This window comes from Rhizobium sp. BT-226 (assembly GCF_025847085.2).
Classification (GTDB): domain Bacteria; phylum Pseudomonadota; class Alphaproteobacteria; order Rhizobiales; family Rhizobiaceae; genus Rhizobium; species Rhizobium sophorae.
The window spans coordinates 1,791,759-1,846,110 of record NZ_JAOYTI010000001.1 but is presented as its reverse complement, the minus strand read 5'-3'; the positions used below and the strand labels follow the sequence as shown (position 1 = coordinate 1,846,110).

The window sequence follows — 54,352 nt, the reverse complement described above, 5'->3', positions numbered from 1 at the left end:
GTGAAGAGCGGGTCGCCGTTGCCGGCGGCGATGGCGCCGACCTTGGCGTTCTTGGCCGAGACCGTGCCGGCGACCGGCGTCTTCACAGCGGTGCGCGCCAGTTTCAGATCGGCATCGGCGATCTGGCTGTCGAAGACCTTGAGATCGGCTTCGGAAACTTCGATCGCCTGCTCGGCGGAAGATACGCGGGCATTGGCGGCGGCGGCCGTCGCGTCGGCCTGCTCGACCTGGGCGGTGGAAACCGTGCCCTTCTTGACCATTTCCTGGGCGCGGGCCTGCTGCTGCCTTGCCTGTTCGGCATTAGCCTGGGCCTCGACGAGCTGGGCGCGCAACTGGGCGAGGCTTGCCTCGCCCTTGGCTTTCGTCGCCAGCATCTGGCTCTTTTCCAGGATCAGCGCGTCATCGTTCAGCGTGGCAAGCGTGCTTTCCGCCTGCACTTTGTCGCCGACATCGGCTTTCAGCGTGCGGATGGAGAGGCCTTCGACCTGCGGTTGGATATAGACTTCTTCGACGGGTTTGACCGTACCCGTGCCGATAACGCGGTCGACGAGGGTTCGGTTCGTCGCCTGGGTGACGACGATCGCCGGCAGGTTCTGCTGCGGTTTTGCAACCGGCGTCTCCTGCGAAAATGCGGCGGATGCGGCGAGAGCCGCCGCAAAAAGGGTGGAGGCGCCTAGAATTCCAATCGGCTTACGTGCCATGCGTCTTCGTCCAATCTTATGATAAGGTTGGCCGAACTCGAGCGTCTGCCACTCAGCGCGCGATCAGGCCACTGCCCTTCCTGCATTCTCAGAGGTATCCGCCGATCCTTTGCCGTCTTCATCCCTCGCCGGCAAATTCGGCTTGTAGGTGGTATCGATTTGCTCGATCTACAAGTACGGCAGAAAACAATTCCCCATTAGGCGATAATAATTAGCATTCCGACGTCAATCAATCACCGCAAGGTTATGTCAACATTACGAAGATTGATCACGCTTCAAAGTGTATGACGTTTGACGCCTGATAAATGCGACAGTTGCAAGGCGTTTTTTTGCGTTTAGGCGGAAAAAACAAAACGCGCGGGAAAACCCCGCGCGTTTCGCTTTCAGAATGTCTCCGGCGCCTACTTCGAAGCGGCGTCGGTGATGTCGTGCGTCCAGGCGCCCGAGGGCTCCTTGCTGATGATCTTCTGGTCGAGCAGCGCCTTTGCCGTGCGAGCATAAAGCGCCTCGTCCAGCTTGCCGGAGCTGTCGCCGACCAGCTTGGCGACTTCGCCCATCATGCGCTTCTGATGGTTCTCGTCCTGGCCGCCATTGTCCAGGACGATCTCGGCGGCTTCGTCGGGGTTTTCGGTCGCATATTTCCAGCCCTTCATCGAGGCGCGGACGAACTTGACCATTTTTTCCTTGAAGGCCGGGTCCTTCAGCTTGTCCTCCATCGCATAGAGGCCGTCTTCGAGAAGGTCGTTGCCCATCTCGGTGTAGTTGAAGACCGTCAGTTCTTCCGGCTTGAAGCCGGCATCGATCGCCTGCCAGTATTCGTTATAGGTCATGACGGAGATGCAGTCGGCCTGCTTCTGGACGAGCGGCTGCACGTCGAAGCTCTGCTTCAGCACTGTGACGCCGTTCGGGCCGCCTTCGGTCGACAGGCCGAGCTTGTTCATCCAGGCGAAGAAGGGATACTCATTGCCGAAGAACCAGACGCCGAGCGTGTGGCCCTTGAAGTCGGCTTCGGTCTTGACCGGGCCGTCCTTGCGGCAGATCATTTCCAGGCCGGACTTCTGGTAGGGCTGGGCGATGTTGACGAGCGGAACGCCCTTTTCGCGGGCAACCAGGGCGCCGCCCATCCAGTCGACGATGACATCGGCGCCGCCGCCGGCGATCACCTGCTCGGGGGCAATATCGGGGCCGCCCGGCTTGATCTCGACGTCGAGGCCTTCTTCCTTGTAAAAACCCTTGTCCTTGGCGACGTAATAGCCGCCGAACTGGCTCTGCGTGACCCATTTCAGCTGCAGCACCACCTTGTCGGCGGCCATCGCATGGGCCGCTGCAAGCGACATCGCGCTCGCCATCATTGCAACCATCAACTTTCTCATTTTCTTATCCTTACCCTCTGAAGTTATGCCCGGACCCGTTTCAGGAGCCCGCGCGCGCCTAGCCACCACGGATAGACGGATGCCAGAACGTCACCGCCCGTTCGGTCAGGGCGATGATGCCATAGAAGATCGAGCCGGCCAGCGCCGCGACGGCGATTTCCGCCCAGACCATGTCGACATTCATGCGGCCGATCTCGGTGGAGATACGGAAGCCCATGCCGACGATCGGCGTCCCGAAGAATTCCGCAACGATGGCACCAATCAGCGCCAGCGTCGAGTTGATCTTCAGTGCATTGAAAATGAAGGGCATTGCCGCCGGAAGCCTGAGTTTCAGCAGCGTCTGCCAATAGCCGGAGGCATAGGTGCGCATCAGGTCGCGCTCCATGCTGCCGGAGGCGGCAAGGCCGGCGACGGTATTCACCAGCATCGGAAAGAAGGTCATGATGATAACGACGGCGGCCTTCGACGGCCAGTCGAAACCGAACCACATGACCATGACAGGGGCGACGCCGATGATCGGCAGGGCCGAGACCATGTTGCCGATCGGCAGAAGGCCGCGGCGCAGGAAGGCGATGCGGTCGGCGAGCACCGCGACGACGAAGCCACTGAGGCAGCCGACGATATAGCCGATCAGCACCGCCTTGAAGATCGTCTGCCTGACGTCCGCGCCGAGGATCGGCAGCGACGCCATGAACCGCGCGCCGATGGCGCTCGGCGGCGGCAGCAGGATGAAGGGAACGCCGGCGCCACGCGTCACCGCTTCCCAGAGAATGAGGATCCAGGCGCCGAAGATCGCCGGGATCAGGAGCTGGAGCGCCGACTTGCCGAAAGTGGTGACGGGCTGCAGTTTCGACAGTTCGGTGACGCATCGCCAGGCAAGCAGCCAGCAGGCGAAGAGCAGCAGGAAGAAAGCCCGCGTCGCCGTGCCCTCGTTGCCGGAAAGAGCCGAAAGCAGCATCCAGCCGGCGCCATGCGCGCCGATAAACAGCACGGTGGCCCGATAGGCCGGCGGCTGCGGTGCGAATGACAGCAGGGCAGCCGCGATGACGATGGTGAAAATGAGGCTTGCCGTGCCGTCGGTGAGGGCGCGCGCCGCGCCCTCGGCCAGGAGCGGCAGGGCCGTCAGAGCCCCGACGCAGAGGAGGAGGGCGACCACGCCTTGCCAGGAGAAGGTCAGATGTCTCATGCCGGCCTCCCGCCCATGGCGCGGTCGACGATCTTCGCCGCAACGCCGACAACCGCAACCAGGATGCCCGCCACCAGCGATCCGGCGACGAGGGCGGCCCAGATATCGATGGTCTGGCTGTAATAGGAGCCGGCGAGCAGCTTCGAACCGATGCCGGCGACGGCACCCGTCGGCAGCTCGCCGACGATGGCGCCGACCAGGCTGGCGGCGATCGCCACCTTCATCGACGTGAAGAGGAAGGGGATCGAGGCTGGAACGCGCAGCTTCCAGAACGTCTGCATCGGGCTGGCATAATAGGTGCGCATCAGATCGAGATGCATGATTTCAGGCGAACGCAGCCCCTTCACCATGCCGACGGCGACCGGAAAGAAGGAGAGGTAGGTGGAGATCAGCGCCTTGGAAACGAGGCGGGAAGCGTCGGAATCGAGGTTCAGCAGATGCGCAATTGCATTGTCGCCGGTCAGTACATTGTAGGAGATGATGACGATCATCGGCGCAATCGCAAGGATCGGTATGGTCTGGCTCGCCACCAGCCAGGGCATCAGCGAGCGATCCATGGCGCGGTTATGGACGATCAGCACGGCAAGAAGGATGCCGAGCAGCATGCCGAAGCCGAAGCCGAGCAGGGTGGAGGAGAGGGTTACCCAGCTGTGATAAACGAGGCTGCGGTTACTCGAAAGGCTGCGCAGAAAAGTGTTTTCGTAGACGTTCTGCGCCACCTGATGCGGCGCCGGCAGGATCGGCTTCGGCTGGGCGAGCGTCTTGCCGATGAATTCGAGGGTCGTAGGGGTGGCGCCGGCGCGGCCGTCCATGTCGCGCTGGAACGGCGCGTTCATCAGGGTGGCGGCGACATACCAGATGACGACGAGGGCAAGCAGGATTGTGGTGACGGGGACGATCTTGTCCCTGAAGGTGTCGGGTTTCACAGCGACCGCCCCCAGATATTGGCGTTGAGCGTGCCGCTACGGGTAACCCTAGAACTCAACCGCCTAAACCTCATGGCTATGCCCCGTCCTCAGCCCTTCGCGGACGCGATGGGCGATTGCCAGGAACTCGGGGGTTTCACGAATGTCGAGCGGGCGTTCGGCCGGCAGGGTCGAGTCGATCACATCGGTTACGCGGCCCGGGCGCGGAGACATCACCACGATCTTGGTCGAGAGGTAGACCGCCTCGGGGATGGAATGGGTGACGAAGCAGATCGTCTTGTTGGTGCGGGTCCAGAGTTTCAGCAGCTCTTCGTTCAGATGGTCGCGGACGATCTCGTCCAAGGCGCCGAAGGGCTCGTCCATCAGCAGCAGGTCGGCGTCGAAGGCGAGAGCGCGGGCGATCGAGGCGCGCTGCTGCATGCCACCGGAAAGCTGCCAGGGGAATTTCTTCTCGAAGCCCGAAAGACTGACGAGATCGAGTGCTTCGGCGATGCGGCGCGTCCGGTCGGCGCCGGAATAGCCCATGATCTCCAGCGGCAGGGCGATATTGTTTTCGATGGTGCGCCAGGGATAGAGCGCCGGCGCCTGGAAGACATAGCCGTAGGCGCGGGCCTTGCGAGCCTCTTCCGGTGTCATGCCGTTGATCGAGATCTCGCCCGAGGTGCTCTTTTCGAGATCGGCGATGACACGCAGGAAAGTGGTCTTGCCGCAGCCCGACGGGCCGATGAAAGAGACGAAATCGCCCTTGCGGACATCGAGATTGACATTGCTCAGTGCACGCACCGGGCCGTCATTGGCCTGGTAGGTGAGACAGAGATCCTTGGCGGATACGACGGAGGGTGTTTGCATCAATGCGACCAGTCTTGTTTTCGCCGCGGGAACGCGGTTTGCGTGCTATCATTACCGCCGGTTTTATCGACGACACACTCCATGGAGGATGAGGATGGACGTGACATCAAAGCCCACCTGCCACATCGTTCGCCCCAATCATGCCTATGACGGCAAGCAGGGGCTCAGCTATTTCCAAGGGGTCGCGGCCGAGACGGTCGGCGCCAAGGGCATCTGCATGCACCTCCTGACGATCCCGCCGGGCGTACGCGCCAAGGCGCATCTGCACGAGGCGCACGAGACGGCGATCTACATGCTCTCCGGCGAGGCCCACACATGGTACGGAGATCGGCTCGAGCATCACGTCATCGTCCATGCCGGCGAACTTTTCTATATCCCGGCCGGTGTGCCGCACTTGCCGGCAAACCTCAGCAGCACGCCGTGCACGGCGATCATCGCCCGCACCGATCCGAACGAGCAGGAAAGCGTCGTGCTTCTGCCGGAGTTGGACGCTTTGGTACCGGCGTGAGGTCATTGGCATAGAGGCAGCGGTCCCCGGTTGATGGTCGTATCGTCACGCGCCATCGTCATACGCCGCTTGCCGGAATGCCGCTACGCGTCACCTTGCGCGGCGCGGTGATCTCCTTCCACTGGGAAAGCGCCTTGCTGACAGCCGTGACCGGCTCGCGCCTGACGAATTCGCCGTGGCCCTCTCGGGTCTTGATCGCGCCTTCCTCGATCGCCACGACGCCGCGTGTCAGCGTGTAGCGCGGCAGGCCGGTGACTTCCTTGCCTTCGAAGACGTTGTAGTCGATCGCCGACTGCTGGGCTTTGGACGAAATGGTCTTGGAACGTTGCGGGTCCCAGACGACGATGTCGGCATCGGCGCCGACAAGGATCGCGCCCTTCTTCGGATAGATGTTGAGGATCTTGGCGATGTTGGTCGAGGTGACGGCGACGAATTCGTTCATCGTCAGCCGCCCGGTGTTGACGCCATGGGTCCAGAGCATCGGCATGCGGTCTTCGAGGCCGCCGGTGCCGTTCGGGATCTTGGTGAAATCACCGACGCCGAAACGCTTCTGCGCCGTGGTGAAGGCGCAATGGTCGGTGGCGACCACCTGCAGCGAGCCGGAGGCAAGCCCCGCCCAGAGTGAATCCTGATGCTGCTTGTTGCGGAAGGGCGGCGACATCACCCGGCGGGCCGCGTGATCCCAGTCGGAGTTGGAATATTCGCTCTCGTCGAGCGTCAGGTGCTGGATCAGCGGTTCGCCATAGACGCGCATGCCCTTGGCACGGGCGCGGCGGATCGCCTCGTGCGCCTGTTCGCAGGAGGTGTGGACGATATAAACAGGACAGCCGGCCATGTCGGCGATCATGATGGCGCGGTTGGTGGCCTCACCCTCGACTTCCGCCGGGCGGGAGTAGGCATGCGCCTCTGGGCCGTTGTTGCCGTCGGCGAGCAGCTTTGCCGACATCGAGGCGACGACGTCGCCGTTTTCGGCGTGCACCAGCGGAAGGGCGCCGAGTTCGGCGCAGCGCTGGAAGGAGGCGAACATCTCGTCATCGTCGACCATCAGCGCGCCCTTATAGGCCATGAAGTGCTTGAAGGTGTTGATGCCCTTGTCGCGGACGATGGTTTCCATCTCCTTGAAGACCTGCTCGCTCCACCAGGTGACCGCCATGTGGAAGGAATAATCGCAATTGGCGCGGGTCGATTTGTTGTCCCACATGGTCAGCGCTTCGAGCAGCGACTGGCCGGGGGCGGGCAGGGCGAAATCGACCACCATGGTCGTGCCGCCGGAAAGGGCGGCGCGGGTGCCGCTCTCGAAATCGTCGGAAGAATAGGTGCCCATGAAGGGCATTTCGAGATGGGTGTGGGGATCGATGCCGCCGGGCATAATATAACAGCCGGAGGCGTCGAGTGTTTCGTCGCCCGAGAGGTTCGGACCAATCTCGACGATCTTGCCGCCGTCGATTTTCACGTCAGCCTTATAGGTCAGGTCGGCGGTGACGATGGTGCCGTTCTTGATGACTGTGGTCATGATCATTCCCCGTTTTTGTCTGCAGATTGGGCCGGCGAATAGAAGCCGAGCGGTTCTGGGCTGATCTCGATCCGGCCCTGCAAGGCGGCTAGAATCGTTTCGAGTACTGAGCGACGTTCGCGCGAGATTTCCCTGTTCCAGAAGCGCAGGACGGAATAGCCATTCACATTGAGCCATTCAGTTCGGCGCTGATCGGACGCGCTATCGGCATGCTGGAAGCCGTCGACTTCGACGATCAATCGTTGTTCACGACAGAGGAAATCGACAATGAACGGACCGAGGGGAACCTGCCGTGCGAATTTGTAGCCGTTCAGGCGGCGGGCGCGCAGGTCGCTCCAGAGGTGGTACTCCTCTTCGGTTTCGTTGCGGCGAAGAGCCCTGGCTTGGCCCGTCTTGTTGGTACGATGTTTCCGGATATCCTGTTTGATAATTTTCGTCGCACCCGCAGCCCCCTCATCCGCCCGTCGGGCACCTTCTCCCCGAGGGGAGAAGGGGGAAGCCGCAACGTCCACCGTTCCCTTCTCCCCAGCGGGGAGAAGGTGGCCCGAAGGGTCGGATGAGGGGGCTACAGACGCGACGCTAGCCATCACACCGCAATCTCCGCCGTCTCGACCACCGCATGGAACAGCACATCGGCTCCCGCCATCGCCCATTCCTTGGAGATCTCTTCCGCCTCATTGTGCGAGAGGCCGCCGACGCAGGGGCACATGACCATCGTTGCCGGTGCGACCTTGGCGGCCCAGCAGGCGTCGTGGCCGGCGCCGGAGATGATGTTCATGTGGCTGTAGCCGAGCCGCTCGGCAGCGTCGCGCACCGACGTGACCAGTTTCGGATCGAAGGTGATCGGCTCGAAGTGGCCGATCGCCTCGATGGAACAGCCGACGCCGAGTGCATCGGTGATCTCAGGCGCTTTCGCCTCGATCTTTGCCCGCATGCGGTCGAGCTTCTCTTTGTCGGGCGAGCGGATGTCGACGGTGAAGACGACCTTGCCCGGCAGGACGTTGCGCGAATTCGGCGAGAAGAAGACCTGGCCGACACCGCCGACGGCGCCTGGCTGCTCACCCATCGCCACGTCCTGGACCATTTCCAGGATGCGGGCCATGGCGAGGCCGGCATTGACGCGCAGGTTCATCGGCGTCGATCCGGTATGGGCTTCCTTGCCGGTCAACGTGAATTCCAGCCACCACAGGCCCTGGCAATGGGTGACGACGCCGATCTGCTTCTCCTCGGCTTCGAGAATCGGCCCCTGCTCGATGTGATATTCGAAATAGGCGTGCATCTTGCGGGCGCCGACCTCTTCGTCGCCGACCCAGCCGATGCGTTTCAGTTCGTCGCCGAACAGATTGCCCTCAGGGTCCCTGCGATTATAGGCGAAGTCCAGGCTGTGTACGCCGGCGAAGACGCCTGACGCCAGCATGGCGGGGGCAAAACGCGCGCCTTCCTCGTTGGTCCAGTTGGTCACGACGATCGGATGTTTGGTCTTGATGCCGAGATCGTTCATGGTGCGCACGACTTCGAGAGCCGCAAGCACGCCGAGCACACCGTCATATTTGCCGCCGGTCGGCTGAGTGTCGAGATGCGAGCCGACATAGATGGGCAGAGCATCGGGATCGGTGCCGGGGCGGGTGGCGAACATCGTGCCCATGCGGTCGACGCCCATGGTCAAACCGGCATCGTCACACCATTTTTTGAAAACGCTGCGGCCCTGCGCATCGGCGTCCGTCAGCGTTTGGCGGTTGTTGCCGCCTGCTATGCCGGGGCCGATTTTCGCCATCTCCATGAGACTGTCCCAGAGACGGTCGCCATTGACGCGCATGTTCTCGCCTGGTGCTGCCACCATTTTGTATGCCCTCACCTGTTTGCGGCGGTCATGCAAAGGGCATGCCCGCCTGTTCCCGTGGTCCTTCCTGCGCCCCTTATTGATTTTGTCGAGCGCCGGAAAATCGCCAGTTGCCTTTGTTTTGCATCTGGCGGATAATTTGACCGATTGGTAAACATTACAACTTCCACCGCCGGGCTCAAGACGAAAATCACGAAAATTGCCGATAAAAATACGGGCAGTTGCTTAAGAAAGCGGCGGGGTCGTTTCCAACAAAACTTGAGCGAACAAGTTGAATTTCAAGGGGAAATAACAACCCGTGACCATACCGAGAGCAGCGAAAACCCTGAGGCGGACGCGAATCCAGGAGGAGAAGGAAGAGCAGATCCTGGAAGCGGCCCTCGACGTGTTTTCGGCAAGCGGTTTCCGCGGCTCGACCATCGACCAGATCGCCGAAGTGGCCGGCATGTCGAAACCCAACCTGCTCTATTATTTCCGCACCAAGGAAGCCATGCACCGGGCGCTGATCGACCGGGTGCTCTACACTTGGCTGGAGCCGCTGCGGGCCTTCGACGCCGAAGGTAACCCGGAGGCGGAAATCCGCAGCTACATTCGCCGCAAGCTGGAGATGGCCCGCGATTTTCCGCGCGAGAGCCGGCTTTTCGCCAACGAGGTGCTGCAGGGCGCGCCGCATATCGAGGACGAGCTGAAGGGGCCGCTGAAGGAGCTGGTCGACGAGAAGGCGGAGGTCATCCGCGCCTGGGCGAAATCAGGCAAGATCGTCAAATGCGACCCCTATCACCTGATCTTCTCCATCTGGTCGACGACGCAGCATTACGCGGATTTCGACGTCCAGGTGCGTGCCGTGCTGGGACAGGAACATTCGGGCGAAGGGCGCTTCGAGGATGCGGCGCGGTTTCTCGAACAGCTCTTCATCGGCGGCCTGCGACCACCGGATCCCCTTGGGGGGTGAGGGTTTTACCCTCTCCTCGGGAGCGGCACCCGGGCAAGAATATCCGTCACGCCTTCCATCGTATAAGGCTTCTGCAGCACGGGCGCGTCCGAGTGGCTGTTCGCCTGGGCAATGCCCTCCCCATAGCCCGTGGCGAAAACGAAGGGCACGCCATCAGCTGCCAGCCGGTCGGCAATCCCGAAACTCGTCTCATCGCCAAGATTGACATCGAGAAGCGCCAGATCGAAGGACTGGCCTGCCAGAATTTCCATCGTCTCCGTGACACTTGGCGCCGTAGCCACCTCGGCGCCAAGCCGGCGCAGGATGTCCTCCCCATCCATGGCGATGATCAGGTTGTTTTCAACCAGCAGCACGTTCAGGCCGGAGAGTGGCTGATCGTCGGCAATCGTCTTGCGACCGGCCGCTCCGACCGGAGCCAGATTTGACGGTTCGCTCGTCGGGCTGACGACATGTCGCGCCGGAATGCAGAAATCGGCCTCGAGCCCCTCCTTGACGTAGCGGACCTCGGCCTTGCCGCCGAGGTCATAGGGGATCGAGCGGCGGATGATCGTCGAACCGAAGCCATGGCGTTTGGGTTCGACGACGGGCGGACCATCCTTTTCGCGCCAGCCGATGCGCAGATTGCCCTCGTCGTCGCGGTGCCAGCCGAGTTGGACGATGCCGCTGCCGGTGCCGGAAAGGCTGCCATATTTGGCGCTGTTGGTCATCAGCTCATGGAAAACAAGGGCGGCGGTGGAAAAAGCCTGCGGTTCCAGCAGCACGTCCTCGCCGCTCATTTGAATGCGTTGCGCATTTTTCCCGAGATAGGCGGCGGTCTCTGCCAGCAGCAATTGCCGGAGCGAAGCGGGCGCCCAGTGATCGCGGGTGATCTGGTCATGGGCGCGGGCGAGCGACTGGATGCGGCCCTCGAGCTGGCGGATGTAGTCGCCAAGGCCGACCGACGTTGCCTGTGACTGCCGGATAATGCCGGTGATGAGGCTCAATATGTTGCGGACGCGGTGGTTCAGCTCGGCAATCAGCAGTTCCTGGCGCTCGTTTGCCACCTGGCGCGCCATGCTGACCTCGTCGGTGAGGCGCAACACCACCTCGATCAATGTGACGCGGATGGTTTCGGCGACACGGCGCTCGGCCTCCGTGAAAGGAAGGGAGCGGCCGCGCACCAGTTCCGACCAGGCTTCGAAACTCTTGCGCGGCGTCAGCCTCGGGCCGTTCGGCCCGTATTCCACCGGCTTGTGCGGGTCGCCGCCCCAGCGGACGGTGCGCACCAATTCCTGACGGAAAAGCACGACGTAATCGCGCGGCGAACGCGAGATCGGGATGGCGAGCATGCCTGCCACAGCATCGTCGACCTCAAGATCCGGATAGGCTTCCGCGAGCCTGTCCACGGCATAGATGCGGCCGGCGGCGTTGCGGTTGAGGTGGCGGACGAGGGCTGCGAAGCCTCTCTCATTCGGCCCGATGCCGGCAAGGGCCAGCCGGCCGTTGATCCAGACGCCGATCCCGTCGGCAGGAATGGCGTCGGCGAGCGCCTCGATCAGCCAGGCCGGATCGTCGAGCAGGCTCGCATTGTCTGCGACGGAGGTGAGAAGCCGGTCGGCAATGCGGCGCGCCTTGGTCTCGTAGTCGAGAGCCAGTCGCCGTTCGCGGCTTTCAAGGCGCGACGCAAACATCTGGCCGAAGAGTTCGGCAGTGGAGCGGCGTTGGGCCGAAGGCAGACGCGGGCCGTAGTGATGGCAGGCAAACAGACCCCAGAGCCTACCGTCCACAACGATCGATATGGAGAGCGAAGCGCCAACGCCCATGTTTTTCAAATATTCGATGTGGATCGGCGAAACCGAACGCAATACCGACATGGAGAGATCGAGCGGCCGGCCGTGCTCATCGAGCTGCGGCAGGATCGGGACCGTGACGGCGCCGACATCGGCAATGATGCGGAACAGGTTACGCAGATAAAGCGCGCGCGCCTGTACCGGAATGTCGGAAGCCGGATAGTGCAGCCCGAGAAACGAGCCGATGCCGGCCCGGGCAGCTTCCGCCACCACTTCGCCGGAACCGCCTTCATCGAAACGATAGACCATGACCCGATCGAAACCGGTAAGCGCCCGCGCCTGTCTTGCACCTTCACGGAAGAAAGCTTCCAGTGTTTCCGTGTGGTCGAGGCGCGACATCATGCTGCGCATGGAGAGCGACGCGGCGTCGTGCTTGTCTTCCTGGCAGCGCTCGCCTTCGATGATGACCTCACCTTCGTTCAGGTGCACGGCAATGTCGAACCTGTTTTGATCGGGCATCAGGGCAATGCCGAAAATGCGCTCGACGACGTCGGAACCACGCAGCGTGGTAAGCTTGTTGCGGATTGCGTGGAGTGCTTCGGGTGTGATCACAGAGATAACGGAACGGCCGAGCGCGTCGGCCTGTGTCACTCCGAGAAACTCCGCCAGATTTGCGGAGGCGCGCATGACGATCCAGTCTGAGGATACCGCCATGAGAAAGCCGAAGGGCTGGACCGAGCCGAGCTGGTGAATCGGCTCACGGTCGCAGTTGGTGAGATCGACGGGTTCGTGCGTGCCGCTCATGGGACGGCTTCCAGTTCGACTTGCCCCGCTTTGAGGAAGAGCTCGAAGACATCGCGGGCTGCGGCGGCGGCAGCACCGGGATCGTCCACCTTGCTCGCGTCAAGACGATCCATGAAAAGCCGCATGGCGCCCTTCGGGCCTTGCGGGCTCAGATAGCTGCTGGGCAAGTGGTCGGGCACGGCCTTGGCGAGCAGCACGCCGCCGAGCTTGGAGCCCTCAAGGACGTAGGCGGCACCCCAGACCGCTGCGTCGCAGCGCAATACCGGTTGTGGAAGCAGTACGGGCAATCGATCATCGAGTTCCCGTATGTCGGCAGCCAACAAATGCGCGCGCCGTCGTTCCGGCCAGTCCGGCAGCAGACGGCCGATTCCTCCATTCTCAAGCGCATGTTCGACTGATGGTACGACGCGGGCATGCGCGCGCAAGAAAGCCTTATAATCCTGGGTGCGTGAGAGGTTGAAACTGCCGAAGATGGTGTCCACCGCGGCGTGGCAATCTGCAGTTTGTGCGCGGAGGGCGTTGCGAAGTGACATGCTGACCGTGTTCCGAGTGATATGGCGGCCGTCCACAACGGACGGTGAATGAGCGGATATACTGCGGCAACGAGTGATTTCCAGGGAAACGTCTAGGAAAAACATGGGTTTCTCGTCGCTCACAGACGCGGCGAGCGCTTCAGCCCATCATTGCCGGCAGTCCTGCGGCAAGCGTATCGATCGCGAGCCGCACCTTCGGCAGCATGACCGGAGAGCGCAGCCAAACGGCATGGGCATCGAAGACATTGGCCGGTTCGTGCTTCAACACCTGAATGAGCCGGCCTGCCAGCACCTCCTCGCGGACCAGCCAGCAGGGCAGCCAGGCAAGACCGCGCCCGGCGACGGCCGCATCGGAAATCGAAGCGAGGTCGTCGAGCCGCAGCCGTGCCTTTGGCGGCATCCGCCGCCCGGGATCGGTTGCAGTGGGAAAGATCCAGCCCCTATCGTCATCGCCCCGCCTGTAGACGATGCCTTCATGCTGCGGAATATCGAAGACCGTCTGCGGCGCGCCATGTTTTTCCAGATAGGCGGGCGATGCGCAGACGGTCATGCGCTGGCGGGCGATCGCCCGCGCCATCAGATCCGGATTGTCCTTCAGCGGTCCGTTGCGGACGACAAGATCGAAGCCGTCTTCGAGCAGGTCGACGATACGGTCGTTGAAAGAAAGGTCGAGTTCGAGATTCGGATGCTCATCGAGCAGGCGTCCCAGGACCGGCGCGATGCAGTGGCGGCCGAAGAGCACTGGCATCGAGATGCGCAGCCGGCCGCGGACATCACGCCGGCCGGATTCCAGCATGGCTTCCCCGAGGCGGATTTCCTCGACCGCCCGCAGGCAGCGCTCGTAGAAGAAGCGGCCTTCCTCGGTAAGGCTCTGCATGCGTGTCGTACGGTTGAAGAGGCGCACGCCGAGACGCTGTTCCAGCCGTGCGATCGTCTTGCCGACCGCCGAACGTGTGAGATGGAGCCGCTCGGCGGCAGCCGAAAAGCCACCGGCCTCGACGGCTTCGACAAAGATCGAGATACCCTTGAGCTGTTCCACTTGTTTCCTCTTTGGAACCATTCTGGAGAATTAATATCGCAACTGGTGCGAAATATTCAACGATATGTTTGCGCTCCCGGCAATGGACAAGGAGCAAGACAATGCAGACAACACGGCAATGGCAGATCGACGCGGTTGGGCCGGAACGCCAGCTGACGGTCGGCGAGCGGAGGCTCGAACCGGTTTCGGGAAACAGGGTCCTGGTCCGGACGGAAGCCGTCTCGCTCAATTTCCGCGACCGGCTGGTGATGGAAAGCGGCATGGGGTTGCCGCTGCAATTTCCCTTCGTGCCGGCTTCCGATATGGCGGGGGTCGTCGAGGCAGTCGGACCCGAGGTCAGCCGGTTCAAGCCGGGCGATCGGGTCATCTCGACCTTTTCGCCCGACTGGATCGACGGACGTGGGTTGGGCGATGCGCGCACGCCACCCTACAAGACGCGTGGTGGCTTTTATCCTGGCGTCCTCTCCCAATACACTGTGCTCTCCGAGGAGTGGTATTCACGCGCGCCTGATACGCTCGATGCGGCGCACGCGAGCACCTTGCCCTGCGCCGGGCTGACCGCCTGGTTCGCACTGATCGAGCGCGGTGGTCTGAAAGCCGGCGACAAGGTGCTGGTGCAAGGCACCGGCGGTGTGGCGCTCTTCGGTCTGCAGATCGCCAAGGCGCATGGCGCGGAGGTCTTCATCACATCGGGCAGCGCCGAGAAGCTCGAACGCGCCGTCGCTCTCGGCGCCGATCATGCGATTAACCGCCATGAGGGCGACTGGGTTGAGCAACTTTATCAGTTGACCGGCGGCTATGGCGCCGATCACGTACTTGAGATCGTCGGCGGCCCGCATCTCGGCCAGGCGCTGAAGGCGGTGGCGATCAATGGCCGCATTTCCGTCATAGGCGTGTTCGAGGGGTTCGAGGTTTCCGGCCCGGCCGGCCCGCTGCTGCTCAAGGCGCCGGTTGTGCAGGGCATTTCCGTCGGCCACCGCCGTGCGCTTGAAGATCTGGTGCGGGCAATCGACCAGACCAGGCTGAAGCCTGTGATCGACAAGCGTTATGCTTTCGACGAGTTTCCTGAGGCGCTCGATCATCTCTATCGCGGGCCTTTCGGCAAGGTGGTCGTCGAGTTCTGACGGCAGCAAGTTTCCTTCTCCCGCTGCATTATTGGGGGAGACGGGAGACTGATCACGCGGCAGCGGGGACGCCCTGTTCGAAGGCGAAGCCTTCATCGGCCCAGCCGGTCATCCCGCCGATCATGAGCTTCACCTGGAGGCCGAGATTGGCGAGGCGGAAGGCTGCCTTGTCGGCGCCGTTGCAGTGCGGGCCGGCGCAATAGACGACGAACAGTGTATCGCTTGCCCATGCCGACATTCGGTGCGCCGTCATCTTGCCGTGCGGCAGGTTGATGGCTCCGGGAACATGGGCCGCTGCGAAGAGCTGCGGCGAGCGTACGTCGAGGAGAACGAAATCGACTTTCCCGGCCGCAAAGGCGGCATGCACGTCCGAGCAATCGGTTTCGAAAGCAAGCCTGGCGGCAAAGTGAGCGACAGCGGCATCCGGAGCTGCAGCAGGTATTTGGGAAACGGGGCTTGGCATCGGGTTCTCCCTTTTTCTGAAGTTGCCGCCTGGTATCGCCGATGCTAGAGCTTTGTGAAATTGGCCATCATGACCGACAGCGTAAAGATCATGCCAAACTCATCCCCGCAGCAGACCAAAGGACCGCTTGTCGCCGCACTTGCCTATGACGGGCTCTGCACCTTCGAATTCGGCATCGCCTACGAGGTCTTCGGCCTGCCACGCCCGGAGATGGGGGCGGATTGGTATCGTTTCTCAGTCTGCGGCATCGAACCAGGGCCGCTTCGCGCTGCGGGCGGGCTGACGGTCGCGGTCGACAAGGGACTGGAGGTGCTTGATGAGGCGGATCTGATTGTGGTACCCGGCTGGCGGGCAATCGATGCGCCGGTGCCGGCACCGCTCGCCGTAGCGCTCAGGGCAGCGCATCAGCGCGGCGCGCGCATCATGTCGCTCTGCTCGGGCGTTGCGGTTCTTGCCGGATCCGGGCTGCTTGCCAACCGTAGGGCGACGACACATTGGCGCTATGTCGCCTCGATCGCTGCACGTTATCCCGACATCACGCTCGATGCCGACGTTCTCTACATGGACGAGGGCAGCCTGCTGACGGCGGCGGGGAGTGCCGCCGGCATCGATCTCTGCCTGCACGTGGTGCGCGGCGATTTCGGTTCAGAGGCCGCAAACAGCGTGGCAAGACGTCTCGTCGTGCCGCCGCACCGCGAAGGCGGACAGGCGCAGTTCATTCACGCGCCGGTTCCCGAGGAACGCGAGGGCATCCGCCTGGGGCCGCTGATCGAATGGATGCGCGAAAGCCTTTCCGAGGAGCAGCCGATCAGCCTGCTTGCCAAAAGAGCCGGCATGAGTATGCGCACCTTCCAGCGGCGCTTCGAAGCGACGACGGGCCTCAGCGTCGGCGAATGGCTGCTGAAGCAGCGGCTGCGGCATGCCCGCGACCTGCTGGAGAAGGAACTTGCTGTTTCGCTCGACGACATCGCCGCCGCCAGCGGCTTTGGAACACTGGCGACGATGCGGCATCATTTCCGCAGGCGACTGGGGACGAGCCCCAATGCCTATCGGAAGTCATTCGGCGGTTAGGCATCCCATGCTTGCATTTCTTTGCGATTTCACCTAAGTGGGCGCTCTCGATTGTTTCTGGAAAGGGAGCGCCACGATGACGAATATCTCCGCACGCCCCGAGAGGGTTTCGGCTTAACTCGGTCAATGGGCCGATGAATGCCGGTTGACATCGCCCTTTTGGCGATGAAAGACCAATCATATCCAGAGTTCATCATCATGGGCAATTCCATTGGGAGCAGAAGCTCCCCGATGACGTCGTCGGCACATCCGGCACTCATCAATCGTTTCTTTTCCGGTAGCGCCTGGATCGAAGGCGCCGCTTTAAATCAACTCGACGAAATGTCCCGCCTGCCGGGCGTTTTGGAGATCGCCGCGTTTCCAGATCTGCACCCCGGAAAATATGGTGCGACCGGCGTGGCACTGTTGTCCTCTCGGCTGCACCCGCTGCTGATCGGCAACGATATCGGCTGCGGCATGTCGCTCTTCGGCCTGGATCTTCCGCTGCGCAAACTGAAGATCGACAGGGCGGCGGAGCGGCTTCGCCGGTTTGAAACGCAGGCGATCGGAAATGCGGCGCAACTTCTCACGGAGGCAGGTCTGTCAACCGATCTGACACCCGGTGCTCTCGGCACGATCGGCGGCGGCAATCATTTCTGCGAGTTGCAGGCTGTGGAGGATCTCGCCGAAGGTGGATCTGCCTACGGTCTCGATGATCAGGGGCTTTATCTGCTGGTTCATTCCGGTTCGCGGTCCCTGGGCGCCACCGTATTCTCGGAGATGGTGGCCGCTCATTCGGGGCTTGCAGCCGGTCTTGAGCCCGGTTCGGAGGCCGGTGCCGCCTGGCTTGTGCGCCATGACCAGTGCGTTGCCTGGGCATCGTTGAACCGACGGCTGATCGCAGAGCGGGCGGCCGCAGCGCTTCATGCGGATCTGTGTCTCATCGCCGACGTGCCGCACAATCTCGTTCGCCCGTCCGATCGTGGGTTTGTGCATTACAAGGGTGCGGCGGCGGTCGTAAGCGGCGAACTCGCGCCGATTGCGGGATCTCGAGCGAGCCTCAGCTATGCGGTTCGTCCGAGCGCCGGCGTTGCCCGTTCGTTGGATGGTATCTCTCACGGGGCCGGTCGCAAATACGACCGCGCCACCATGCACGGGCGTGTCGGCCGGAATCGCTCCGAACGAGAACAGCTCTTGCGCAATTCCTGGGGCGGTATCGCCATCTGCGACGATCGCTCCCTTGTCGTCGAGGAGGCGGCATCTGCATACAAGGATGCCGGGCAAGTGGTGACCGATCTGGAAAATGAGAGCCTGGTCGTGAGGCTTGCCAGCTTTCGGCCGCTTGTCACCTTCAAGAAGGTGGTTGATGAAGCGGAGGTTGAGCAGCGTCGGCGAAAACCCGAATATCGCAGGGAAGGAGGACGTGGCCATGAGCGCTATTGATCTTCTCGTTACCGCGGGCAACGGTCCGGTGGAATGCCGCATGGCGCTGTCGGCGCTTCTCGGCATCCTCGAGCGGGAGGCCGTTCGGCTCGGCTGCTCTTTCGAGACCAGCCTTGGTCGGATGCCGGACCAGCACGGCGCCAAGTCGGCGATCGTCAGCCTCAATGGTTTCGAGGCGGAGCAGATCGCCAGTGACTATTGCGGCACGATCCGCTTCACCTTCAAGAGCCAGGTGCGTCCGGGTCACAAGCGGCAGAACTGGTACGTCTCGGTTCAACGTATCGATACCAAACCGGAAGGCGGCGAGGTGACGATCGATCCAGCCGACCTGCGTTTCGAGACGCTAAGGGCCGGCGGACCGGGCGGGCAGCATCAGAATACGACCGACAGTGCTGTTCGTGTCCTGCATCGGCCGACCGGTCTCGTCGCGACGGCGCGCGACGAGCGTTCCCAGCATCGCAACAAAGCCTTGGCGCTCCGGCGTCTTGAGGCGATGTTGCGCCATATCGAGGCGGAGAAGCAGGAGGCTGCCAAATCCGGGCGCTTCATCGCCAACCGGACCATCGAGCGCGGCAACGAGGTCAAAACTTTCAAGCTGTAATCGGGAATAGCGTGCCCTGACTACAACAACAAACGGCGCCCTTTCATGTAGGGCGCCGATTTCACTGGTCATGACCCGCCGAGGATTATGGCGGCGTTGCGAATTCTTATTCCGCCGCCTGGCGGGCCATCGGGTTGTTGGGGTGCGTCGTCCAGTTGGCATAGTTCGGGTCGACGACCCGGCCGGTGCGCTTGTCGAGGGTGCCGGCGGGAAGCTGCTCCATGGTGATGCAGTTTTCGACCGGGCAGACGCTGACGCAGAGATTGCAGCCGACGCATTCCTCGTCCATCACCTCGAAATGGCGAACGCCGTCGACGAAGTTGGTGATCGCCTGGTGCGAGGTATCCTCGCAGGCGATGTAGCAGCGGCCGCATTTGATGCAGGCGTCCTGGTCGATCTTCGCCTTGGCGATGTAGTTGAGGTTCAGATATTGCCAGTCGGTGACGTTGGGGACGGCGCGGCCGGTAATGTCGTCGAGGTTGCGGTGACCCTTCTCGTCCATCCAGTCGGAGAGACCAGTGATCATCTCCTGGACGATCTTGAAACCGTAGGTCATTGCCGCTGTGCAGACCTGGACGTTGCCGGCGCCGAGCACGAGGAATTCGGCCGCGTCCCGCCAGGTGGTGATGCCGCCGATGCCGGAGATCGGCAGGCCGTAGGTTTCGGGATCGCGGGCGATCTCGGCCACCATGTTGAGCGCGATCGGCTTTACCGCTGGGCCGCAATAACCGCCATGGCTGCCCTTGCCGCCGACCGTCGGGTTGGGGGCGAAGTTGTCGAGATCGACGGAGACGATCGAATTGATCGTGTTGATCAGCGAGACGGCATCGGTACCGCCGGCCTTGGCGGCGCGGGCGGGGCGGCGGACATCGGTGATGTTGGGCGTCAGCTTGGTGATGACAGGCATGCGGGTGTACTGCTTGCACCAGCGCACGACCATCTCGATATATTCCGGCACCTGACCGACTGCGGAGCCCATGCCGCGCTCGGACATGCCGTGCGGACAGCCGAAATTGAGTTCGATGCCGTCGGCGCCGGTCTCTTCGACCAAGGGCAGGATCGCCTTCCAGGCCTCTTCCTCGCAAGGCACCATGATCGAGGCGATCAACGCCCGGTCCGGCCAGTTCATCTTCACCTGCTTCATTTCCCGCAGGTTGGTATAGAGGTCGCGGTCGGTGATGAGCTCGATATTGTTCAAGCCGAGCAGGCGGCGGTCGGCGCCCCAGATCGCGCCGTAGCGCGGGCCGTTGACGTTGACGACAGGCGGGCCTTCCTCGCCCAGCGTCTTCCAGACCACGCCGCCCCAGCCGGCCTTGAAGGCGCGCTCGACGTTATAAGCCTTGTCGGTCGGCGGCGCAGACGCCAGCCAGAACGGGTTCGGGGATTTGATGCCGACGAAATTATTACGGAGATCAGCCATTGTTCATTCTCCCTTCAAGCAACCGCGACAGCCGGAGCGGCTGCTGCGGTGAGGGCACGATGGATGGATTCAGCCGCGTCGCGACCGTGGGCGACGGCAGAAACCGTGAGATCGTCGCCGCCGAAGACGCAGTCGCCGCCGGCCCAGACGCCGTCGAGCGAGGTATGGCCTTCGCCATCGACAGCGATGCGGCCGGATTCCATGCGCAGCGAACCGAGACCAGAGGCGTCAAAGCTCTGACCGATCGCCTTGAAGATCTGGTCGGCGGCAATGACACCGGTTTCGCCGGTGCCGACGAGGCGGCCTTCGAGAATCCTCGTATATTCCACCTCGATGGCGGCGACTTTGCCGTCCTGCGACAGGATCGATTTCGGCGCTAGCCAGTGGCGGATGATGACGCCCTTGGAGCTTGCCAGATCCTGTTCGAATTCGGAGGCGTTCATGTGCTCCTTGCCACGGCGGTAACAGATCGTCACCTCCTCGGCGCCGAGCAGCTTTGCCTGTACGGCAGCGTCGATCGCCGTCATGCCGCCGCCAAGGACGACGACACGGCGGCCGATGGCGATGTCGCTTTTGTCTTCGGCTTGGCGGAGGGCCGCGATGAAATCGACGGCATCGTCGACGCCCGCAAGGTTTTCGCCCTCGATGCGCAGCGCGTTGACGCCGGCAAGGCCGATACCGAGGAAGACGCCGTCATATTGCGCCTGCAGATCGGAAAGCGAAAAATCGTGGCCGAGACGCTGCCCATGCCGAACCTCGATGCCGCCGATCGAGAGGACGTAGTCGACTTCCTTCTGGGCGAAGTCGTCGACCGTCTTGTAGGTGGCGATACCGTATTCGTTGAGGCCGCCGGATTTTTCCCTGGCATCATAGATGACGACCGAGTGGCCCTTGACGGCCAGGCGATGGGCGGCGGCAAGTCCGGCTGGGCCTGCGCCGACGACGGCGATCGTCTTGCCGGTCGGTTCGGCCCTGGCATAGAATTGCTTGTCGGCCTGCATGGCGGCATCGGTGGCATAGCGCTGCAGACGGCCGATCTCGACCGGCCGCTCTTCAGCCGTGTTGCGGACACAGGCCTGTTCACAGAGTTCTTCGGTGGGACAGACGCGGGCGCACATGCCGCCGAGGATGTTCTGATCGAAGATCGTCTTTGCCGAGCCGATCGGATTGCCGGTCGAGATCTGGCGGATGAACAGCGGAATGTCGATCGAGGTGGGACAGGCCGTCATGCATGGCGCGTCATAACAGAAATAACAGCGGTCGGCGGCGACCAGCGCCTCATGATTGTCGAGGCGTGGATGAAGATCGGAAAAATTTGCCTCATACTCGGCGGGCGAAAGCCGGCCGGCATGGATCCCGGTTTCCAGTCGTTCCATTGAAGTTCCCTCATTATTGGTAAACGGCCTGTGAGGGAATCGTAACTCAGGTTTAAAAATTTATCAAACGGTAAAATTTTGGCAATTTTGTTGCGCCTGGCGCACTCAAACCCTTGTTTTTATGAGGGAGAGGCAATTTTTTCGGCAGTCCGTGCCTACAAAATAGCTGGGACGAACAGCACCGGCGGGGTGTCCGAAAAAAGATTCAAAAAAGTCAAATTTTTTTCAGATGGCAGGGAACCAAAGTTTGATGTCGCCGTTATTGCGATATCCGGATGGTGATCGCATCGACCCAACATGCGCGCCCCCAACCCACTATCCGGACGTACTCACGGTCCCCTCCCGGTGAGTGAAGACAGCCGGTGCGCCGCCCTCGCACCGGCTGTTTTTCGTTTTCGGTTGCCTCCCGGCTTCACACGCGCTTGAAGATCTCGAATTCGCTTTCCGGAATGGTCAAACGATATTCGATACGACCGGGAATGAGGTTCAACTCCGCTTTGCCATTGACCGACGAAGGCACGACACGCTCCAGCACGGTGCGGCCGAAGCTGTTGTCGCTGAATTCGTGGATTTCCGACTGATCATGCAGCACTTCCGCCCAGGCGACTTCGATCGCCTTCCTGTCGTTGATCATGGCTTCGCGGCAATTCAGCGTGATGGAGGCGGCGCCGCCGGCAATCGCGCCAAAAGAGGCGGAGTTGACGATGAGTTCGTGGAGAGCGAGCCCGAGATGCACCGCGGCATTCGGCGTCAGATGAGCGTTGATGCCATAGATCGGCATCGAGCCGGCCGTCTCCGGCCAATAGGGGGCAAACTGCTTTTCGGCGAGTTCGAAGAGATAGGCGCCGCGCCAGCTCGAATCCGTGATCAGGTCCTGCGAGTTGGAAAGCGATTGCAGCCGTCCGCGGAATTTGAGGAGGAAACTGTCGAGAGAGAGCGTGTTGCGCGCGGTCTGCGTGGCAATGCCCTGAATGATGGCAAGAAGGTTCTTGGAGCGGTGCGAGAGTTCGCGCAACAGCGATTTCAGAACTTTTTCGCGATGCCGGCTCTCCGTGACTTCAGCCATGACGGACAGAAGTCCATGTGCGCCACGTTCGCCGGTGCGCTGGATCTTCAGTTCATAGGTGCGTCTTTCGCCGTCGACGTCGATCTCGACTTCGGCATTGTTGGGGATGCCGGTTTCCAGCACCTTGTGCTTCAGCGCCGTTAGATATCGGCCGTGGGCATCGCCAAAGAGGACGGCGTCGCTGCCGCCAGGCGCAAAGAGGGCTGCAAAATGCGGCGGCAGATTTTCGGCGTAGAAGATCGAAAGCCGGGCGTCCTGGCAGAGGATTGAAATCCCGGCGCTGCCGAGCGCGCGTTCCATCATTTCGGCTTTGCCTTCGAAGGTGAAAGGCATGCCGGATAATGGTTCAGTCGTATTCACTCGGCCGCCTTTCCTTGTGACATCTTGAACGTCGCTGAAGGGAGCGCCCTTCCAGACACCGCCTGTCAACTCTAGAACAAAGCGCTGCAAAAACCGTTAAAGCCACCGGAGCGTCCCGGTAGCACCGGAACGCCTGCTTTGGCGATTTGGTTCCGAAGGCCGGAAAATTGCGTCTCAGGCGGCCACTCTGGTCGATTCGTTGAAGAAAAGAGCTTGGCTGATCAGGGCCTTAACCATGTCGGGATTGAAGGGCTTGGTGACAAGGAAGGTCGGTTCGGGGCGCTCGCCGGTCAGCAGCCGTTCCGGGAAAGCGGTGATGAAAATCACCGGCACGCTCGACGTCTTGAGGATGTCGTTGACTGCGTCGATACCGGAGCTGCCATCGGCAAGTTGGATGTCGGCCAGCACCATGCTCGGCTTGGTCTTGTTGTAAAGTGCCACGGCCTCGGCATGCGTGCGGGCAATGCCGGTGACGCGATGGCCGAGGCTCTCGACCATCTGCTCGATATCCATGGCGATCAGCGGTTCGTCCTCGATGATCATGATATCGGTGGCGACCTGACGCGAAATCTCCTGCGACGCTACGTCGAGCAGGTGCATAACATCCTGTTCTTCGGTTTCCAGGATCTCGGCGATTTCGGCGACGCGGAAATTCTCCACGGAGGCGAGCAGGAAGGCCTGACGGGCACGCGGTGAAACCTTGGAAAGATTCAGCGTGGCGCGTTGCTCCCAGGCATAGGGCGAGGTCGGCTCCGGAATCTGGACTGCGGTGGAACCAAACAGCTGCGTGAACAGTTTGTAGAGTGCAACCCGGTCGTTCGCCGTATCCGGGAAAATCGATAGATCGGCGATGATAGCTTCGAGAACGGCCGCGACATAAGCGTCGCCTGAAGTCTGAGTGCCGGTAAGGGCGCGGGAATAGCGGCGCAGATAAGGAAGGTGCGGCGCAATCCGAGTAGAAAGTGTCATTAATGGGCTCCTGCATACAGGCCGGCATTGGCTTCAATGAGCGGTTAACGTCGCCTTGATAAAAAAGTTCCGGAACCGCAGGAACTTTTTTCGTTGCGCCGCATTATTCCAGCCGACGAAGAAAGGGCGTAGGGTTTTGACCCATGCAACGGCAAATGCCAGCGACATCGAGAATGGAACGTTCGATGTCGATGGTTGAAATCGTGTTTGATCCCATCCACGCCCCCTAGAACAGGATGATTTTAGGCCGGGTCGGCCTAAAATCTGAATCCTGTTCTAAATTAGAAAGTTAGAGCATGATGTCGTCCGAAAACCGCTCCCACTTTTCGGCATCATGCTCTGGACAGACAACCGGCGAGAAGACGAATTGATGACTACACGCAAGAAAGAAGCAGCCGATCAGCGAAAGCTGGAGCTGCGGGCAAGCGACATCCTGGACCCGAACAACCAGATCGGCGTCAGGCTGCGGTCGCTGTATTCGGCCGCACAGGATGAGGCGATTCCCGATCGTTTTCTCGACCTTCTCGAAAAGCTCGACCATGCTGAAATGATGGCTTCTGCCAAGATGGCCGAATAGGATCGCTGCATGGAAGACAAATCGCAACCCAGCTTCAAGCGGGAATTGCTGGCGGCACTCCCAAGCCTTCGCGCTTTCGCGATCTCGCTCATCGGGCGGCACGACCGTGCCGACGATCTCGTCCAGGACACCATCATGAAAGCCTGGGCCAAACAGGATCATTTCGAGATGGGCACCAATATGAAGGCCTGGCTCTTTACGATCCTGCGCAACGAACTCTACAGCCAGATGCGCAAGAGCGGCCGCGAAGTGCAGGACAGCGACGGGCTGTTCACTGAATCGATGGCAATGCACCCTTCGCAATATGGCGCGCTCGATCTGCAGGACTTCAAGAAGGCGCTCGACCAGCTGCCGCCGGATCAACGCGAGGCGATCATCCTCGTCGGCGCCTCGGGTTTCTCCTACGAGGAGGCGGCCGAAATCTGCGGCTGCGCCGTGGGCACCATCAAGAGCCGCGTCAACCGGGCCCGTCAGCGGCTGCAGGAGTTGCTGCAGATATCAGGCGAGGCTGATTTCGGCCCCGACGCCACCTCGGCGCCGCTGACATCGAAGGCCTTCGCGTTCTGATTAGAAAGGCCGGTTGCTATTGGGGGCGCCGGCTTTTTTGGTTTGTAGGGATGGGAGAAGGAGGCCAAGCCACGCAGTGGATTGCTAGTCAGGGCAATACCTCTCCTCCCTCATTCCTGTGCTCGTCACAGGAATCCAGTGCGCCCAAGTCCTTGGGCGCGAAAGACTCTTTCCTGTTGAGGGTATTTGGGTTCATTCACGGCGCGGACGCGCCGTGGCTGGATTCCTGTGACAGGCACAGGAATGAGGGAGGGTGGGGTGGGCGTACCTGACTAATCTTACGTTGGTGCTGCGTGAGGTGGAGTAAGTCCCTCATCAATCTCAATCCTCGCGCTTCGAGCCCACCAAATTGGCCGCGACGATTGCTGCCAGAACACCGGCGGTCAGGAGCGGCTGGGCGCGGATAAGACCGAGCCCGACCGTTGCCATCGATTCCAGCGCCGCACGGCGTTCACGGGCGCGGCGTGCTTCCCGGGTATTGATGATCGACATCGCCACCAAGGCGATGATGGCGATCAGCAGCGCGCAGGCCGCCAGGAAGAGGGCAGCGCCGACCGGGCCGTAGATGCCGGCAAGCCAGATAGCACCGGCGGTGACGGCCAATGCGTAGGCGGTGAGGAGGAAGAGGAAGGCAAGCGCAATGAAGATGCTATTGCGCTTGGCGCGTGCAACGGTCCGATGCACGCTTGCGCCCGTCAGCAGGCCGAGGATCGACAAGAGCATCGCGCTTCCTCAGCGCCGAGCGAGGAAGGCGATGGCAAGGCCGAAAACGGCAGCGGCGCCGATCGTTGCCAGCGGATGCTTGCGCACGGTCTCGCGCATTTCGGTCGCGCCGCGCTCATAGCCGTGCTGCAATTCGCGCAGCAGATCCTCGCTACGGCCGAGCAGTTCCTCATAGCCGGCGCCGGCCTGGCTGCGGATTTTTTCGCCCTGATGGCGCGAACTCTTGCCGACAAGGCGTGTCAGTTCCGCAAGTTCGTCGCGAAGCGCCTCGACCTGCTCCTCGATGCCTGATTCCAAATTGTGGAAGGTACCGTTGCGGCGGCTGCGGCCGGACTGGAAGATAGAATAGCTCATGGCTGTCTCCATTGGCTGGGGCGCGCGCAAGCCCGCCTATTTCGCACGAGGGTCACCACCGTCCGTTGCATGAATGATATCGCCCGGCATTGACCCAGATCACTGCCAACAACGTCCCGGACGATCAAAAGTTCCGCCCGCGCCGTGCTCAGGGGCGGGAAACGGCGCTGTGGGCGAGCACGAAGGGCGTGCCATCTGATGGTACCTGGTTGATGCGCAGCGCGCAGCCGAACACCGAGAGCATCGTTTCGTTCGTCAGCACTTCACCGATGCTGCCCGCGGCGGCGAGGCGGCCGGATTTCATCAGCACGATGCGGTCGGCAAAGAGCGCGGTCAGGTTGAGATCGTGCATGACGGCGACGACACCGCCGCCGCGTTCGCAGAAATTGCGGGCGAGCGTCATGATGGTCAGCTGGTGGCTGATGTCGAGGCTCGAGACCGGCTCGTCGAGCAGCAGCCAGCAGGGCTTGCCGTCGACGACGGGCTCGGCGATCTGGCAGAGCACGCGGGCAAGCTGCACACGCTGCTGCTCGCCGCCGGAGAGCTCCTGATAGAAACGGCCTTCGAAGTCGGTCAAGTCGACGGAGGCAAGCGCTGCCGCCGCCGTCTGCTCGGCCTTGTCGGGATGCAGGTTGAGACCTGACGTCAGGCCCATGCGGACGATTTCGCGCACGGTAAAGGGAAAGGAGATGGTGCTTGCCTGCGGCAGCACGCCACGAATGGCGGCAAGCTGCCAGGGTTTCAGGCCTTTCACCTCGTCGCCGCCGATGCGCACCGAGCCGCCATAGGCAAGTTCGCCGGAGATGGCTTTCATCGTCGTCGTCTTGCCGGAGCCGTTCGGCCCGGCAATCGCCGTCAGCTCGCCGGCCCTTGCCGTAAAAGTGACGTCGCTGATGATGGTCTTGCCTGAAAGGCGCACGGAAACGCCGGAAACTTCGATCATCGCAATGTCACTCACAGGGGTCACTCACAGGGCAAGGCGCGAACGCTGCCGCAGCAGTATCCACAGGAAGAACGGCCCGCCGACCGCCGCGGTGATGATGCCGATCGGCAGCTCGGCCGGGGCGACCAGGGTGCGCGCCAGGACATCAGCGAAGATCAGCAGAGAGCCGCCGAGAAGAGCTGCGGCCGGCAGCAGGAAACGATGGTCGGGGCCGATTGCCATGCGCAGGATATGCGGCACGACGATCCCGACGAAACCGATGCCGCCGCTGACGGCGACGGACGCGCCGGTCGCCGCAGCGACACCGACGATCGCGACATTCTTCAGCCGCTGCACTGGAACACCCATATGAAAGGCGGCCGCCTCGCCGAGCGTGATGGCATTGAGGCCGCGCGCCATGAAGGGCAGGGCGGTGAAGGACAAGAGGATGATCGGGCTGGCGGCGGCGATCTTCGTCCATGTGGCGCCGGCAAGCGAGCCCATGCTCCAGAAGGTCAGGTCGCGCAGCTGCTGGTCGTTGGCCATGTAGATCAGCAATCCCGTGACGGCGAGGGCGAGGGCGCCGAGCGCGATGCCGGCAAGCAACATCGTCGCCACCGAGGTCTGTCCGTGACGGGTGGCGATCCTGTAGAGCAGCAGCGTCGTGACGAGGCCACCGCCGAAGGCCGCCGCCGGCAGAGCGTAGATACCGAGAAGCGCTGCGAGCGGAGCTGCGAGGCCGCCGCCGAGCACGATGATGGTGACTGCGCCGAGGCTTGCGCCGGAGGAGACGCCGACGAGGCCGGGATCGGCCAGCGGATTGCGGAACAGGCCCTGCATCACCGTGCCGGAGACGGCCAGCGAGGCGCCGATCAGGAAACCGAGGATCGCCCTGGGCAGGCGGATATCAAAGATGATGATCCGGTCACGTGTGCTGAGCGCCGCCTCGGAGCAGGCCATGTTGCTGATGACGTCGAGGATCGAAGCATCCGAGGCGCCCGTCGTTACCGAAAACAGCATCGAAAAGACCGAGGCGACGACAAGCAGCGCGATCGCCAGCAAGGCGAGCCGCGTCCTGTCGCCCACCTGCCTGATTTCGCGGATGTCCGCCATCGGGAATCGTCGCCTTTGTTCCATCATGGCTTGCGGCAGGGCCATGATCAGCCCCCGTAGATCGCCGTGTTGAGCTCACGCGCGGCGGCTGCTGTGCGCGGGCCGAAGCCGAGCAGGTAGGCGCCATCCATTCGGATGATCGCCTTTTTCTCACCCGCCGGTGTCAGGGCGATCGCCGGCTGAGCCAGCAGGTCCTCGTTCTTGGTGCCGGCGCCGTCGCCGCGATTCATCATCAAGATGATGTCGGGCTTGGCTTCGATGATCGCCTCGTCCGTCAACGGCTTGTAGCCCGGGAATGCGCCGACGGCGTTGATGGCGCCGGCGAGCTTGACGATGCCATCGGCGGCCGTGCCGGTGCCCGATGCCATGATCCGGCCGTTCTGGGCGCTGAGGATGAAGAGAACGCGTTTGCGCTCGGCCTCCGGGCGCTTTTCGGCATCGGCGATCGCCGCATCGAGATCGGCCGCAACCTTTTCTTCAAGCGCCTTCGCCTTGTCGGGCACGCCCAGCAGCGTGCCGACACGGTCGATCTTGGCGATGATGCCGTCGCGGGTAAAGGCGCTCGGCACGGTCTCGAAGGGCACGCTGGCATTCTTCAGCACACCCAGCGCTTCCTGCGGGCCTGAACCTTCGACGGCGATGATCGCCGTCGGGTTCATGGCGAGGATGCCTTCCGGCGAGAGTGCGCGCATGTAACCGACGTTCGGCAGCTTCAGCGCCGCCGCCGGATAGATGCTCGTCGTATCGCGGGCAATCAGCCGGCTTTCCTCGCCGAGCGCATAGACGATCTCGGTGATGTCGCCGCCGACCGAAACCAGGCGCGACGTGTCGAGCTTCTTTTCCTCGGCGTGGGCGACACGGATGAAGGCGAAGCCTTCGACTGCCGGCGCCGTCGGGATCAGCGGCAGCGCCATGACCACCGCCGTCAGGGCCAGTTCCCAAGTGCGGATCCGGCGCAGATTATTACGCATCGTCATCGTAGCGATCCTTATGCGGCCACGCTTGCTGCCCGCGGGAGGTTTTCCATGATCTCGCGCCACTCGGCGCGTTCGTCGGAACCTTCCTTCCGCTTGCCGAAGAACTGGATGATCATCTCGCCGTCGGCATTGTAAGCCTCCAGCGAGGTGACGTGGCCGTCCGCGGTCGGCTTGCGTACGGCCCAGGTCTCGGCGATGTGATCCTGGCGCAGATGCAGGTGAAAGGTCGGGTCCATGATATTGATCCACGGACCCATCGGCTGCACGTTGAAGATCGGGCCGGAATGGATCTGGACGATGCCGTTATTGGCGACGAAGCACATGATCGGCAGGCCGGATTTCACCGAGGCATGCATCATGTCTGCCGTCGCGCTGTTGTCGAGCTTCCAGGCATAGTCGTCGCCGACGGTGCGCACGGCAGCCTGGCGGCCGATCTTCAGGCGCTTCAGCATGCCGAAGAATTCATGCGTATCGGTGAGCTTGCTCCAGTTGTCGCGCAGCTCGTCGCGGCTGACGTCGGCGGTTTCATCGACGGCACTTAGGGTCTCGGCCTCGATGAATTCCTGCGACTGATCTTCCAGCTTCAACTCGGCGACGATCGCGTGATAGGCCTCGACATTCGAGCTCGGGCGCAGGTGCACCTTATGCACGGCGTTGCCCGCCTTGTCGAAATATTGCAGGCTGAGGCGCTCCTGATCGCCATCCTTCTTGGATACGGCGAAACCATGCTCCCAGCGGCTCGGGAAGATGCGCAGGTCGATGTTCTCGCCGAGAACGATCGCGGCCTGCGCACCGCTCTTGATGTTTTCGAAGATGCCGATCTTCTCGTGAACGGCACTTTCGTTGCGCGACAGCGCCATCACTTCGCCGAGGCCGGCCACGCGCTCGAGAAGCTTCAGCGCGCTGCCATCGATGCGCGTCACGCTGATGCCGGTTTCGGCGGCGACGAGGGCTGCCTCGGAAATATTCAGCTGGGCGGCGATATCACGCTCGCGCATCTTCGGATTCTCGGCGCGAAACGCACGGATTTCGGCTGGCGCCGGTCTTGTCTGTTCGGTCATGTCCTACCCTACTTATTGAGAATGAGTTTGCCCTGACGGGTGATCTTCAGGCGATAGACCAAGCCGTCGTGTCTTATCATGATCTCGTTCGTGCCGCGGAAAAGATCCGCGCTTTCGACGATCCGGTGCTGCGCCGCAGGCTCGCTCTGCAGCGGCACCTGTTTAAAGTTATCTGGCTTTTCAACCATCATTTCGGTTGGCAATTCCGTGAGGCCGGTGATCAGGGTCCCCGGTCGTGATGACAATTATCTTGACTTTATTACTCATAGTTTTTTAAAGACGCAATAGGAGACTAATGCAGTCAAGTTTTTGAGATTGCTGATATGAGGCCGCCTGGCGGCGGTTCGCGACAATGGCGGAGAAGATGATGACGGGTAGGTTTGCGGCTGTTGCAGCCGGCATGGTGATGGCGGTTTCGGGCGTATGCCAGGCGCAGGATGCGACAACCGCCAAGTTGGATGTCGAACTTAATGCTCTGGCGCCATCGCAAAAGGGCTGCATGATGACTTTCGTCGCCGAGAACAATCTCCAGACCCCGATCAACAAGATCTCCTTCGAGCTTGCCTTTTTCAACGACAAGAATGCCGTCGACCGCATCACCGTGCTCGACTTCCGCGATCTGCCGCAGGGCAAGAAGCGCGTGCGCCAGTTCGATATGCCGAATGTGAAGTGCGACACGGTCACCCGCATCATCATCAACGACACGCCGGTCTGCGACGGTCCGGCGGCGGGCGAATGCATGAAGGGTCTCGTCACCCGCTCGCAGATTTCCGTTCCCTTCGAGGGCTAAGAATACGCCGGGAATGAATCCCGGCGGGCATGTCCAGACTGTCCGAGGCATAAGATGGCAATTTCAGCGAAGTCCAGATCGAGACAGGTGCTCATCGGGGAGCCGGACGCTGACGGCAGTCTGAACGACAACCACATGCATCCCGGCCACGAGCTTTCCGACCTGCGCAATGTGCAGCGTCAGCCGGCCGGTGAGGCGGTGGTCCACTATGCGCGCTTCGCGCAGATCTCCTCCTTTCCCGATCATCCGGAGACCGCGTCGGCTGCTGTCGCCGCCGCGCCGCCGATGGATGCGGCGGTGGAAAAGCAGAAAGACGAGAAGACACCGGTGCGGCGACGGGTGGCGCTGACTTGTGTCTGTTCCCTGATCTTCCATGCGACATTGGCCGCCGTGCTGATCGTTGCCTTTCCCAAGGCGCCTGAGGAGGCGGTCGAAGAAGCGGGCGAAGCCATGAGCGTGGTGATGTACGGCAACTCGGATGTCGACCAGACTGCTGCCGGCGAAACCGAAGTCACGGTGCAGGAAGAAATCATTCCGGAGACCGTCGAGCCGGATAAGATCCAGCCGACCGAAGCGGCGGAACTTCAACCGGAAACCGTTCAGCCGACCGAAGTCGCGCCGGTCGAGACCCAGGATACCGTCCAGCAGGCTCCTCCTCCCGAGGTGACGCGCGTCTCGCCTGGAACCGTCACCGCTGCGGAGCCGGAGATTCTCGTTTCCGAAGTACCGGCTGAAACTGCTGTCGCGCAGCCGATGTCGACCGTCGTTCCGGAAGAGCAGAAACCTGCTGAAGAGATCCCCCCGGAAGTTCAGCCATCGGAGGTGCCGCCTGTCGCTGCTGCCGAGCCCAAAGAGGTGAAGCCCGTCGAAACGGCGGAAATCCAGCCGGAACCGGAGGTGCCGCAGGAGATCGTGACGCCGACGCAGAAGCCGAAGGTGGTGGCGCAGGAAAAGCCGAAGCCGGTCGAGAAGAAGCGCCCGCCGAAAAAGGCTGCCGGTTCGAAGGGCGAGGCGCAGCAGGATTCTGAACGAGGAGTCGCCGAAGGTAACGCGACGGCTCAATCTGATAGCAATTCGCGTTCGGCCGGCAATAACGACGGGATCGGAACTGCGGCCAATGCCAATTACGACGGAAAGGTTCGTAGTCGCATTCGTCGTTCAATCAGAACACCTCGTGGCGTCGAGGGAACCGTGGTCGTCTCGTTTTCAGTGAATGGCAGCGGCGGCTTGACTTCGGTTCGCGTCACACGCGGTTCCGGCGTGCCTGAAATCGACCAACTCGCCGTCGAGGCTGTTCGGCGCGCCGCACCATTTGGCCCGACGCCCGGTGGGAACGGGAGGAACTTCACCTCCTTGCCAATCACAGTGAATTAATATGATAAAAACAATCAACTTTATACTTTACTCTAAAAATCAAGTTTAATAAGGTCCACCCGCACACGCAGGAATCGTGTGACGATCAACGAGCGAACGGGTGGCATATGGCTCGCAAGGGCAAGAAGGGTTCGAACCGGGAGGTCCGCGATAGCGCGGGCGAGGACGCCGGTCAGGCATCCCTCGGACGGTCCAAACTGGATGGCCGCAGTTTCCTTTATGTCGGCGGTCGTGACTGCCAGGTGGCGCATCTTCGCCAGATCGCCAGCAATTTCGGCGCTGAGCTCATCCACCATGATGGCGGTCTGCGCGAAGCGGTTTCCCGCATCGATACTCTGCTTCCCTCGGTCGACTGCGTCTTCTGCCCCATCGACTGTATCAGCCACGATGCCTGCCTGCGGGTGAAGACCGGCTGCAAGAAGTTCAGCAAGACCTTCATCCCGCTTCGCAACGGCAGCAAATCCAGCCTGGAGCGTGCGCTGCAGACGATGAACGAACGAGACAATTCCCGATGAACGACCAGCGCCCCGACGGCTTCACCATGATCGGCCTGCATAAGCTTGCCGCGCAGACAGGCGAGGGCCTCGTGCCCGAACTCTACGAACTTTTCCAGCAGCATGCCGAACGCCAGCAGATCTACCAGAATGTGACGCTGTTCCCGACCTGGGAAGCGCGCATGCCCGGGGAAGCGACAACAAGATCGCTTGGCCCAGCAGCGGCAAACGGCGATAATGTTCTCGCCTTTCCCTTGCGTTCTGCAAGGGCGGGCAAGAGGAAAGCGTAAGGAGATTCCATGTATATCGCAATGAACCGCTTCAAGGTTGCAACCGGGAGCGAAGGCGATTTCGAGACGGTCTGGCGCAATCGCGATTCCAGCCTGCCCCAGGTGCCCGGTTTCGTCGAATTCCGGCTGCTGCGCGGAAAGGCCAACGAAGAGGAGGGCTATACGCTCTATTCCTCGCACACGGTCTGGAAAAGCGAAGCGGATTTTCAGAACTGGACGAAGTCCGAGAGCTTTCGCGCAGCGCATCGCAATGCCGGCGATCACAAGGCGATCTACAAGGGGCCGCCTGTTTTCGAAGGCTTCAACGTGGTCGACGGCATTTAAGACCTGGCCCTTATGGGATGCCGGCGCCGCTTGCCCCCTCTTCTCCCCAGCGGGGAGAAGGTGGCCCGTAGGGTCGGATGAGGGGGCCACACGGCACGCCATTCATTGCTCTTCGCTTGCGTCCAGCGCATTCGCGGCTCTGCCGCTCACCCCCTCATCGCCTCGCTATCGCTCCGGCACTTCTCCCCGCTGGGGAGAAGAGATCTGTAGCAACGTCCTCGGCTTCCTTTTGCAGGGTGAGAAAGTTTTGAGCTGAATCGTAAGCAATATTCCGAACTGTCTCTCTCACGCCTTAACCCGAAACACCGCACCCGCCGCCACAACAAGCCAACCCAGCATCATCGCCCAGCCGCCGGTCGGCGCGGCGTAGGGGAAGAGGCCGGAGCCGGAAAAGCGCAGGGTGACGAGATCACCCGCAAAAAGCAACGTTCCGACAATCATCAGCAAACCGGCCAGCCAGGCGGTTCTGAGCCTGTTGTTGCCGAGAGCCAATGCCAGCAGGGCAGGGGCGTGGGCAAGACACATGGCAGATGCGGATGCCGCAAGATTGGCCTCGCCGCCGCCATGGGCAGCAAGGGCGCCAAGCGCCACGCCGGCTACGCCAAACAGGCCGGCGAAGAGATAGAGCACCGGCTCCAGACGCGCGTTCAAGCTCATGGTCAATCCTTATCGTCAGGGGGCCTTGTCCTCGGGAGCCTTGTTCTGCATGTGATGGGCGAGCCGTTCCACCGGCGCCCAGATGAGATCGCGCAGCGCCTGGCTTGATATCGTCTCGTCCAGGGCGCGGCGAAAGCAGAGCAGCCACTCGTCGCGCTCGACAGAGCCGATCTCGGCGACGAAATGGCGGCTGCGCAGGCGCGGATGGCCGCGCTTGTCGGTGTAGAGCGGCGGGCCGCCGAGATAACCGCTCATATATTCGTAGAATTTCTCTTCGCTGCCCACAAGGCTCGGCGGATGCACAGCGCGCACGTTTCTCGCCTCCGGCAGCGTGTCCATCAGCTCGTAGAAACGGTGCGTCAGCGCCCGGACGGCAGGATCACCGCCGATCGCCTCATAGAGTGTGGTGACCTTCTCCGTCACGAAACCATCCCCTTTACCTCAACCATTCCCCGGCCTCTTCATGCACCGGGCGGAAAATGATCGCAACTGTCATCAAGGTGCCGCGGCATTTCGCGCATTATGCCGGATAGCAGGGGCTGCGGCCGATTCTCCTTGACAAAACCGTCCGGACGGTATCTTTTATCTGCATGTCGAACGCTCATCATCGCAAGAAGCAGCCCGTGTTCGTGCGCCAGCAGTTGCTGGAGGTCGCCGCGCGCCTTGCTGCCAGCGACGGCATGGCGGCCGTCACGCTCGATGCGGTTTCCGCCGCGTCCAGCGTCAGCAAGGGCGGGCTGCTGCATCACTTCCCAACGAAGAATGCGTTGCTCGATGCCCTGTTCGAGAGCCTGCTCGAAAAGTTCGACGCCGATATAGAGGAACTGATGCGCGGCGATCCGCTGCCGCAGGGCCGCTTCACCCGCGCCTATCTCAGGGCAGTGTCCGGTCTCAAGGAACGTTCCGACGATTCCAGGAGTTGGACGCAGGTAACGATCGCGCTTCTTGCCGAACCCCGGCTGCGTCTTCGCTGGCGCCAATGGGTGCAGGCACGAGCCGAGGAATATATCGGCACCGATTCCTCCCTCGACGCACAAGTCGTGCGTTTCGCCGCCGACGGACTTTGGTTCGCAGACACGTTGGAAAGCCATGATTTCAACGGCGTTCTGAGGCGGGATCTGATCGATCGCCTTGTCGAACTGACCGGCAGGTAACTCGAAAAGGAATTCGCCATGAGCCAGGCCGCCGTCTACGGGCTGCTGTTTGCAGCCATCGTGCTCGAAGTCATTGGCACGACCGCGCTGCAATTGTCGCAGCAGTTCACTCGCATCGGGCCGACGACACTCGTCGTCGCCTGTTATGCGGCCGCCTTCTATTGCCTGTCGCTGACGCTGAAAAGCATCCCCGTCGGTATCGCTTATGCAATTTGGAGCGCTTTGGGAATCGTACTGATTTCCTCGGTCGGTTTGGTGTTCTTCAAGCAGCGCCTCGACCTGCCGGCAGTCCTCGGCCTCGGGCTGATCATATCCGGCGTTTTGGTCGTCAATCTATTTTCTAAATCGGTTTCGCATTGATATTGCTGCGATATTGCCAGGCGGTTTTTCCGTCTTCGGCCGGTAAATTTTCCCCTTTGTCAAAATACTGACAAAGGTCTATGTGTTCCTTGGACGTGGAGGAGACGAGGCGCAGCCAACGCCGTTTTCCAAAGCGCTTTGAATTCTTCTGCTTTCCCGCCTATCGATACTTCCAGGTTCCACAGGAGCACATCATGGCCATTCGCACCGTCGTCTGGGGAGAGAATATCCACGAGAATACCAACGAAATCGTCCGGGGGATCTATCCCGAAGGCATGCACACGACGATCGCCAATGCGCTGAACACCGATCCAAGTATCTCGGCGACGACGGCGACGCTGCAGGAGCCGGAACACGGCCTCAGCGAAGCCCGTCTTGCCGAAACCGACGTGCTGACCTGGTGGGGCCACAAGGATCACGGCGCGGTCTCCGACGTCGTTGTCGAGCGTGTTGCCAAGCGTGTCTGGGAAGGCATGGGCCTGCTGGTGTTGCATTCCGGCCATTTCTCCAAGATCTTCAAACGGCTGATGGGCACGCCCTGCGCGCTGAAATGGCGCGAGGCGGGCGAGCGCGAGCGACTGTGGACGATCAACCAGCGCCATCCGATCGCCGCCGGCATCGGCGAGCATTTCGAGCTTGAGAACGAGGAAATGTACGGCGAGCAGTTTTCGGTGCCGGAACCGCTCGAAACGGTGTTCATCTCCTGGTTCCAGGGTGGCGAAGTGTTCCGCTCGGGCCTGACCTGGCGCCGTGGCGCCGGCAACATCTTCTATTTCCGCCCCGGCCACGAGACCTATCCGACCTATCACGACGTCAATGTCCAGAAGGTGCTGATCAACGGCGTGAAGTGGGCCTATAACCGCGAAGGGTCGTTGACTGGTATCACCGACGCTCCAAATGTGCCGGTAGAAAAAGCACTGGAGCCGATCGTCGAACGCGGCCCGAGACTGCACCAGGCCGGCGAAGCCGGTTACCGCTGAGGAGCATCCATGCGACTACTCGTTCTTGGTACGGGGGTGATGGCGAAAAACCAGCTCGCCCGCTTCCCCCTCATCGACGGCGTGACGGTGGTCGGCGCCGTCGACACCGATCCCGAGCGGCTTTCGGCCTTCGCCGATAAGTTCAACATCGAAAAGCGGTTTCTTTCCCTGGAGGAGGCGATCGCCTGGGGTGAATTCGATGCGGCGACGAACGTCACGCCCGACCGCATCCATCACCCGACGACGATGGCGCTGATTGCCGCGGGCAAGCATGTGTTCTGCGAAAAGCCGCTGGCGGAGAACTATGCAAAAGCGCTAGAGATGACGGAGGCGGCAGAAAAGGCCGGCGTCATCAACATGGTCAACCTCACCTATCGCAACGTCGCGCCGCTGCAGCGCGCCCGCGAGATGGTGCTCGCCGGTGAGCTCGGCACGATCCGGCACGTGGAAGCTTCCTATCTCCAGAGCTGGCTGGTGTCGCGCGCCTGGGGCGATTGGCGCACGGAATCGACCTGGCTGTGGCGGCTTTCCACCGGCCACGGCTCGAATGGCGTGCTCGGCGACGTCGGCATCCATATTCTCGATTTCGCCGCTTATGGCGCGGCGACCGACATCGACCATGTCTTCGCACGGCTGAAGACCTTCAACAAGGCGCCGGGTGGCCAGATCGGCGAATATCTGCTCGATGCCAATGACAGCTTCGCCATGTCCGTCGATTTCGCCAATGGCGCGCTCGGCGTCATCCATGCCAGCCGCTGGGCGACAGGGCATCTGAACGAGTTGAAGCTGCGCATTTATGGCGAGAGGGGCAGCCTCGAGGTCATCCATCGTCCCAGCGGTTCCGAGCTGCATGGCTGCCTCGGCGAGGGTGTCGAAACTGCCACCTGGACGCAGATCGAAGTTGAACCGGTGGCGACCAATTACGAGCGTTTTGCCGAGGCCGTGGCAAGCGGCATCCAGCCGGACCCGAACTTCCGCCACGCCGCGAACCTGCAGAAGGTGCTCGACCTCGCGATGGTGACCGAGCGTGAGCGGCGCGAACTGAAGGTCTGATCCTGCTTCACTGACAAGCCGCTGTTTCGACGGCGGCTTTGCAATGCATCGGCGTGTCGATCCGCTTTTCGTTTGTGAGAATTTCACGCTATGCTTCTGCATGGGCAGCGCGAGGCTCTCCTTTGGTCCGTTCGTTTACGATCCCGTGACAGGAAGCCTGTGGCGGGACGGGAAGTCCGTTGCGACAGGACCGCGGCCGGCAGCGCTGCTCGGCATGCTGCTGGAGGCCGAGGGCCGCGTCGTCACCAAGGCAGATCTGATGGAGCGGGCCTGGCCGGGGCTTGCCGTGGAAGAAGGCAATCTCACGGTTCAGATTGCCACGCTCAGGAAGCTTCTCGGCGCAAGGCCCGATGGCACCGACTGGATCGTCACCGTTCCCAGGGTCGGGTATCGCCTGTCGCGCCAGGACGATGCCGGGATGGCGCCTGCGGCGCCGCAGCCGCCTTCCGTCGCCGTTCTTCCCTTCGTCAATCTCGGCGGTGATGCCGATCAGGATTATTTTGCCGATGGCGTGGTGACGGAGATCATCACGGCTCTCGCGCGCTTCACTCCTTTTCGGTCGTCTCGCGCTATTCCGCATTCGTTTACAAGGGACGCAGCATCGACGTGCGAGAGGTGGCCAAGGAATTGGGAGTACGCTACTTGCTCGAAGGCAGCATCCGGCGGGAAGGCGCGCAGGTGCGCATCAATGTACAATTGGTCGATGGCGTGACGGCGACCAATCTCTGGGCCGATCATTTTGAAGACGGCATCAGCCGCATCTTCGCTTTCCAGGACCATATCACCGAACGCGTCGCCTCGATCGTCGAGCCGGCGATCGAGATCGCCGAAATCCAGAGGTCACGACGCGACCGGCCGAACAGTCCGGCGGTTTACGATCTCTATCTGCGTGCGCTTGCCGCGATCATCGACGAGTCGATCGAAAGCAACGCCGCCGCCTATGTCTTGCTGCGGGAGGCGCTCGCTATGGAGCCGGAAAATGCGATGCTGCTTTCCCATGCCGCCTGGGCGCTCGAACACCGCATTACCATGGGCTGGCCGCGGCTTGGAGAGGACGACAAGGCGGAATGCATCGGCCTTGCCCGTCGCGGGCTTCAGCATTCGGCGGGCGATCCCCGCGTCATGGCTCATTGCGGCATGGCGCTGTTGCAGGTGGGCAAGGATTATGAAGGCGGCATGGCCGTGTTGGAGGCCGCCGCGGCCGCCAATCCCAACGATCTTCTGGTGGCCGCCTGTTCCGGCATTGCCGCCTTGCATTGCGGCGATATCGAACATGCGCTCGAACGCCTGCATCGCGCGGTGAGATTGGGACCTCGCGATCCGGATGCGCGTTTTTCGCTGACGGGCATCGCCATGGCTGAAATCTTCCGTGGCAATTACGAGGCAGCACTTTCATACGCGTCACGTTCGCTGGCGCTCAATGCCCATTTCGACCCGACCTACTGGATGCTGATCGCCGCACATGCGCATCTCGGCAATATGGAGCAGGCGCGGCAGTTCCTGCGCGCGCTCGCAGCGATTGCACCTGATGTAACGCTGGAAGGCATTCTGGCAGGTCAACCGGCCAAGGATCCCCAGCGTTTTGCGCCGGTTCTGGAAGGGCTGGCGCGGGCCGGCATGCGGCCGCGCCCATAGGCCTTTGCAAGTTTTTGCAGCTTTTAGTCGGACTTTAAGGACCCAGCCCCGTCGCTTCGGCCACGCTGATCCCATCAGTCAGGATGGAGGATCGGCTCATGCTTTCCAGCATGCATATTCTATCTCTCAAACAGGGCCAGCTTTACGGCGACCGAATTCCGATAGAGGCGCTGCCACAGGGGTTTACGTTGCCACGGCACCTTGTCGTACTGTTCTCGCTGATCGTCGGGTGGCCCGAGCGCATGAAAAAAAGCCCCGCCGAAGCGGGGCCGGAAGTTGCCGAGCCGCAACAGGCGGCTTCGGTTGCCTGATTATTCTATCACCTGCACCACGCGGTGGGTGCGGGGTTCGACAATCACGTGTTGATTGTTGATGACCGTATAGGCATATTTCGGATTGTCAGGCACCGGCGTCACGACGACGTCTGCCGGAAGCGGCTTGCCGACGACAATTGGTTCCTGGACGACCACTGAAGCGGTCGGGGCCGGCTGCTGCTGGACATAGGTGACGACCTCGCGCGGCGGCGGATCGACAACGGCACCGGCGACACCGCCGGCCACGCCGCCAATGGCAGCACCCACGGGGCCGCCGACGATTGCGCCGGTTATGGCGCCGCCGGCTGCACCGGTGACGGCTCCGTCAGCCAGCGCATTGGTGGCGAGCGACGAAAGCGCAAGGGCGCTGGAGACAAGTAGGATCTTGTACATTTTTGCTTCTCCTTTACTGGGGTTGCGCTTGGGTAACGACCGCGTCAATCCGAGGTTCCGGCAGGGGAGAGTCACGCTTTGGAAGGCCGGTTCACATTCTGTGAGGCGGCTGAAGCATTGGTTATTCCAGCCGCCGGCGGAAGAGCCAAGCGGCGGCGCTGAGGGTGACGGCAGCAATCAGCGCCAGCGGGATCGTCTGGTTCACCACTTCGCTCAACGGGATATCCTTGAGGAAAACGCCTTTGACGATCACCAGGAAATAGCGCAGCGGATTAACGAGCGTTACCGGCTGCAGCCAGCCCGGCATGTTCTCGATCGGTGTCGCGAAGCCGGAGAGCAGCATGGCTGGGACCATGAACAGGAAGGCGCCGAGGATCGCCTGCTGCTGTGTCATCGACAGCGCCGAGATGAAGAGGCCGAGGCCGGCAACCGAACCAAGATAGAAGATTGCACTGCCGTACAGCAGAAAGAGCGAGCCGCGCAGCGGCACTTCGAAGAGGAAGACGGCGGCCAGGATATAGACGGTGATGTGGAAGAGGCCGATCATCATCGGCGGGATCAGTTTGCCGATCAGGATCTCGTGGATGCGTAGCGGCGAGACCATCAACTGGTCGAAGGTGCCGAGTTCGCGCTCGCGGGCGATCGACAGCGCCGTGACGATGAGGCCGATCAGCAGCGCGATGCTGGCGATCAGGTTCGGCACCATGAACCATTGATAGGTCAGGTTCGGGTTGAACCAGTTGCGCGGCACTGTCGAGACGATGTCGGCACCGGCACGTTTGCCGGCCGGCGTCTCGGCGGCAAGCGCCGCCCCGATCTGCGAGAGATAGCCCGCGACGATCTGCGAGGCGTTGGAGCGGCGGCCGTCGAGCACCACCTGCAGGTCGGCCGGCGTACCGGCCTCAATATTCCGGGAAAAGTCCGGGCCGATCTCGACGACGGCAATGGCCGTCTGGTTGTCGATCGCCACCCGGACCTCCGCCTGGCTTCCTGCAATCTCGATTTTCCGGAAGGTCGGCGAGCCATCGATACGCTCGATCAGTTCCTGGCCCCAGTGACCATTGTCGCGGTTGAGGATCATCACGTCGACATTGCGGACTTCGAGCGTCGCCGCATAGGAGAAGACGAGAAGCTGGACGATCGGTGGGCCAATCAGGATAGCGCGGCCCTTGGGATCACGCAGGACGGCGAGCAGCTCCTTGACGATCAGGGCGTAAAGCCTTGTCCACATCTCAGCCGATCCTCTTTCTGGTGCTGCGGGCCGCCAGCACGAACATGATGGCGCCGATCGTCAGCATCACGCCGATTGCCTGCAGAAACATCGGCCAGATGTCGCCGGCGAGGAACACCGTCTGCAGGCTGGGGATCAGGTAGCGCGCCGGCACGATGAAGGTGATCCACTGGATCACGGTCGGCATGGAATTGATCTCGAAGAGGAAGCCAGACAGCAGGAAAGCCGGGAGGAAGGCCGAGATCAGCGCCAGCTGCGAGGCAAGGAACTGGTTCTTCGTGGCCGTCGATATCAACAGGCCCTGGCCGAGCGCCGGGATCAGGAAAGCGGCCGACAGCGCGTAAAGAGCGGCGACGGAGCCGCGGAACGGCACGCCGAAGAGGAAGACCGCAAGCAGCACGCAAAGCGTCATCGAGGTGAGGCCGAGCAGGAAATAGGGCAGGATCTTGCCGGCGAGCAGTTCGACCGCCGTCACCCGTGTCGCCATCATCGCCTCCATTGTGCCCCGCTCCCATTCGCGGGCGACGACGAGCGAGGTCAGAAGCGTGCCGACCAGCGTCATGACGATGGCGATCGAGCCGGGAACGAGGAAATTGCGGCTGGTCAGTTCAGGGTTGAACCAGAAGCGCTGCTCGACCGAAATGGCGGGACTGTGGGAGGCGACGTCCGCCTGCCTCTGCCGCTCCCAGTTGGCAACAGTGCCTTGGGCATAATTCTGCACAAAATTCGCCGTGTTCGGTTCGGAGCCATCGACGATCACCTGGATACCGGGCCGGTTGCCGGCGGTGTAGCGCGTGGTGAAATCGGCGGGGATGACGACGATGCCGCGCAGCTTGCCGAGCACGAGGTCTTCCTCGAACAGACGACGGTCGCGGCCGATGGCCACATCGAAATAGCGCGAGGCCTGGAAACTGGCCGACAGATCCTGCGTCAGCGGCGTCATCCCCTCGGTCACCAGGCCGATGCGGGTGCGGGTGGTATCGAGTGAGACGCCGTAGCCGAAGAGAAAGAGCAGGATCAGCGGCAGCACGAAGGCGATGAGGATACTGCTCGGATCGCGGATCGCCTGAAAGCTTTCCTTGCGCACCAGAGCTGAAAGACGCCGAAGTCGACCGGAGGAGGCGCTCATGCGGCATCCTCCGCTTCCGATTGCTGTACGAGGGCGATGAAGGCGTCCTCCATCGTCGGGTTCGGCAGCTCCTTGGTCGCGACGCGGGCCTTCAATTCATCGGGCGAGCCGAGCGCGATCGAGCGGCCGCGATAGATCAGCGAGATGCGGTCGCAATATTCCGCCTCATCCATGAAGTGGGTGGTGACGAGCACCGTGACGCCCTTTTCGACCAGGGCGTTGATATGCGTCCAGAATTCGCGTCGGGTGATCGGATCGACGCCGGAGGTCGGCTCGTCGAGGAAGAGGGCGCGCGGCTCGTGCATGACGGCGCAGGCGAGCGCCAACCGCTGTTTCAGGCCAAGCGGCAGGTCCTTGGCCGGCTGGCTGACATGGCGGCCGAAATCGAAGATGCCGGCCATGAGATCGATGCGCTCGCGCCGGTGTCTTCCGCGAAGGCCATAGACACCGGAGAAGAATTCGAGGTTCTGCATGACGGTCAGATCGCCATAGAGCGAGAATTTCTGCGCCATATAGCCAAGCTGGTTGCGGGCCTCGGCGGCATCGCGGCGAAGGTCGAAACCGGCAACGCGACCTTCGCCGCCGGTCGGCTTCAGCAGGCCGCAGAGCATCTTGAAGGTGGTGGATTTGCCGGCGCCGTTCGGGCCGAGCAGGCCGAAGATTTCGCCGCGGCGGATATCGAAGCTGATATTGTCGGCAGCGGTGAAATCGCCGAAGCGCTTGGTCAGCCCCTTGGCCTCGATCACCGGCCGGTCGTCCTCGCCTTTCGTCGGTTCTTGCGCCTCGGCCAGTCTCGATCGGCCGCCAGGACCACCACCCAGCATGTCGATAAAGGCATCCTCGAAGCGCGGCGGGGCAGGGGTGAGCGTTGCGCCATCGCCGGCCGAGCCGATATCCGGTTTCTTGTCCTTGGCGGCGACGAGGCGGATCGCTTCGCCCTGGATCACGCCGTCGATGACGCCATCGGCCTGCAGAAGCCCGGCAAGCACCTGCCGGCGGCGCCCTGTCATGCCCGAGACGCGAAAAACTCGGTCGCTGACGCGGCCGGTCATGTCGGCCGGTTTTCCCGAAAACAGCAGCTTTCCCTGGTTCAAGAGCAGCACATGGTCGCAGGCTTCAGCCTCGTCGAGATAGGCGGTCGACCAGAGGACGCCGATACCTTCCTTCGTCAGGTTCTCGACCATCTTCCAGAGGTCGCGGCGTGAGATCGGATCGACGCCGACGCCAGGCTCGTCGAGCAGCAGCAGCCGCGGCTTCTTCAGAAGCGCGCAGGCGAGGCCAAGCTTTTGCTTCATGCCGCCGGAGAGCTTTCCGGCGAGCCTGCCGGTGAAACGCTTGAGATCGGTAAAGGTGAGCAGCTCGTCGAAGGCGCTTGTGCGTTCGCTCTTCGGCAGGTCGCGCAGATCGGCATAGAGATCGAGATTTTCCTGCACCGAAAGGTCTTCATAGAGACCGAAGCGCTGCGGCATGTAGCCGATCGCCGCCTGGATGCCGGCGGCATTCTTGCGCGTGTCGGAGCCGAGAACCTCCATCGTTCCCGTGTCGGGCAGCATCAGGCCGGTCATCAGGCGGATCAGCGTCGTCTTGCCGGCGCCGTCAGGGCCGACGAGACCGGTGATTGCGCCGCCGCCGATCACGCCGGAGACGGCGTCAAGGGCGGCTGGCGCATCGCCGAAGTGCTTGGTGACGCCGTCGATCCGGACGAGCGGCTTGTCGTCCCAACCTGTCTGGGGGCCGGTTTCGGCGGCGGTCATTGTCCGCCCGCCGTCGGCGTCGGAAATCGCACGGTGACCGGCATGCCCTGGCGCAGATCCAGGCCGGGCTTATCAATGACGATCCTGAGGCGGTAGACGAGGTCAGTCCTCAGTTCCGGCGTTTCCACCGATTTCGGAGTGAATTCGGCAACCGGCGAGATGAAGCCGATCGTGCCTTCATAGGGTTTGTCGGGCGCAGTATCGGAGGTGACCGCAACCTTCATGCCGGGATGGATGCGGCCGAGATCGGGTTCGGCGACATAGGTGCGCACCCAGACGGGTTCTGTCAGCGACAACACGAAGACGGTGTCGGCGGGGGAAACGATGGCGCCGTTCTCCCGCACACGGGAGAGGATCACGCCGTCGTTTGGCGCGCGCAATTGGGTATCCTCCAGCGAGGTGCGGGCCGAGGCGAGCGTTGCCTGAGCCGCCTTCAGCTGGGCGTCGGCAGCGTCGATATCCTCGACACGAGAACCTTCCAGCAGCAGTTTCAACGCCTCGTTGGCGGAGTCGGAGCGTGCGGCGGCCATGGCCCTTGCAGCGGTCGCCTGATCAAGGCTTGCCTCGGAAATCGTGCCCTGCGGGCGCAACTGGCGGGCGCGGTCATAGGCGAGATTGGCATTGCGGAGATCGGCGACACTTTCGTCATAGGCGGCGCGTGCCTGGGCGATCTCGGTCGGCCGTGGACCGGCCTTCAGCTTGTCGAGCGTTGCCTGAAGGGCTGCGACATTGGCTTCACCCGAGCGGACCGCGAATTCATAGGGTGCTGCATCGAGCTTTGCCAGAACCGTTCCAGTTTTGACGACGTCGCCTTCGTCAGCATGGAGTTCGGCGAGACGACCGCTGACACGGAAACCGAGCGATACCTGGCGGATATCGACATTGCCGTAAAGGACGAACTCGCGGCGGGCCTCGGGCCACCAGCCTAGCTTTTCGGGCAGGCCGTACCACCAGGCAGCAGCACCCGCCGCAACGAGAAGAAGGATGACGAGGGGAAGGACGCGTTTCATGCTGCACTTCCTCTCGATGCGCCGATGGCATCGACCAGCTCTGCGGCAAGGCCGCGCACGGTTTCCACCTGTTGCGGGCCGACGCCGTCCCACTCCATCTGGGCGAGCACGGCTGCATGGGCGACACGAAAGACGAGGATGCTGCCGAGAAGGGTGAAGGTGCGCAGGCGCACATGTTCCGAGGCGGGATCCTCATCGAGGATAGCGCCGATCAGCCGCCGGCCCATCTCGATCATCGGCCGCATGAGGCCTTGATAGACCCGTGTGAAGGCTTCGGTCGGCTCCATCTGCTCGCGGATCAGGAAGCGCGCCCAGGATTCGGATTCCTTGCCGACGAACAGTGTCACCATGGTCTGCAAAATCTCGGTCAGGAAATGGCGAGCCTCCGCTTCACCAAGCGGTTTGCCCGCAGCGTCGAGTGCCTGTAGATGCGCGCCGACGCGCGCCCTCATGTCACCGACATGGGTATTGATCCGCATCATCAGATATTCGGCGGTGGCGATATAGAGACCTTCCTTACTGCCGAAATAATAGGGGATTGCCTGCAGGTTGACGCCGGCGGCTTCCGTGAGTTGGCGTGTCGAAGCACCGTCGAAGCCATAACGGCCGAAGACATCGAGGGCGGCGGACAGCATCTTCTGACGCGCGATCTCGGCACGGGCGGAGGCCGGTGGCTGGTTGTCGTGTTCTTGGGTCATAACAGTTTTATAACGCCGCCATGTAAATAAGTCAATCGATTGATATATTCGGAAGGTCCTATCATTGTTTTGGTGCCTTCGCTGCAAGGGCAAGAACGTGACCTCGCTCATTGCGGGAAGCGTGGTCTAATTGGGGATCGAGATGTGCCGTTTAGGGTTTCAGCATCGATGGGATCAGGCGATCTCAGCTGTTCTGAAAAGCGTCCGGAAGAAGGCAAAGAGACCCGTGGGAACGGGTCTCTCAGGGTTCTCGGGGTGGGAAGAGGAACCAAGCCTCGGGGTCGGCTGCTAACAGGTAGCGATACAATATCGCTAATTTTCACGACACTAATATGTCTGGTGCCGACCGGCCGCAAAACAAAAAGTCCGCCACTTTTTCGTGATCCCTGCGGCTATGTTTTGACACAAAACTGCCTTGCTCTTTCCGTATCGCCGGTTCGATGCGTATTCAGATTTATATTATCGCGCTGCTGCTCAGCGCCATCATGTGGTCGATCTCGTTCGATGCGGCACGAGAATCCTATCATGCCGCGCAAAGCGCGGGGTTGATGCCGAACCTGCACATCAACAAGAAGCTGGATCGCATTCTATAGACTGCGATGCAGCGTCCAGGTCAGCGGTACAATTCGCCGATGTCGCGTTCTTAACATCGGGCCGGCGATGTATTTTTCCTATGCGCTCTCGAGCCTTCCGGACAGAAAATCAAATTTCGTAAAATTTGACCGATCTGCTTAAAAGCCCTGAAAATACTGATGTGTAGAGTGGTCTCATGAAAGCGACCGAAGCGTGGACAGACGCATCGATCGTTTGGAGCCGGGCAAACCGAAAGCCCGTCGATCCGCAAACGGGGACTTCAACATGCACAGAACTCTTGCCGCCATCGCCTTGACCCTGACCATCACTGCCGCCGCCGAGCCGGCATTCGCCATCGGCCCCGCCAGCCTTGCCCGCGACCTGATGTACACCTCCGCCATCGGTCATGCGCCCCAAGTGCCGTTGACGACCCGCGCCGGTTTCGTGCGCCCAGGCGTTCCTTTCGTCCTGCGCAGCCCCGCTACGGTGGAGGGCTACCGGCTCAAGACCTATTCGCAGAACCTGACGGTTGTCGTCGACTATGTGTTTTCAAAGGCGGTCAACGTCGTGAACGCGGTGACGTTTCTTCACTGACAGAATCGACTGGAAACAGTTCAGCAAATAAGCTAGGCGTCGAGCTCGCCGCGCACATCGAGATACCACTCGACGAAGGCCTTGACGCCGACCTCCAGGGTCGTATCCGGCTTGTAACCCGTCAGCGCGACGAGCAGATCGGGGGCCGCGAAGGTACGCGGCACATCACCCTTCTGCATCGCCAGCATCTTGCGGATGGCAGGACGGCCGAGCGCCTTTTCCACCGTTTCGACGAAATCCATCAGGCTGACCGGCTGGCCTCCGCCAATATTGACGACACGGAAGGGCGCCTGGCGCGAAAGCGTTTCGACAGCCGTGTTTTCGAGACGGTTTTCCTCGCTCGGGCCGATTGCCGACAGTCTGACGATCGCTTCAACAAGATCATCGATATAGGTGAAGTCACGGCTCATGTTGCCTTCGCCGTAGATCTCGATCGGCTGGCCTTCAAGCATGTTCTTGGTGAATTTGAACAGCGCCATGTCGGGTCGGCCCCACGGGCCATAGACGGTGAAAAAACGAAAAGCCGTGGTCGGAATCTTGTGAAGATGGGCATAACTATGCGCCATTAGTTCCATCGATTTCTTCGTCGCCGCATAGATGGTCAGCGGCTCGTCGGCGCGGTCGGTCTCGCGAAAGGGGACGGTCGCATTGGCGCCATAGATCGATGATGTCGAGGCCAGCATCAGATGGCGGATTTCGACGCGACGCGCGATTTCCATGATATTCCACGAGCCTTCGACGTTCGAACGGAGATAGGCCTCGGGATTTTCCAGACTGTAGCGCACGCCGGCCTGTGCGGCGAGGTGGATCAGGATGTCGGGCTTGGCCGCCAGAACAGCCGCTTCCAGCGCTGGCCGGTCCTCGAGCATTGATATGACGGGTTTGAAGGCCGGAAACTGGGAGAGTGCCGCGTGGCGCATCTCCTTGAGCTTGACGTTGTAATAGGGAGTGAGGCCATCGAAGCCTGTGACGTCATGCCCCTCTTGCAGCAGGCGCCTGGCCAGATGAAAACCGATAAAGCCGGCAGTCCCTGTAATGAAGTAGCGCATTCCCACCTTTTCTCGACTTCCTGCCGACGGCAAAGAGCCGATTCCGTATCAAGTGACCCCACTTACAAGATAAAAAGAGGCCGAGTCGATAGGTCTTTGAACGAGAAGGCCACAGCACCCTCTCTACTGTCGGCGGCCTGTCCGCCGCTGCCTTGCCCGGATAAGGGCGAGACTATCGATATTGTCTGTCGGTCAGCCGCAATTCCCGGCCGCTATGCTGCATTGCAACATGGTGGCTTGCATGTTATGGCCGGCCGGTCGTCTGCAAGCAGGTCAGGATCGATGAGAGATATAATTTATTGGATTCTCTGCGCGTTTCTGACCGTTGCCATCGCTGTCGTGTCGTTACGCTATGTCACGAACTTCTGGCTTCTGTCCTTCGTCTACAGCTTTCAAATTCACCTCGGCGTCGTGTTCGTCGCCGCCAGTCTCGTCGTTCTGGCTATCAAAAGACAGATTTACGGCTTTATCCTTCTGATTGCCTCGCTTTTTCTCATCGCTCACGGCGTCATCATGCTGCGCGAGTTCTCGGAGGGCGACAGAGGCACCGACAGGCCGCCGCTTTTTCGTCTGATGTCGTTCAACATCGCGATCGACAACTGGAAAAACTCGACTGAAATCACCGACATGGTGATCGCGTCGAATGCCGACGTCGTCAATCTGCTCGAAGCCAAGCCGCTAACGTTTCACCTGCAGCGATTATTCAAGGCCTATCCCTACCATATCGGCTGCGATAGCGGGAAGGATACATGCGATACGCTGGTGCTGTCCAAACGCCCGTTCGTCCGCCGGCAGGTCGCAAGTATGGGCAGCCTGCGAAAAAACAGGCTCGTTATAGCAAGCGTCGACTTCGGAGGCGAGACCATCAATCTGGTTTCGGCGCACCTGACCAAACCATACTTCGACGATTTCCAGATGGCTGAATTGGAAGATCTCGCCAAAGCGCTTGGTTCGATCGACGGCCCTCTGGTGCTGTCAGGTGATTTCAACTCCTCGGCGATTGCCCCGAGCATCCAAGCTTTCCTGCGTGAGCAGAAGCTGAAAACGATCACGCCAGAACCGGCAACATGGCCGATCGGCGCCGGCGCGCTCGGGATCGCCATCGACCACATATTTGCGCGCGCGCCGCTTCATCTGACATCGCTGGAACGTCTCGATGATAATCTCGGCTCGAACCATTCGGGCCTGGTCGCCGACTTCGTTCTCGACAAGGACGGCGAAACGTCTCCGGCAGAATGACTTTGCCTGGGCAAGGAAATCTTGCCGGGGCCGCAGATCAGAATCTGGTTCGGCCGCCTTTTTTGTCGATCATCTGAAACCTCTTGCCATCGGTCTTCACGTTGACGCAATCGGTCTTCTTGCTGGGGAACAGGACGCACACCTGGCCATTGGTTATCTTGTAGCCATTCTTATTGCCGTCGCGATATTCGTAGCCGTTCTTGCTTTCTTTCAGTTCGGACGTACCGGGCAGGTGCTGGCGAATTTCCGACTCGCTTGCGGTTCGCATGCTTGCCGTTTCGGCAAACACCATTCCCGGCACCATAATTGCAAGAAATCCGGCGAGGACGGGCAAGGTAGGCATCAGGGGGATATCTCCGGTCATGTCTGTCGGTACATCCATTCTACGAGAACCCCAAGAGGAAATTCAACAGCGAGGATGGTCGCGCCGGAAAAGGCCCGACCATCGCTCCGGCTGCGATTTTACGTTCTTCCAAACTCATCGACGATACGAATGATGTCGTCCTCGCCGAGATAGGAGCCCGTCTGAACCTCGATGAGCTCGAGAAGAATCTTGCCGGGGTTGGCGAGGCGGTGGACTTCGCCGAGCGGAATATAGACGCTTTCGTTCTCGCGCAGCATACGCACGTTCTCGCCGACCGTCACCTCAGCCGTTCCCTTGACGACGATCCAGTGTTCGGAGCGATGGTGGTGTTTTTGCAGCGATAACTTCTTGCCCGGCGTGACGAAGATGCGCTTCACCTGGAAGCGATCGCCGTTGAAGATGGAGGTATAGCCACCCCACGGGCGATAGGACGTCGGATGGGTTTCGGCGAATTTCGCCGTGGCGGACGTAGAGGCCAGCATCTTGACCAATTGTCCGACATTCTGGCTGTCTTTGAGCGGTCCGACATAGACGGCGTCTTCGCTGGCGATGACGGCGACATCCTCCATGCCCTGGACGGCAAGATGCACGCCATGGGTCATGACGAGCGAGTTGCGGGTATTGACGACAGTGGTGTTTGCGGCGGCGACATTGCCGTTGTCGTCGCGGGCGCCTGATTTCCAAACTGCATCCCAGCTTCCCATGTCCGACCATTTGAACGGCGAGGGGACGACGGCGGCCTTGGAGGTCTTTTCCATGATCGCGTAATCGATGGAGATGTCCGGGCTCTTGGCGAAATGGTCGGCGTCGAGGCGGGTGAAGTCGAGGTCACGGCTTGCCTTCGAAACGGCCTTGCTGGCCGCCTTCAGCACATCGGGCGCATATTCCTGCAGTTCGGCGATGAGTTCCGCCACCGGGAACATGAAGATGCCGGAGTTCCAGTAAAAGCCGCCGTCGGCGAGCATCTGCTCGGCCTTATCGAGTGCCGGCTTTTCGACAAAGCGCTTGACCTTGTGCGCACCGTTTTCGAGGGCATCGCCGATCTCGATATAGCCGTAACCCGTCGCCGGCTCCGTGGGGGTGATGCCGAAGGTTACGAGCTTGCCGTCGGCAGCGGCATCGCGGGCGATGCGGATGCAATCGAAATAGCTCTTGTCGGCAAGGATCTCGTGATCCGAGGCGAGCATCTGGATGATGGTGTGCTTGCCGAAGAGGTCGGCGGCAAGTGTTGCGGCCGCGGCCACCGCTGCGGCTGTATTGCGGGCGACCGGTTCGAGCAGGACCGCTGCGAGCGGGATGGCGCGCTCGCGAGCCTGTTCGGCGACCAGGAAGCGGAATTCCTCATTGGTGACGACGATCGGGGCTTCATATAGTTCAGGATCGGAAACGCGCTCGAGAGTTTCCTGAAACAGCGTCTTGTCGCCGACGAACTGGATGAATTGTTTCGGTGCGGTGGCACGAGAAAGCGGCCAGAGCCGCGTGCCTTTGCCGCCGGCCATGATCACGGGAACGATTTTCTGCGTCATAGGCGGGTTCCTTGAAATAAACGGCTTGTTCGTCGCATATTGCCGGGCGCCTGCCCAGTCCCTTATTCGATCGAGCCCTGTATTCAGCAGGTCCCGGGCTGCAGCTTCGCTGCCGGCCTCCGTGTAGCAGCGCATTTCCGGCGCATTGCCGGACGGGCGGAAATGAATGATGCCGCCATCCCTTAGCGTCACGCGAAGTCCGTCGATGTCGGATTTTGTCGCTACCTCGCCGATCGGCTGCAGGAAAGCCGAGAGATTTTCTTCCGAAGCGCGCAGATGCTCCATCAACGCTGCACTCGTCTCCAGCGGAAAATTCTCAAGGCGATCGGCGGCGGCAAAGGGCAGGTGATGGGAGGCGGCAGCCGCAGAAAGCGGCTGCCTGCGAATGGCAGCGAGCGACAGGATCGCGAGCATCGGGATAAAACAATCGCGCGTCGGCAGGGCGCGCACGGCTCTGCCGTTGATATCGAAAGGGGTTGCAGTCAGCAGCCCGCCATTGGCTTCAAAGCCCATGACATGATCTTCGCCGGCTGCTACGGCCTCTTCCATGCCAGCGATGACGAAGGGCGAGCCGACGCGGGTGCGCCTGACGGTGAAAGAGCCCGCGGCCTCGATGCCCGAATTGGAGGTAACCGGTGTCACCACCGTGCCGGCTCGCAAGAAATTGGCTGCCACAAGGCCGAGAAGGTCACCGCGCAGCGGCGTGCCGGTTTCGTCTGCGACCAGCGGCCGGTCGCCGTCGCCATCGGTCGAGACGATCGCATCGAACTTGTGCTCGGACACCCAGCGCTTCATCAGCGTGATCGTCTCGTCGGAAACGGCTTCGGTGTCGACGGGAATAAAGCTCTCCGAACGTCCGAGAGCGGTGATCTCGGCGCCGTAATGGGCAAGAACGTCAACCAGCAAATCGCGAGCGACGGTGCTGTGCTGGTAGACGCCGATCCTCAGGCCGGAAAGCGCACCTTGCGGAAGCAGAGCTGTATTGCGTTCAAAAAAGAGCTGCCGGCAAGCGGCCTCGTGGTCTTCCGTCTCGGCCGGTGCTTGTATGACCGTTTCGCCGTTTCGTTCGATCTCGGCGGCCAATGCGGTAATCGCCGCCTCGTCCGATTTGTCGATCTCGCCATCCGGCCGATAGAACTTGATACCGTTGCGGTCCGCCGGAATATGCGAGCCCGTGATCATCAGGCAGCCGGCGTTTCTTTCAAGGCCATAGAGGGCGAGTGCAGGTGTCGGTACATTGCCGCAGTCGAAGATCCGGAAGCCGAGCGCAGCGAGTGCATCGGCGCAATTTCCCGAGATTTCAGGGCTGGAATCGCGAAAATCGCGGCCGATCAGAATGGCATCGCCAGCTTTGGCCCTACCAGTTCCGAGGAGATATTTGCCGAATGCCGTGGCATAAAGGGCGGAGGCATGTCCCTTTAGATCCACTGAAAGTCCGCGAAGGCCGCTCGTGCCGAATTTCATGGGAAGACATGGCTCCGATTTCACGATCAAAGTTCTACTCAGGCCGCCTGCCGGCGTAAATACCGAAGCTATCATATAGTTAAATACGGACGACGGTGCCTCGGACAGCTTCGCAATCTTCTCCCACCGAATTCTGAAGGTGTGGCCCCATTGCCGCGCCGGCAGGCATTGCAGCGGAGATCGATTTTGTTAGAACCGTGTGTCCGTTGTTTCGTCATATGCGAAGGATTTTCCTAGATGAGCGATACATCCGTCAGTCTCGAGGAGAGCTGGAAGGCCGTGCTGGAGGGCGAGTTTTCAAGCCCCTACATGCAACAGCTCAAATCCTTCCTCGTTGCGCAGAAGCAGGTCGGCAAGCGGATTTTCCCCAAGGGCAGCGAATATTTCCGCGCCCTCGATTTGACGCCGATCTCCAACGTCAAGGCCGTCATCCTCGGCCAGGACCCGTATCATGGAGTCGGGCAAGCCCATGGGCTGTGTTTCAGTGTCCGGCCGGGCGTGCGCATACCTCCCTCGCTGGTCAATATCTACAAGGAGATGGAGACGGATCTTGGCATAGCGCCGGCACGTCACGGTTTTCTCGAACATTGGGCAAAGCAGGGCGTACTCCTGCTGAACAGCGTGCTGACCGTCGAGGAGGGGCAGGCGGCTGCTCATCAGGGCAAGGGGTGGGAACGCTTCACCGACGCCGTCATCCGCAAGGTCAACGATGAATGCGAATCCGTGGTCTTCATGCTGTGGGGTTCCTATGCCCAACGCAAGGCCGCCTTTGTCGATACGACGCGGCATCTCGTGCTCCGGGCGCCGCATCCCTCACCGCTTTCGGCCCATAACGGGTTTTTTGGCTGCGGGCATTTTTCGAAGGCGAATGCCTTTCTACAGTCGCGCGGACGTGCGCCGATCGACTGGCAATTGCCGGCCGATCCCCATGGGGCGTAGGTGTGAACGGACTTTGGCGTTCGTTCACTAAAAGAAGACAATGCGTTTTGGTCTACGGGTCTGTTCTACGGGAGTTTCAGCGCGCATCTTAGCCTCATCGAAAGCCCGCAACGGCGGGTATGAAAGGGGTTTGACATGCTCGATCAGATCAAGGGTCTGCACCACGTCACGTCGATGGCGCAGGATGCCCGCACCAACAACCAGTTTTTCACCAATGCGCTCGGCCTGCGACGCGTCAAGAAGACGGTGAATTTCGACGCGCCGGATGTCTATCACCTCTATTATGGTGACGAGACCGGTGCGCCCGGCACGGTCATGACTTATTTTCCGTTCCCGAAGATGGCGCAGGGCCGTCCCGGTAGCGGCGAAGTCGGCACGACGGTGTTTTCCGTCCCGCAAGGCTCGCTCGGCTTCTGGAGCGATCGCTTTGCCGCGCTTGATGTCGGCGGCCTTAAGGCCGAGGAAAGTTTCGGCGAAAAACGGCTGAACTTCTCCGGCCCCGATGGCGATGGCTTCGCGCTCGTCGAGGTCAAGGATGACGCCCGCCAGCCCTGGACACATGGCGGTATCAACGAGGATCATGCCATTCGCGGCTTCCACTCCGTCGCCATGCGGCTGAGGGACGAAGGCGCCACCGCCGAACTCCTGAAGTTCATGGGCTATGAGGTCGGCGAGGAAAGGGACGGCGTCAAGCGGCTGATCAAGCCTGACGGCAACGGCGCGCATCTCATCGATCTCGAGACCATGCCGAACATTGCCCGTGCGCTTCCCGGCGCAGGCTCCGTCCACCACGTCGCCTTCGCCG

At 61.3% G+C, this 54,352-nt stretch carries 57 protein-coding genes and 2 pseudogenes (2 of these 59 only partly in view); 24 read left to right on the top strand and 35 right to left on the bottom strand.

The annotated features are described in order from the left end of the window. From OIU37_RS09355 to OIU37_RS09335, 5 genes are all read right to left on the bottom strand, one after another. On the bottom strand, positions 1–701 hold the 5' portion of the coding sequence (locus tag OIU37_RS09355) for an efflux RND transporter periplasmic adaptor subunit (protein WP_240605229.1). 490 nt of this gene lie to the left of the window's left edge; only the first 701 of its 1,191 coding nucleotides appear in the window; it begins with the start codon at positions 699–701; its stop codon lies beyond the left edge, outside the window. Between the two features lie 401 nt (positions 702–1,102). Continuing rightward, positions 1,103–2,074, bottom strand: coding sequence for an ABC transporter substrate-binding protein (locus OIU37_RS09350; protein WP_180694361.1), 972 nt, complete (start codon positions 2,072–2,074; stop codon positions 1,103–1,105). Positions 2,075–2,132: 58 nt separating this feature from the next. Further along, on the bottom strand, positions 2,133–3,260 hold the full coding sequence (locus tag OIU37_RS09345) for an ABC transporter permease (protein WP_264257191.1): 1,128 nt from the start codon (positions 3,258–3,260) through the stop codon (positions 2,133–2,135). Next, on the bottom strand, positions 3,257–4,186 hold the full coding sequence (locus OIU37_RS09340; protein WP_264257190.1) for an ABC transporter permease: 930 nt from the start codon (positions 4,184–4,186) through the stop codon (positions 3,257–3,259). Before OIU37_RS09340 ends, OIU37_RS09345 begins: the two co-directional genes overlap by 4 nt. 63 nt (positions 4,187–4,249) lie before the next feature. After that, complete coding sequence (locus OIU37_RS09335) at positions 4,250–5,035, bottom strand: ABC transporter ATP-binding protein (RefSeq protein ID WP_168314298.1); 786 nt, start codon at positions 5,033–5,035, stop codon at positions 4,250–4,252. Positions 5,036–5,129: 94 nt separating this feature from the next. Here OIU37_RS09335 and OIU37_RS09330 point away from each other — a divergent pair, with 94 nt between their 5' ends. Continuing rightward, a complete protein-coding gene (locus OIU37_RS09330; protein WP_003542280.1) occupies positions 5,130–5,543 on the top strand; it encodes a cupin domain-containing protein in 414 nt (137 codons plus the stop codon). Between the two features lie 58 nt (positions 5,544–5,601). Here OIU37_RS09330 and hydA read toward each other — a convergent pair whose 3' ends face one another. From hydA to OIU37_RS09315, 3 genes are read right to left on the bottom strand one after another with little or no spacing between them, the layout of a single operon-like run. Continuing rightward, complete coding sequence (gene hydA, locus OIU37_RS09325) at positions 5,602–7,056, bottom strand: dihydropyrimidinase (protein ID WP_264257189.1); 1,455 nt, start codon at positions 7,054–7,056, stop codon at positions 5,602–5,604. 2 nt (positions 7,057–7,058) lie between these two features. Then, positions 7,059–7,643, bottom strand: a complete 585-nt coding sequence (locus tag OIU37_RS09320; RefSeq protein ID WP_168309319.1) for an endonuclease domain-containing protein — start codon at positions 7,641–7,643, stop codon at positions 7,059–7,061. Beyond that, positions 7,643–8,896: a Zn-dependent hydrolase gene (locus OIU37_RS09315; protein ID WP_264257187.1), complete on the bottom strand. Its 1,254-nt coding sequence runs from the start codon at positions 8,894–8,896 to the stop codon at positions 7,643–7,645. The genes OIU37_RS09320 and OIU37_RS09315 overlap by 1 nt, the downstream gene beginning before the upstream one ends. Before the next feature lie 298 nt (positions 8,897–9,194). Here OIU37_RS09315 and OIU37_RS09310 point away from each other — a divergent pair, with 298 nt between their 5' ends. Further along, positions 9,195–9,848, top strand: coding sequence for a TetR family transcriptional regulator C-terminal domain-containing protein (locus OIU37_RS09310; RefSeq protein WP_171605408.1), 654 nt, complete (start codon positions 9,195–9,197; stop codon positions 9,846–9,848). Between the two features lie 5 nt (positions 9,849–9,853). On the opposite strand, the gene OIU37_RS09305 is transcribed toward OIU37_RS09310, so the two are convergent. From OIU37_RS09305 to OIU37_RS09295, 3 genes are all read right to left on the bottom strand, one after another. Next, positions 9,854–12,421, bottom strand: coding sequence for an HWE histidine kinase domain-containing protein (locus tag OIU37_RS09305; RefSeq protein WP_264257186.1), 2,568 nt, complete (start codon positions 12,419–12,421; stop codon positions 9,854–9,856). Beyond that, positions 12,418–12,954 (bottom strand): biliverdin-producing heme oxygenase, encoded by a 537-nt coding sequence (locus tag OIU37_RS09300; RefSeq protein ID WP_264257468.1) that lies wholly within the window; start codon positions 12,952–12,954, stop codon positions 12,418–12,420. The genes OIU37_RS09305 and OIU37_RS09300 overlap by 4 nt, the downstream gene beginning before the upstream one ends. Positions 12,955–13,093: 139 nt before the next feature. After that, positions 13,094–13,993, bottom strand: a complete 900-nt coding sequence (locus tag OIU37_RS09295; RefSeq protein ID WP_264257185.1) for a LysR family transcriptional regulator — start codon at positions 13,991–13,993, stop codon at positions 13,094–13,096. A 101-nt stretch (positions 13,994–14,094) separates the two neighbouring features. Here OIU37_RS09295 and OIU37_RS09290 point away from each other — a divergent pair, with 101 nt between their 5' ends. Further along, complete coding sequence (locus OIU37_RS09290) at positions 14,095–15,117, top strand: NAD(P)-dependent alcohol dehydrogenase (protein ID WP_264257184.1); 1,023 nt, start codon at positions 14,095–14,097, stop codon at positions 15,115–15,117. Between the two features lie 52 nt (positions 15,118–15,169). On the opposite strand, the gene OIU37_RS09285 is transcribed toward OIU37_RS09290, so the two are convergent. Continuing rightward, a complete protein-coding gene (locus tag OIU37_RS09285; RefSeq protein WP_171605412.1) occupies positions 15,170–15,580 on the bottom strand; it encodes a rhodanese-like domain-containing protein in 411 nt (136 codons plus the stop codon). A 69-nt stretch (positions 15,581–15,649) separates the two neighbouring features. On the opposite strand from OIU37_RS09285, the gene ftrA reads away from it, so the two are divergent. From ftrA to prfH, 3 genes are all read left to right on the top strand, one after another. Continuing rightward, positions 15,650–16,651: a transcriptional regulator FtrA gene (gene ftrA, locus OIU37_RS09280; RefSeq protein ID WP_171605413.1), complete on the top strand. Its 1,002-nt coding sequence runs from the start codon at positions 15,650–15,652 to the stop codon at positions 16,649–16,651. 231 nt (positions 16,652–16,882) lie between these two features. Then, entirely contained in the window at positions 16,883–18,073 is a 1,191-nt protein-coding gene (locus OIU37_RS09275; RefSeq protein WP_264257182.1) for an RNA ligase RtcB family protein, read from the top strand. Further along, complete coding sequence (gene prfH, locus OIU37_RS09270) at positions 18,060–18,674, top strand: peptide chain release factor H (protein WP_264257181.1); 615 nt, start codon at positions 18,060–18,062, stop codon at positions 18,672–18,674. Before OIU37_RS09275 ends, prfH begins: the two co-directional genes overlap by 14 nt. Positions 18,675–18,780: 106 nt before the next feature. On the opposite strand, the gene preA is transcribed toward prfH, so the two are convergent. From preA to OIU37_RS09250, 4 genes are all read right to left on the bottom strand, one after another. Next, the gene (gene preA, locus OIU37_RS09265) at positions 18,781–20,094 is read right to left on the bottom strand and encodes an NAD-dependent dihydropyrimidine dehydrogenase subunit PreA (protein WP_171605416.1); all 1,314 of its coding nucleotides are present in this window, start codon (positions 20,092–20,094) and stop codon (positions 18,781–18,783) included. Positions 20,095–20,108: 14 nt separating this feature from the next. Next, complete coding sequence (locus OIU37_RS09260; RefSeq protein WP_168314289.1) at positions 20,109–21,470, bottom strand: NAD(P)-dependent oxidoreductase; 1,362 nt, start codon at positions 21,468–21,470, stop codon at positions 20,109–20,111. A 412-nt stretch (positions 21,471–21,882) separates the two neighbouring features. Continuing rightward, positions 21,883–22,869 carry a sensor histidine kinase gene (locus OIU37_RS09255; RefSeq protein ID WP_264257467.1) on the bottom strand — a complete coding sequence of 329 codons (987 nt, stop codon included), beginning with the start codon at positions 22,867–22,869 and terminating at the stop codon, positions 21,883–21,885. Positions 22,870–23,070: 201 nt separating this feature from the next. Beyond that, positions 23,071–23,865: a response regulator gene (locus tag OIU37_RS09250; RefSeq protein WP_003542253.1), complete on the bottom strand. Its 795-nt coding sequence runs from the start codon at positions 23,863–23,865 to the stop codon at positions 23,071–23,073. Between the two features lie 370 nt (positions 23,866–24,235). On the opposite strand from OIU37_RS09250, the gene OIU37_RS09245 reads away from it, so the two are divergent. Together OIU37_RS09245 and OIU37_RS09240 are read left to right on the top strand one after the other, a co-directional pair. Beyond that, positions 24,236–24,442, top strand: a complete 207-nt coding sequence (locus OIU37_RS09245; RefSeq protein ID WP_003542250.1) for a NepR family anti-sigma factor — start codon at positions 24,236–24,238, stop codon at positions 24,440–24,442. 9 nt (positions 24,443–24,451) lie between these two features. Further along, the gene (locus tag OIU37_RS09240) at positions 24,452–25,009 is read left to right on the top strand and encodes an RNA polymerase sigma factor (protein WP_003542247.1); all 558 of its coding nucleotides are present in this window, start codon (positions 24,452–24,454) and stop codon (positions 25,007–25,009) included. A 321-nt stretch (positions 25,010–25,330) separates the two neighbouring features. On the opposite strand, the gene OIU37_RS09235 is transcribed toward OIU37_RS09240, so the two are convergent. The 7 genes from OIU37_RS09235 to hemP form a co-directional block, all read right to left on the bottom strand. Next, positions 25,331–25,732, bottom strand: coding sequence for a hypothetical protein (locus OIU37_RS09235; protein ID WP_264257168.1), 402 nt, complete (start codon positions 25,730–25,732; stop codon positions 25,331–25,333). A 9-nt stretch (positions 25,733–25,741) separates the two neighbouring features. Continuing rightward, a complete protein-coding gene (locus OIU37_RS09230) occupies positions 25,742–26,086 on the bottom strand; it encodes a YqjD family protein (RefSeq protein ID WP_171605419.1) in 345 nt (114 codons plus the stop codon). 148 nt (positions 26,087–26,234) lie between these two features. Further along, positions 26,235–27,029 (bottom strand): heme ABC transporter ATP-binding protein, encoded by a 795-nt coding sequence (locus OIU37_RS09225; protein WP_264257466.1) that lies wholly within the window; start codon positions 27,027–27,029, stop codon positions 26,235–26,237. A gap of 24 nt (positions 27,030–27,053) precedes the next feature. Continuing rightward, complete coding sequence (locus OIU37_RS09220) at positions 27,054–28,166, bottom strand: iron ABC transporter permease (RefSeq protein ID WP_264257167.1); 1,113 nt, start codon at positions 28,164–28,166, stop codon at positions 27,054–27,056. Positions 28,167–28,168: 2 nt separating this feature from the next. Further along, positions 28,169–29,098, bottom strand: a complete 930-nt coding sequence (locus tag OIU37_RS09215) for a hemin ABC transporter substrate-binding protein (protein ID WP_264257166.1) — start codon at positions 29,096–29,098, stop codon at positions 28,169–28,171. 11 nt (positions 29,099–29,109) lie between these two features. Beyond that, the gene (locus OIU37_RS09210; protein WP_264257165.1) at positions 29,110–30,159 is read right to left on the bottom strand and encodes a hemin-degrading factor; all 1,050 of its coding nucleotides are present in this window, start codon (positions 30,157–30,159) and stop codon (positions 29,110–29,112) included. An 8-nt stretch (positions 30,160–30,167) separates the two neighbouring features. Continuing rightward, the gene (gene hemP / locus OIU37_RS09205; RefSeq protein WP_264257164.1) at positions 30,168–30,350 is read right to left on the bottom strand and encodes a hemin uptake protein HemP; all 183 of its coding nucleotides are present in this window, start codon (positions 30,348–30,350) and stop codon (positions 30,168–30,170) included. Positions 30,351–30,526: 176 nt separating this feature from the next. On the opposite strand from hemP, the gene OIU37_RS09200 reads away from it, so the two are divergent. From OIU37_RS09200 to OIU37_RS09180, 5 genes are all read left to right on the top strand, one after another. Continuing rightward, positions 30,527–30,949 (top strand): hypothetical protein, encoded by a 423-nt coding sequence (locus OIU37_RS09200; protein WP_264257163.1) that lies wholly within the window; start codon positions 30,527–30,529, stop codon positions 30,947–30,949. A gap of 54 nt (positions 30,950–31,003) precedes the next feature. Beyond that, positions 31,004–32,323 carry a TonB family protein gene (locus OIU37_RS09195; RefSeq protein ID WP_264257162.1) on the top strand — a complete coding sequence of 440 codons (1,320 nt, stop codon included), beginning with the start codon at positions 31,004–31,006 and terminating at the stop codon, positions 32,321–32,323. Between the two features lie 107 nt (positions 32,324–32,430). Further along, positions 32,431–32,838: a DUF2325 domain-containing protein gene (locus OIU37_RS09190; RefSeq protein ID WP_017961700.1), complete on the top strand. Its 408-nt coding sequence runs from the start codon at positions 32,431–32,433 to the stop codon at positions 32,836–32,838. Beyond that, the gene (locus OIU37_RS09185; protein ID WP_168314283.1) at positions 32,835–33,107 is read left to right on the top strand and encodes a hypothetical protein; all 273 of its coding nucleotides are present in this window, start codon (positions 32,835–32,837) and stop codon (positions 33,105–33,107) included. The genes OIU37_RS09190 and OIU37_RS09185 overlap by 4 nt, the downstream gene beginning before the upstream one ends. 9 nt (positions 33,108–33,116) lie before the next feature. Next, a complete protein-coding gene (locus tag OIU37_RS09180; RefSeq protein WP_182210394.1) occupies positions 33,117–33,431 on the top strand; it encodes an antibiotic biosynthesis monooxygenase in 315 nt (104 codons plus the stop codon). A gap of 285 nt (positions 33,432–33,716) precedes the next feature. Here OIU37_RS09180 and OIU37_RS09175 read toward each other — a convergent pair whose 3' ends face one another. Together OIU37_RS09175 and OIU37_RS09170 are read right to left on the bottom strand one after the other, a co-directional pair. Beyond that, complete coding sequence (locus OIU37_RS09175) at positions 33,717–34,088, bottom strand: DUF423 domain-containing protein (RefSeq protein WP_264257161.1); 372 nt, start codon at positions 34,086–34,088, stop codon at positions 33,717–33,719. 15 nt (positions 34,089–34,103) lie between these two features. Further along, positions 34,104–34,511, bottom strand: coding sequence for a group II truncated hemoglobin (locus OIU37_RS09170; protein ID WP_264257160.1), 408 nt, complete (start codon positions 34,509–34,511; stop codon positions 34,104–34,106). Between the two features lie 167 nt (positions 34,512–34,678). Between OIU37_RS09170 and OIU37_RS09165 the strand changes: the two genes are divergently transcribed. The 6 genes and pseudogenes from OIU37_RS09165 (at position 34,679) to OIU37_RS09140 (ending at position 39,581) form a co-directional block, all read left to right on the top strand. Beyond that, positions 34,679–35,242 carry a TetR/AcrR family transcriptional regulator gene (locus OIU37_RS09165; protein ID WP_264257159.1) on the top strand — a complete coding sequence of 188 codons (564 nt, stop codon included), beginning with the start codon at positions 34,679–34,681 and terminating at the stop codon, positions 35,240–35,242. A gap of 18 nt (positions 35,243–35,260) precedes the next feature. Further along, positions 35,261–35,602, top strand: coding sequence for an SMR family transporter (locus OIU37_RS09160; RefSeq protein WP_171605430.1), 342 nt, complete (start codon positions 35,261–35,263; stop codon positions 35,600–35,602). Between the two features lie 194 nt (positions 35,603–35,796). Next, positions 35,797–36,582: a ThuA domain-containing protein gene (locus OIU37_RS09155; RefSeq protein ID WP_264257158.1), complete on the top strand. Its 786-nt coding sequence runs from the start codon at positions 35,797–35,799 to the stop codon at positions 36,580–36,582. 9 nt (positions 36,583–36,591) lie between these two features. Beyond that, complete coding sequence (locus OIU37_RS09150) at positions 36,592–37,635, top strand: Gfo/Idh/MocA family protein (protein ID WP_264257157.1); 1,044 nt, start codon at positions 36,592–36,594, stop codon at positions 37,633–37,635. 100 nt (positions 37,636–37,735) lie between these two features. After that, positions 37,736–39,270 (top strand): annotated as a pseudogene (locus OIU37_RS09145) (winged helix-turn-helix domain-containing tetratricopeptide repeat protein). Between the two features lie 98 nt (positions 39,271–39,368). Then, positions 39,369–39,581, top strand: coding sequence for a hypothetical protein (locus tag OIU37_RS09140; protein WP_171604352.1), 213 nt, complete (start codon positions 39,369–39,371; stop codon positions 39,579–39,581). On the opposite strand, the gene OIU37_RS09135 is transcribed toward OIU37_RS09140, so the two are convergent. The 6 genes from OIU37_RS09135 to OIU37_RS09110 all read right to left on the bottom strand — a co-directional run bounded on the left by OIU37_RS09135 (position 39,582) and on the right by OIU37_RS09110 (position 45,799). Next, entirely contained in the window at positions 39,582–39,977 is a 396-nt protein-coding gene (locus OIU37_RS09135) for a DUF1236 domain-containing protein (protein WP_003542187.1), read from the bottom strand. Positions 39,978–40,098: 121 nt separating this feature from the next. After that, positions 40,099–41,208 carry an ABC transporter permease gene (locus tag OIU37_RS09130; protein WP_180694383.1) on the bottom strand — a complete coding sequence of 370 codons (1,110 nt, stop codon included), beginning with the start codon at positions 41,206–41,208 and terminating at the stop codon, positions 40,099–40,101. Between the two features lies 1 nt (position 41,209). Next, a complete protein-coding gene (locus OIU37_RS09125; RefSeq protein ID WP_171604350.1) occupies positions 41,210–42,337 on the bottom strand; it encodes an ABC transporter permease in 1,128 nt (375 codons plus the stop codon). Continuing rightward, complete coding sequence (locus tag OIU37_RS09120; RefSeq protein WP_264257155.1) at positions 42,334–44,091, bottom strand: ATP-binding cassette domain-containing protein; 1,758 nt, start codon at positions 44,089–44,091, stop codon at positions 42,334–42,336. Before OIU37_RS09120 ends, OIU37_RS09125 begins: the two co-directional genes overlap by 4 nt. After that, a complete protein-coding gene (gene hlyD, locus OIU37_RS09115; protein WP_180694384.1) occupies positions 44,088–45,101 on the bottom strand; it encodes a secretion protein HlyD in 1,014 nt (337 codons plus the stop codon). Before hlyD ends, OIU37_RS09120 begins: the two co-directional genes overlap by 4 nt. Further along, positions 45,098–45,799 carry a CerR family C-terminal domain-containing protein gene (locus tag OIU37_RS09110; protein WP_171604347.1) on the bottom strand — a complete coding sequence of 234 codons (702 nt, stop codon included), beginning with the start codon at positions 45,797–45,799 and terminating at the stop codon, positions 45,098–45,100. The genes hlyD and OIU37_RS09110 overlap by 4 nt, the downstream gene beginning before the upstream one ends. Before the next feature lie 440 nt (positions 45,800–46,239). On the opposite strand from OIU37_RS09110, the gene OIU37_RS09105 reads away from it, so the two are divergent. Both OIU37_RS09105 and OIU37_RS09100 read left to right on the top strand, forming a co-directional pair. Continuing rightward, on the top strand, positions 46,240–46,392 hold the full coding sequence (locus OIU37_RS09105; RefSeq protein ID WP_009988813.1) for a hypothetical protein: 153 nt from the start codon (positions 46,240–46,242) through the stop codon (positions 46,390–46,392). 265 nt (positions 46,393–46,657) lie between these two features. Then, a complete protein-coding gene (locus OIU37_RS09100) occupies positions 46,658–46,966 on the top strand; it encodes a hypothetical protein (protein ID WP_206679825.1) in 309 nt (102 codons plus the stop codon). Between the two features lie 32 nt (positions 46,967–46,998). On the opposite strand, the gene OIU37_RS09095 is transcribed toward OIU37_RS09100, so the two are convergent. Then, positions 46,999–48,015, bottom strand: a complete 1,017-nt coding sequence (locus tag OIU37_RS09095; RefSeq protein WP_171604345.1) for an NAD-dependent epimerase/dehydratase family protein — start codon at positions 48,013–48,015, stop codon at positions 46,999–47,001. A 282-nt stretch (positions 48,016–48,297) separates the two neighbouring features. Between OIU37_RS09095 and OIU37_RS09090 the strand changes: the two genes are divergently transcribed. After that, complete coding sequence (locus tag OIU37_RS09090; RefSeq protein WP_264257465.1) at positions 48,298–49,254, top strand: endonuclease/exonuclease/phosphatase family protein; 957 nt, start codon at positions 48,298–48,300, stop codon at positions 49,252–49,254. Positions 49,255–49,291: 37 nt separating this feature from the next. Here OIU37_RS09090 and OIU37_RS09085 read toward each other — a convergent pair whose 3' ends face one another. The 3 genes and pseudogenes from OIU37_RS09085 to OIU37_RS09075 form a co-directional block, all read right to left on the bottom strand. Further along, complete coding sequence (locus OIU37_RS09085) at positions 49,292–49,597, bottom strand: hypothetical protein (protein ID WP_180695417.1); 306 nt, start codon at positions 49,595–49,597, stop codon at positions 49,292–49,294. A 119-nt stretch (positions 49,598–49,716) separates the two neighbouring features. Continuing rightward, a complete protein-coding gene (locus OIU37_RS09080; RefSeq protein WP_171604368.1) occupies positions 49,717–51,144 on the bottom strand; it encodes a mannose-1-phosphate guanylyltransferase/mannose-6-phosphate isomerase in 1,428 nt (475 codons plus the stop codon). Positions 51,145–51,186: 42 nt separating this feature from the next. Then, positions 51,187–52,608, bottom strand: a pseudogene (locus tag OIU37_RS09075) (phosphomannomutase); the annotation flags it as partial. A gap of 237 nt (positions 52,609–52,845) precedes the next feature. On the opposite strand from OIU37_RS09075, the gene ung reads away from it, so the two are divergent. Both ung and OIU37_RS09065 read left to right on the top strand, forming a co-directional pair. After that, positions 52,846–53,547, top strand: coding sequence for a uracil-DNA glycosylase (gene ung, locus OIU37_RS09070; protein ID WP_171604344.1), 702 nt, complete (start codon positions 52,846–52,848; stop codon positions 53,545–53,547). 135 nt (positions 53,548–53,682) lie between these two features. Next, positions 53,683–54,352, top strand: the 5' portion of a protein-coding gene (locus OIU37_RS09065) for a VOC family protein (RefSeq protein WP_180694385.1). The gene runs 263 nt beyond the window's last position; only the first 670 of its 933 coding nucleotides appear in the window; its start codon is at positions 53,683–53,685; its stop codon lies off the right edge, out of view.

Excerpts from the sequence above, each read along its gene's own strand:
- OIU37_RS09350 (WP_180694361.1), bottom strand. The coding sequence starts at position 2,074 with ATGAGAAAGTTGATGGTTGCAATGATGGCGAGCGCGATGTCGCTTGCA.
- OIU37_RS09345 (WP_264257191.1), bottom strand. The coding sequence starts at position 3,260 with ATGAGACATCTGACCTTCTCCTGGCAAGGCGTGGTCGCCCTCCTCCTC.
- OIU37_RS09335 (WP_168314298.1), bottom strand. The coding sequence starts at position 5,035 with ATGCAAACACCCTCCGTCGTATCCGCCAAGGATCTCTGTCTCACCTAC.
- OIU37_RS09330 (WP_003542280.1), top strand. The coding sequence starts at position 5,130 with ATGGACGTGACATCAAAGCCCACCTGCCACATCGTTCGCCCCAATCAT.
- hydA (WP_264257189.1), bottom strand. The coding sequence starts at position 7,056 with ATGACCACAGTCATCAAGAACGGCACCATCGTCACCGCCGACCTGACC.
- OIU37_RS09320 (WP_168309319.1), bottom strand. The coding sequence starts at position 7,643 with ATGGCTAGCGTCGCGTCTGTAGCCCCCTCATCCGACCCTTCGGGCCAC.
- OIU37_RS09315 (WP_264257187.1), bottom strand. The coding sequence starts at position 8,896 with ATGGTGGCAGCACCAGGCGAGAACATGCGCGTCAATGGCGACCGTCTC.
- OIU37_RS09305 (WP_264257186.1), bottom strand. The coding sequence starts at position 12,421 with ATGAGCGGCACGCACGAACCCGTCGATCTCACCAACTGCGACCGTGAG.
- OIU37_RS09300 (WP_264257468.1), bottom strand. The coding sequence starts at position 12,954 with ATGTCACTTCGCAACGCCCTCCGCGCACAAACTGCAGATTGCCACGCC.
- OIU37_RS09290 (WP_264257184.1), top strand. The coding sequence starts at position 14,095 with ATGCAGACAACACGGCAATGGCAGATCGACGCGGTTGGGCCGGAACGC.
- OIU37_RS09285 (WP_171605412.1), bottom strand. The coding sequence starts at position 15,580 with ATGCCAAGCCCCGTTTCCCAAATACCTGCTGCAGCTCCGGATGCCGCT.
- ftrA (WP_171605413.1), top strand. The coding sequence starts at position 15,650 with ATGACCGACAGCGTAAAGATCATGCCAAACTCATCCCCGCAGCAGACC.
- OIU37_RS09275 (WP_264257182.1), top strand. The coding sequence starts at position 16,883 with ATGACGTCGTCGGCACATCCGGCACTCATCAATCGTTTCTTTTCCGGT.
- prfH (WP_264257181.1), top strand. The coding sequence starts at position 18,060 with ATGAGCGCTATTGATCTTCTCGTTACCGCGGGCAACGGTCCGGTGGAA.
- preA (WP_171605416.1), bottom strand. The coding sequence starts at position 20,094 with ATGGCTGATCTCCGTAATAATTTCGTCGGCATCAAATCCCCGAACCCG.
- OIU37_RS09260 (WP_168314289.1), bottom strand. The coding sequence starts at position 21,470 with ATGGAACGACTGGAAACCGGGATCCATGCCGGCCGGCTTTCGCCCGCC.
- OIU37_RS09255 (WP_264257467.1), bottom strand. The coding sequence starts at position 22,869 with ATGCCTTTCACCTTCGAAGGCAAAGCCGAAATGATGGAACGCGCGCTC.
- OIU37_RS09250 (WP_003542253.1), bottom strand. The coding sequence starts at position 23,865 with ATGACACTTTCTACTCGGATTGCGCCGCACCTTCCTTATCTGCGCCGC.
- OIU37_RS09245 (WP_003542250.1), top strand. The coding sequence starts at position 24,236 with ATGACTACACGCAAGAAAGAAGCAGCCGATCAGCGAAAGCTGGAGCTG.
- OIU37_RS09240 (WP_003542247.1), top strand. The coding sequence starts at position 24,452 with ATGGAAGACAAATCGCAACCCAGCTTCAAGCGGGAATTGCTGGCGGCA.
- OIU37_RS09235 (WP_264257168.1), bottom strand. The coding sequence starts at position 25,732 with ATGCTCTTGTCGATCCTCGGCCTGCTGACGGGCGCAAGCGTGCATCGG.
- OIU37_RS09230 (WP_171605419.1), bottom strand. The coding sequence starts at position 26,086 with ATGAGCTATTCTATCTTCCAGTCCGGCCGCAGCCGCCGCAACGGTACC.
- OIU37_RS09225 (WP_264257466.1), bottom strand. The coding sequence starts at position 27,029 with ATGATCGAAGTTTCCGGCGTTTCCGTGCGCCTTTCAGGCAAGACCATC.
- OIU37_RS09220 (WP_264257167.1), bottom strand. The coding sequence starts at position 28,166 with ATGGCCCTGCCGCAAGCCATGATGGAACAAAGGCGACGATTCCCGATG.
- OIU37_RS09215 (WP_264257166.1), bottom strand. The coding sequence starts at position 29,098 with ATGACGATGCGTAATAATCTGCGCCGGATCCGCACTTGGGAACTGGCC.
- OIU37_RS09210 (WP_264257165.1), bottom strand. The coding sequence starts at position 30,159 with ATGACCGAACAGACAAGACCGGCGCCAGCCGAAATCCGTGCGTTTCGC.
- hemP (WP_264257164.1), bottom strand. The coding sequence starts at position 30,350 with ATGATGGTTGAAAAGCCAGATAACTTTAAACAGGTGCCGCTGCAGAGC.
- OIU37_RS09200 (WP_264257163.1), top strand. The coding sequence starts at position 30,527 with ATGACGGGTAGGTTTGCGGCTGTTGCAGCCGGCATGGTGATGGCGGTT.
- OIU37_RS09195 (WP_264257162.1), top strand. The coding sequence starts at position 31,004 with ATGGCAATTTCAGCGAAGTCCAGATCGAGACAGGTGCTCATCGGGGAG.
- OIU37_RS09190 (WP_017961700.1), top strand. The coding sequence starts at position 32,431 with ATGGCTCGCAAGGGCAAGAAGGGTTCGAACCGGGAGGTCCGCGATAGC.
- OIU37_RS09185 (WP_168314283.1), top strand. The coding sequence starts at position 32,835 with ATGAACGACCAGCGCCCCGACGGCTTCACCATGATCGGCCTGCATAAG.
- OIU37_RS09180 (WP_182210394.1), top strand. The coding sequence starts at position 33,117 with ATGTATATCGCAATGAACCGCTTCAAGGTTGCAACCGGGAGCGAAGGC.
- OIU37_RS09175 (WP_264257161.1), bottom strand. The coding sequence starts at position 34,088 with ATGAGCTTGAACGCGCGTCTGGAGCCGGTGCTCTATCTCTTCGCCGGC.
- OIU37_RS09165 (WP_264257159.1), top strand. The coding sequence starts at position 34,679 with ATGTCGAACGCTCATCATCGCAAGAAGCAGCCCGTGTTCGTGCGCCAG.
- OIU37_RS09160 (WP_171605430.1), top strand. The coding sequence starts at position 35,261 with ATGAGCCAGGCCGCCGTCTACGGGCTGCTGTTTGCAGCCATCGTGCTC.
- OIU37_RS09155 (WP_264257158.1), top strand. The coding sequence starts at position 35,797 with ATGGCCATTCGCACCGTCGTCTGGGGAGAGAATATCCACGAGAATACC.
- OIU37_RS09150 (WP_264257157.1), top strand. The coding sequence starts at position 36,592 with ATGCGACTACTCGTTCTTGGTACGGGGGTGATGGCGAAAAACCAGCTC.
- OIU37_RS09140 (WP_171604352.1), top strand. The coding sequence starts at position 39,369 with ATGCTTTCCAGCATGCATATTCTATCTCTCAAACAGGGCCAGCTTTAC.
- OIU37_RS09135 (WP_003542187.1), bottom strand. The coding sequence starts at position 39,977 with ATGTACAAGATCCTACTTGTCTCCAGCGCCCTTGCGCTTTCGTCGCTC.
- OIU37_RS09130 (WP_180694383.1), bottom strand. The coding sequence starts at position 41,208 with ATGTGGACAAGGCTTTACGCCCTGATCGTCAAGGAGCTGCTCGCCGTC.
- OIU37_RS09125 (WP_171604350.1), bottom strand. The coding sequence starts at position 42,337 with ATGAGCGCCTCCTCCGGTCGACTTCGGCGTCTTTCAGCTCTGGTGCGC.
- OIU37_RS09120 (WP_264257155.1), bottom strand. The coding sequence starts at position 44,091 with ATGACCGCCGCCGAAACCGGCCCCCAGACAGGTTGGGACGACAAGCCG.
- hlyD (WP_180694384.1), bottom strand. The coding sequence starts at position 45,101 with ATGAAACGCGTCCTTCCCCTCGTCATCCTTCTTCTCGTTGCGGCGGGT.
- OIU37_RS09110 (WP_171604347.1), bottom strand. The coding sequence starts at position 45,799 with ATGACCCAAGAACACGACAACCAGCCACCGGCCTCCGCCCGTGCCGAG.
- OIU37_RS09105 (WP_009988813.1), top strand. The coding sequence starts at position 46,240 with ATGCGTATTCAGATTTATATTATCGCGCTGCTGCTCAGCGCCATCATG.
- OIU37_RS09100 (WP_206679825.1), top strand. The coding sequence starts at position 46,658 with ATGCACAGAACTCTTGCCGCCATCGCCTTGACCCTGACCATCACTGCC.
- OIU37_RS09095 (WP_171604345.1), bottom strand. The coding sequence starts at position 48,015 with ATGCGCTACTTCATTACAGGGACTGCCGGCTTTATCGGTTTTCATCTG.
- OIU37_RS09090 (WP_264257465.1), top strand. The coding sequence starts at position 48,298 with ATGAGAGATATAATTTATTGGATTCTCTGCGCGTTTCTGACCGTTGCC.
- OIU37_RS09085 (WP_180695417.1), bottom strand. The coding sequence starts at position 49,597 with ATGCCTACCTTGCCCGTCCTCGCCGGATTTCTTGCAATTATGGTGCCG.
- OIU37_RS09080 (WP_171604368.1), bottom strand. The coding sequence starts at position 51,144 with ATGACGCAGAAAATCGTTCCCGTGATCATGGCCGGCGGCAAAGGCACG.
- ung (WP_171604344.1), top strand. The coding sequence starts at position 52,846 with ATGAGCGATACATCCGTCAGTCTCGAGGAGAGCTGGAAGGCCGTGCTG.